53 protein-coding genes and 2 pseudogenes (1 of these 55 cut by a window edge) are annotated in these 55276 nt (G+C 72.5%); 29 read left to right on the forward strand and 26 right to left on the reverse strand.

Annotated elements, in window-relative coordinates:
* The 6 genes and pseudogenes from ACLHRZ_RS10280 to ACLHRZ_RS10305 all read right to left on the reverse strand — a co-directional run.
* Window positions 1–299: the 5' portion of a phosphoadenylyl-sulfate reductase gene (locus ACLHRZ_RS10280; protein WP_490418001.1), read on the reverse strand. Its footprint begins 385 nt before the window's first position; only the first 299 of its 684 coding nucleotides appear in the window; it begins with the start codon at window positions 297–299; its stop codon lies off the left edge, out of view.
* Window positions 286–462 carry a hypothetical protein gene (locus tag ACLHRZ_RS10285; protein WP_451424310.1) on the reverse strand — a complete coding sequence of 59 codons (177 nt, stop codon included), beginning with the start codon at window positions 460–462 and terminating at the stop codon, window positions 286–288. Before ACLHRZ_RS10285 ends, ACLHRZ_RS10280 begins: the two co-directional genes overlap by 14 nt.
* Window positions 463–547: 85 nt before the next feature.
* On the reverse strand, window positions 548–2242 hold the full coding sequence (locus ACLHRZ_RS10290; protein ID WP_490418002.1) for a nitrite/sulfite reductase: 1695 nt from the start codon (window positions 2240–2242) through the stop codon (window positions 548–550).
* Window positions 2243–2448: 206 nt separating this feature from the next.
* Window positions 2449–2520, reverse strand: a pseudogene (locus tag ACLHRZ_RS10295) (putative leader peptide); the annotation flags it as partial.
* A 115-nt stretch (window positions 2521–2635) separates the two neighbouring features.
* A complete protein-coding gene (locus tag ACLHRZ_RS10300; RefSeq protein WP_490418003.1) occupies window positions 2636–3238 on the reverse strand; it encodes a GNAT family N-acetyltransferase in 603 nt (200 codons plus the stop codon).
* Between the two features lie 72 nt (window positions 3239–3310).
* A complete protein-coding gene (locus ACLHRZ_RS10305; protein ID WP_490418004.1) occupies window positions 3311–4558 on the reverse strand; it encodes a GAF domain-containing protein in 1248 nt (415 codons plus the stop codon).
* Between the two features lie 236 nt (window positions 4559–4794).
* On the opposite strand from ACLHRZ_RS10305, the gene ACLHRZ_RS10310 reads away from it, so the two are divergent.
* The 6 genes from ACLHRZ_RS10310 (at window position 4795) to ACLHRZ_RS10335 (ending at window position 12193) form a co-directional block, all read left to right on the forward strand.
* The gene (locus ACLHRZ_RS10310; protein ID WP_490418005.1) at window positions 4795–5979 is read left to right on the forward strand and encodes a YihY/virulence factor BrkB family protein; all 1185 of its coding nucleotides are present in this window, start codon (window positions 4795–4797) and stop codon (window positions 5977–5979) included.
* A 228-nt stretch (window positions 5980–6207) separates the two neighbouring features.
* Window positions 6208–7308 (forward strand): ribosome small subunit-dependent GTPase A, encoded by a 1101-nt coding sequence (gene rsgA, locus ACLHRZ_RS10315; protein WP_490418006.1) that lies wholly within the window; start codon window positions 6208–6210, stop codon window positions 7306–7308.
* A gap of 101 nt (window positions 7309–7409) precedes the next feature.
* A complete protein-coding gene (locus ACLHRZ_RS10320; protein WP_490418007.1) occupies window positions 7410–8870 on the forward strand; it encodes an AlkA N-terminal domain-containing protein in 1461 nt (486 codons plus the stop codon).
* A gap of 27 nt (window positions 8871–8897) precedes the next feature.
* The gene (locus ACLHRZ_RS10325; RefSeq protein WP_490418008.1) at window positions 8898–9395 is read left to right on the forward strand and encodes a methylated-DNA--[protein]-cysteine S-methyltransferase; all 498 of its coding nucleotides are present in this window, start codon (window positions 8898–8900) and stop codon (window positions 9393–9395) included.
* Window positions 9396–9479: 84 nt separating this feature from the next.
* Entirely contained in the window at window positions 9480–11555 is a 2076-nt protein-coding gene (locus tag ACLHRZ_RS10330) for a protein phosphatase 2C domain-containing protein (RefSeq protein ID WP_490418009.1), read from the forward strand.
* A gap of 131 nt (window positions 11556–11686) precedes the next feature.
* The gene (locus ACLHRZ_RS10335; RefSeq protein WP_490418010.1) at window positions 11687–12193 is read left to right on the forward strand and encodes an ATP-binding protein; all 507 of its coding nucleotides are present in this window, start codon (window positions 11687–11689) and stop codon (window positions 12191–12193) included.
* A gap of 47 nt (window positions 12194–12240) precedes the next feature.
* Here ACLHRZ_RS10335 and ACLHRZ_RS10340 read toward each other — a convergent pair whose 3' ends face one another.
* Entirely contained in the window at window positions 12241–13317 is a 1077-nt protein-coding gene (locus ACLHRZ_RS10340) for a DUF2637 domain-containing protein (protein ID WP_490418011.1), read from the reverse strand.
* A gap of 363 nt (window positions 13318–13680) precedes the next feature.
* Between ACLHRZ_RS10340 and ACLHRZ_RS10345 the strand changes: the two genes are divergently transcribed.
* Window positions 13681–14358: a GntR family transcriptional regulator gene (locus ACLHRZ_RS10345; RefSeq protein ID WP_490418012.1), complete on the forward strand. Its 678-nt coding sequence runs from the start codon at window positions 13681–13683 to the stop codon at window positions 14356–14358.
* A gap of 117 nt (window positions 14359–14475) precedes the next feature.
* On the opposite strand, the gene ACLHRZ_RS10350 is transcribed toward ACLHRZ_RS10345, so the two are convergent.
* Complete coding sequence (locus ACLHRZ_RS10350; RefSeq protein ID WP_490418013.1) at window positions 14476–15282, reverse strand: hypothetical protein; 807 nt, start codon at window positions 15280–15282, stop codon at window positions 14476–14478.
* Between the two features lie 292 nt (window positions 15283–15574).
* On the opposite strand from ACLHRZ_RS10350, the gene ACLHRZ_RS10355 reads away from it, so the two are divergent.
* A complete protein-coding gene (locus ACLHRZ_RS10355) occupies window positions 15575–17437 on the forward strand; it encodes a GTP-binding protein (protein ID WP_490418014.1) in 1863 nt (620 codons plus the stop codon).
* A 39-nt stretch (window positions 17438–17476) separates the two neighbouring features.
* On the opposite strand, the gene ACLHRZ_RS10360 is transcribed toward ACLHRZ_RS10355, so the two are convergent.
* The 6 genes from ACLHRZ_RS10360 to ACLHRZ_RS10385 form a co-directional block, all read right to left on the reverse strand.
* Window positions 17477–18667 (reverse strand): amidohydrolase family protein, encoded by a 1191-nt coding sequence (locus tag ACLHRZ_RS10360; RefSeq protein WP_490418015.1) that lies wholly within the window; start codon window positions 18665–18667, stop codon window positions 17477–17479.
* 14 nt (window positions 18668–18681) lie between these two features.
* Window positions 18682–19806 (reverse strand): MAB_1171c family putative transporter, encoded by a 1125-nt coding sequence (locus tag ACLHRZ_RS10365; protein ID WP_490418016.1) that lies wholly within the window; start codon window positions 19804–19806, stop codon window positions 18682–18684.
* On the reverse strand, window positions 19803–20327 hold the full coding sequence (locus tag ACLHRZ_RS10370; RefSeq protein ID WP_490418017.1) for a hypothetical protein: 525 nt from the start codon (window positions 20325–20327) through the stop codon (window positions 19803–19805). Before ACLHRZ_RS10370 ends, ACLHRZ_RS10365 begins: the two co-directional genes overlap by 4 nt.
* Before the next feature lie 94 nt (window positions 20328–20421).
* Window positions 20422–20862 (reverse strand): helix-turn-helix domain-containing protein, encoded by a 441-nt coding sequence (locus tag ACLHRZ_RS10375; protein WP_490418018.1) that lies wholly within the window; start codon window positions 20860–20862, stop codon window positions 20422–20424.
* A 341-nt stretch (window positions 20863–21203) separates the two neighbouring features.
* The gene (locus ACLHRZ_RS10380) at window positions 21204–21797 is read right to left on the reverse strand and encodes a flavin reductase family protein (protein WP_490418019.1); all 594 of its coding nucleotides are present in this window, start codon (window positions 21795–21797) and stop codon (window positions 21204–21206) included.
* 52 nt (window positions 21798–21849) lie between these two features.
* Window positions 21850–23508, reverse strand: coding sequence for a PucR family transcriptional regulator (locus tag ACLHRZ_RS10385; RefSeq protein WP_490418020.1), 1659 nt, complete (start codon window positions 23506–23508; stop codon window positions 21850–21852).
* Window positions 23509–23707: 199 nt separating this feature from the next.
* Here ACLHRZ_RS10385 and ACLHRZ_RS10390 point away from each other — a divergent pair, with 199 nt between their 5' ends.
* The 5 genes from ACLHRZ_RS10390 (at window position 23708) to ACLHRZ_RS10410 (ending at window position 30123) form a co-directional block, all read left to right on the forward strand.
* Window positions 23708–24601, forward strand: a complete 894-nt coding sequence (locus ACLHRZ_RS10390; protein WP_490418021.1) for an FAD binding domain-containing protein — start codon at window positions 23708–23710, stop codon at window positions 24599–24601.
* Window positions 24592–25077: a (2Fe-2S)-binding protein gene (locus ACLHRZ_RS10395; RefSeq protein WP_490418022.1), complete on the forward strand. Its 486-nt coding sequence runs from the start codon at window positions 24592–24594 to the stop codon at window positions 25075–25077. Before ACLHRZ_RS10390 ends, ACLHRZ_RS10395 begins: the two co-directional genes overlap by 10 nt.
* Before the next feature lie 3 nt (window positions 25078–25080).
* On the forward strand, window positions 25081–27444 hold the full coding sequence (gene pucD / locus ACLHRZ_RS10400) for a xanthine dehydrogenase subunit D (protein WP_490418023.1): 2364 nt from the start codon (window positions 25081–25083) through the stop codon (window positions 27442–27444).
* A gap of 86 nt (window positions 27445–27530) precedes the next feature.
* On the forward strand, window positions 27531–28964 hold the full coding sequence (locus ACLHRZ_RS10405; RefSeq protein WP_490418024.1) for an NCS2 family permease: 1434 nt from the start codon (window positions 27531–27533) through the stop codon (window positions 28962–28964).
* Window positions 28965–28974: 10 nt separating this feature from the next.
* Window positions 28975–30123 (forward strand): XdhC family protein, encoded by a 1149-nt coding sequence (locus ACLHRZ_RS10410; RefSeq protein WP_490418025.1) that lies wholly within the window; start codon window positions 28975–28977, stop codon window positions 30121–30123.
* Here ACLHRZ_RS10410 and ACLHRZ_RS10415 read toward each other — a convergent pair.
* A complete protein-coding gene (locus ACLHRZ_RS10415) occupies window positions 30085–30888 on the reverse strand; it encodes an SGNH/GDSL hydrolase family protein (protein WP_490418026.1) in 804 nt (267 codons plus the stop codon). The genes ACLHRZ_RS10410 and ACLHRZ_RS10415 overlap by 39 nt on opposite strands.
* A gap of 571 nt (window positions 30889–31459) precedes the next feature.
* Between ACLHRZ_RS10415 and mgtA the strand changes: the two genes are divergently transcribed.
* Both mgtA and ACLHRZ_RS10425 read left to right on the forward strand, forming a co-directional pair.
* On the forward strand, window positions 31460–34192 hold the full coding sequence (mgtA, locus tag ACLHRZ_RS10420; protein WP_490418027.1) for a magnesium-translocating P-type ATPase: 2733 nt from the start codon (window positions 31460–31462) through the stop codon (window positions 34190–34192).
* Window positions 34193–34240: 48 nt separating this feature from the next.
* Complete coding sequence (locus ACLHRZ_RS10425) at window positions 34241–35056, forward strand: MgtC/SapB family protein (protein WP_490418028.1); 816 nt, start codon at window positions 34241–34243, stop codon at window positions 35054–35056.
* Here ACLHRZ_RS10425 and ACLHRZ_RS10430 read toward each other — a convergent pair.
* Entirely contained in the window at window positions 35037–35258 is a 222-nt protein-coding gene (locus ACLHRZ_RS10430; protein ID WP_490418029.1) for a hypothetical protein, read from the reverse strand. The two genes, ACLHRZ_RS10425 and ACLHRZ_RS10430, sit on opposite strands and share 20 nt — an antisense overlap.
* Here ACLHRZ_RS10430 and ACLHRZ_RS10435 point away from each other — a divergent pair.
* The 4 genes and pseudogenes from ACLHRZ_RS10435 (at window position 35257) to ACLHRZ_RS10450 (ending at window position 37945) form a co-directional block, all read left to right on the forward strand.
* The gene (locus tag ACLHRZ_RS10435; RefSeq protein ID WP_490418030.1) at window positions 35257–35982 is read left to right on the forward strand and encodes an HAD family hydrolase; all 726 of its coding nucleotides are present in this window, start codon (window positions 35257–35259) and stop codon (window positions 35980–35982) included. The two genes, ACLHRZ_RS10430 and ACLHRZ_RS10435, sit on opposite strands and share 2 nt — an antisense overlap.
* A 25-nt stretch (window positions 35983–36007) precedes the next feature.
* Entirely contained in the window at window positions 36008–36676 is a 669-nt protein-coding gene (locus ACLHRZ_RS10440; RefSeq protein ID WP_490418031.1) for a type 1 glutamine amidotransferase domain-containing protein, read from the forward strand.
* Between the two features lie 272 nt (window positions 36677–36948).
* Window positions 36949–37131, forward strand: a pseudogene (locus ACLHRZ_RS10445) (helix-turn-helix domain-containing protein); the annotation flags it as partial.
* Window positions 37132–37135: 4 nt separating this feature from the next.
* Window positions 37136–37945: a VOC family protein gene (locus ACLHRZ_RS10450; RefSeq protein WP_490418063.1), complete on the forward strand. Its 810-nt coding sequence runs from the start codon at window positions 37136–37138 to the stop codon at window positions 37943–37945.
* Window position 37946: 1 nt separating this feature from the next.
* Here the strand turns inward: ACLHRZ_RS10450 and ACLHRZ_RS10455 are convergent, their stop codons facing one another.
* Window positions 37947–38570, reverse strand: coding sequence for a TetR/AcrR family transcriptional regulator (locus ACLHRZ_RS10455; RefSeq protein ID WP_490418032.1), 624 nt, complete (start codon window positions 38568–38570; stop codon window positions 37947–37949).
* Between the two features lie 71 nt (window positions 38571–38641).
* On the opposite strand from ACLHRZ_RS10455, the gene ACLHRZ_RS10460 reads away from it, so the two are divergent.
* From ACLHRZ_RS10460 to ACLHRZ_RS10470, 3 genes are all read left to right on the forward strand, one after another.
* Complete coding sequence (locus tag ACLHRZ_RS10460) at window positions 38642–38839, forward strand: hypothetical protein (protein WP_490418033.1); 198 nt, start codon at window positions 38642–38644, stop codon at window positions 38837–38839.
* Window positions 38836–38982, forward strand: a complete 147-nt coding sequence (locus tag ACLHRZ_RS10465; RefSeq protein WP_490418034.1) for a hypothetical protein — start codon at window positions 38836–38838, stop codon at window positions 38980–38982. Before ACLHRZ_RS10460 ends, ACLHRZ_RS10465 begins: the two co-directional genes overlap by 4 nt.
* Window positions 38983–39219: 237 nt before the next feature.
* Entirely contained in the window at window positions 39220–39612 is a 393-nt protein-coding gene (locus ACLHRZ_RS10470) for a hypothetical protein (RefSeq protein ID WP_490418035.1), read from the forward strand.
* A gap of 7 nt (window positions 39613–39619) precedes the next feature.
* Here ACLHRZ_RS10470 and ACLHRZ_RS10475 read toward each other — a convergent pair whose 3' ends face one another.
* From ACLHRZ_RS10475 to ACLHRZ_RS10495, 5 genes are all read right to left on the reverse strand, one after another.
* The gene (locus ACLHRZ_RS10475) at window positions 39620–40225 is read right to left on the reverse strand and encodes a GPP34 family phosphoprotein (RefSeq protein WP_490418036.1); all 606 of its coding nucleotides are present in this window, start codon (window positions 40223–40225) and stop codon (window positions 39620–39622) included.
* A gap of 9 nt (window positions 40226–40234) precedes the next feature.
* Entirely contained in the window at window positions 40235–40459 is a 225-nt protein-coding gene (locus ACLHRZ_RS10480) for a DUF397 domain-containing protein (protein WP_490418037.1), read from the reverse strand.
* On the reverse strand, window positions 40456–41280 hold the full coding sequence (locus ACLHRZ_RS10485) for a helix-turn-helix domain-containing protein (RefSeq protein WP_490418038.1): 825 nt from the start codon (window positions 41278–41280) through the stop codon (window positions 40456–40458). Before ACLHRZ_RS10485 ends, ACLHRZ_RS10480 begins: the two co-directional genes overlap by 4 nt.
* A 76-nt stretch (window positions 41281–41356) precedes the next feature.
* Complete coding sequence (gene lysA / locus ACLHRZ_RS10490) at window positions 41357–42676, reverse strand: diaminopimelate decarboxylase (RefSeq protein ID WP_490418064.1); 1320 nt, start codon at window positions 42674–42676, stop codon at window positions 41357–41359.
* A gap of 98 nt (window positions 42677–42774) precedes the next feature.
* Entirely contained in the window at window positions 42775–43182 is a 408-nt protein-coding gene (locus tag ACLHRZ_RS10495) for an SAV_915 family protein (protein WP_490418039.1), read from the reverse strand.
* Window positions 43183–43472: 290 nt separating this feature from the next.
* On the opposite strand from ACLHRZ_RS10495, the gene ACLHRZ_RS10500 reads away from it, so the two are divergent.
* Window positions 43473–45173, forward strand: coding sequence for an AMP-binding protein (locus tag ACLHRZ_RS10500; RefSeq protein ID WP_490418040.1), 1701 nt, complete (start codon window positions 43473–43475; stop codon window positions 45171–45173).
* A complete protein-coding gene (locus tag ACLHRZ_RS10505) occupies window positions 45170–46783 on the forward strand; it encodes an AMP-binding protein (RefSeq protein WP_490418041.1) in 1614 nt (537 codons plus the stop codon). The genes ACLHRZ_RS10500 and ACLHRZ_RS10505 overlap by 4 nt, the downstream gene beginning before the upstream one ends.
* Window positions 46784–46907: 124 nt before the next feature.
* Here the strand turns inward: ACLHRZ_RS10505 and ACLHRZ_RS10510 are convergent, their stop codons facing one another.
* From ACLHRZ_RS10510 to ACLHRZ_RS10525, 4 genes are all read right to left on the reverse strand, one after another.
* Window positions 46908–47609 carry a hypothetical protein gene (locus ACLHRZ_RS10510; RefSeq protein ID WP_490418042.1) on the reverse strand — a complete coding sequence of 234 codons (702 nt, stop codon included), beginning with the start codon at window positions 47607–47609 and terminating at the stop codon, window positions 46908–46910.
* A 123-nt stretch (window positions 47610–47732) separates the two neighbouring features.
* Window positions 47733–49454, reverse strand: coding sequence for a glyoxylate carboligase (gene gcl / locus ACLHRZ_RS10515; protein WP_490418065.1), 1722 nt, complete (start codon window positions 49452–49454; stop codon window positions 47733–47735).
* 11 nt (window positions 49455–49465) lie between these two features.
* On the reverse strand, window positions 49466–50371 hold the full coding sequence (locus tag ACLHRZ_RS10520; protein WP_490418043.1) for a 2-hydroxy-3-oxopropionate reductase: 906 nt from the start codon (window positions 50369–50371) through the stop codon (window positions 49466–49468).
* 47 nt (window positions 50372–50418) lie between these two features.
* Window positions 50419–51216, reverse strand: a complete 798-nt coding sequence (locus tag ACLHRZ_RS10525) for a TIM barrel protein (protein WP_490418044.1) — start codon at window positions 51214–51216, stop codon at window positions 50419–50421.
* Window positions 51217–51323: 107 nt separating this feature from the next.
* On the opposite strand from ACLHRZ_RS10525, the gene ACLHRZ_RS10530 reads away from it, so the two are divergent.
* From ACLHRZ_RS10530 to ACLHRZ_RS10550, 5 genes are all read left to right on the forward strand, one after another.
* Window positions 51324–51584 (forward strand): YkoF family thiamine-binding protein, encoded by a 261-nt coding sequence (locus ACLHRZ_RS10530; protein ID WP_490418045.1) that lies wholly within the window; start codon window positions 51324–51326, stop codon window positions 51582–51584.
* Complete coding sequence (locus ACLHRZ_RS10535) at window positions 51581–51934, forward strand: helix-turn-helix domain-containing protein (RefSeq protein ID WP_490418046.1); 354 nt, start codon at window positions 51581–51583, stop codon at window positions 51932–51934. Before ACLHRZ_RS10530 ends, ACLHRZ_RS10535 begins: the two co-directional genes overlap by 4 nt.
* A gap of 84 nt (window positions 51935–52018) precedes the next feature.
* Window positions 52019–52840, forward strand: a complete 822-nt coding sequence (gene uraD / locus ACLHRZ_RS10540; protein ID WP_490418047.1) for a 2-oxo-4-hydroxy-4-carboxy-5-ureidoimidazoline decarboxylase — start codon at window positions 52019–52021, stop codon at window positions 52838–52840.
* Between the two features lie 2 nt (window positions 52841–52842).
* Window positions 52843–53736: a factor-independent urate hydroxylase gene (pucL, locus tag ACLHRZ_RS10545; protein WP_490418048.1), complete on the forward strand. Its 894-nt coding sequence runs from the start codon at window positions 52843–52845 to the stop codon at window positions 53734–53736.
* A 100-nt stretch (window positions 53737–53836) separates the two neighbouring features.
* Window positions 53837–55198, forward strand: coding sequence for an 8-oxoguanine deaminase (locus ACLHRZ_RS10550; RefSeq protein ID WP_490418049.1), 1362 nt, complete (start codon window positions 53837–53839; stop codon window positions 55196–55198).
* The last annotated feature ends 78 nt before the right edge of the window (window positions 55199–55276 follow it).

Consider the following 55276-nt stretch of genomic DNA (forward strand, 5'->3'; position numbering starts at 1 on the left):
GCGTCCTGTTCGGCGAGGGTCCGCCGCGGGGTGAGCGTGATGACGCGGACGTCCATGACGGCGGCCACTGCGTCCCGGGTGCCGATGGTCTCGGGAAAGTGGTAGCCGGTGTCCAGGAAGACGACGTCGACGCCGGGCCGGGCGCGGGAGGCGAGGTGGGCGACGACCGCGTCCTCCATGGAGGAGGTGACGCAGAAGCGCTCGCCGAAGGTGTCGGCCGCCCAGGAGAGGATCTCCGGTGCGGACGCGTCCTCCAATTCGCGGCCGGCCAGCAGGGCCAGCTGCTCAAGTCCGGGCATCGGGTGCCCCCTTGGCGAGGCCGCGGGCGAGGAGCCCGAGGAACTTCAGCTGGAAGGCGCGGTTGCAGGCAGCGCACTCCCAGGCGCCGTGACCGGCCTCGTGCGGGCGCAGGTCCTCGTCGCCGCAGTAGGGGCAGAAGAAGGGGGCTGCACGCTCGCTCACTGTGCCTCCTGGTCGCTTCTCCGCCCGCGCGGCGCCCGTGCAGGTTTCGTTTCCGTCTGCGGCCCGGCGGCCGCGCGTGCGACGCTCACGCAAAGTCCTCCTCGCCGGCCCGCGCCGTCCAGGCCGCGAACCGCTCGCCGTCCGTGCGCTGTTCGAGGTAGCGGCGCAGCACGCGCTCCACGTAGTCCGGCAGCTCCTCGGACGTGACCTTCAGGCCCCGCACCTTGCGGCCGAACCCGGCCTCCAGGCCGAGCGCTCCGCCCAGGTGCACCTGGTAGCCCTCGACCTGGCGGCCCTCGTCGTCCAGGACCAGCTGCCCCTTGAGACCGATGTCCGCCACCTGGATACGTGCGCAGGCGTTCGGGCAGCCGTTGATGTTGATCGTGAGGGGCTCGTCGAACTCGGGCAGCCGGCGCTCCAGTTCGTCGATGAGCGCCGAGCCGCGGGCCTTGGTCTCCACGATCGCCAGCTTGCAGAACTCGATGCCCGTGCAGGCCATCGTGCCGCGCCGGAACGGGGAGGGGGAGACGCGCAGGTCGAGCGCCTCCAGTCCGGAGACGAGCGAGTCGACCCGGTCCGCCGGGACGTCGAGGACGATTATCTTCTGCTCGGCGGTGGTCCGCACCCGGCCCGAGCCGTGCTCCTCGGCCAGCGCCGCGATCTTGGTGAGGGTGGGGCCGTCGATGCGGCCGACGCGCGGCGCGAAGCCCACGTAGTGCAGGCCGTCCCGCTGCCGGTGCACGCCGACGTGGTCGCGCCAGCGCGCCACGGGCTGCTCCGGCGGCGGACCGTCGGCCAACGTGCGCAGCAGATACTCCTGTTCGAGGACCGTGCGGAACTTCTCCGCACCCCAGTCGGCGACGAGGAACTTCAGACGGGCGCGGTTGCGCAGCCGCCGGTAGCCGTAGTCGCGGAAGATCGAGACGACGCCCTCGAAGACGTCCGGGACGTCCTCCAGCGGCACCCAGGCGCCCAGGCGCACGCCGATGCGGGGGTTGGTGGACAGCCCGCCGCCCACCCACACGTCGAAGCCCGGTCCGTGCTCGGGGTGGCGGACGCCGACGAAGGCGACGTCGTTGATCTCGTGGGCGACGTCCAGCAGCGGGGAGCCCGAGACGGCGGACTTGAACTTCCGCGGCAGGTTGGAGAAGGCGGGGTTGCCGACGATTCTGCGCTGTATCTCCTCGACGGCCCGGGTGCCGTCGACGATCTCGTCCTCGGCGATGCCGGCGACCGGCGAGCCCAGGATCACGCGCGGCGTGTCGCCGCAGGCCTCGGTGGTGGACAGGCCGACGGCCTCCAGGCGGCGCCAGATCTCGGGGACGTCCTCGATCCGGATCCAGTGGTACTGGATGTTCTGCCGGTCGGTGATGTCGGCGGTGCCGCGGGCGAACTCCTCGGAGACCTCGCCGATCACGCGCAGTTGACGAGTCGTCAGACGGCCGCCGTCGATGCGCACCCGCAGCATGAAGTACCGGTCGTCGAGTTCCTCGGGCGCCAGGACGGCGGTCTTGCCGCCGTCGATGCCGGGCTTGCGCTGGGTGTACAGCCCCCACCAGCGCATCCGGCCGCGAAGGTCGTTGGGATCGATCGCGTCGAATCCGGCCTTGGAGTAGACCGTCTCAATACGTGTCCGCACATTGAGACCGTCGTCGTCCTTCTTGAACTGCTCGTTGCCGTTGAGCGGGGTGAAGTGGCCTGCGGCCCACTGACCCTCGCCCCGGTGACGGCCGGTCTTGCGCCGCGATGGGGCGGCGGGGGGTTCCGAGGTGGCAGCCATGGCGGTGTGTGTCCTTTGGTGACCGAACTCAAGGAGCTGCGCAGTTGGCCGTGACGTCCGCGTCCGTGCAGGTGGAGGCGGGTACGACGGCGGTGCGCGGCAGGGGACGCCCGTCCGCGGCGGCGAGGACGGCGACAGGGCGGAGCGGTGGAACGGCGAAGCGCGAAGCGGTGAACGGGGGCCGGGCGAAGGTGCGCTGAAGCGGGTCAGCCCGCCGGACAGATGGCGCTGGACATGCGGCAGAGGTCGACGTGACGCCGACTCACCAAGACGATTCCAGCTCCGGACATGACGGAAGCGTGGCACGGGGGTCTTGGGCGAGTCCACCATTGACCGTAATGCGAGACGCGCTGTCTCTTATTGCGAGACAGCGCGTCGTGTTCGGCGGCCGGTTCAGGCGGCTGCGCCCCCGGGTGTGCCCTCATGCGCGCCCGGCCACGGGCCCGGAGGCGGAACGTCCGGCTCCTCCTCGGTCTTCACGTCGAACACCCGGAAGCCGCGCCGCTCGTAGTTCGCCATCGCGTACGGCCCGTCCTTGCTGCACGTGTGCACCCACACCCGCTTCGTCCGCTCCCGGCCTGGCCAGCGCTCGGCGAGGTCCCAGGCCCGCGCGGTGCCGAAGGAGAGCAGGTGACCGCCGATGCGGCGGCCCTGGAAGGGCTTGATCAGTCCGAAGTAGGCGATTTCGACGGCCCCTTCGGGCTGCGGGTCCAGCTCGATGTACCCGGCCGGCGTCCCCCGGTCGTAGGCCACCCAGGTCTCCACACCCGGCCGCTCCAGATACGCCTGCCACTGCCCGTACGTCCAGGGCAGCCGGTCCGTCCAGGTGATGTCCCCGCCGACGGCCGTGTAGAGGTACCGGCTGAGCTCGGGCGAGGGGACCTCGGCCCGTTCGATCCGGATCCCGGACAGGGGGTCCGGGTCGTGGGCCGGGACGAGGTCGTCGGGGGACGTCTGTTCCAGGGACCAGGTGGTCACCGTTTTGCTGTCGCTCATTACGCCACCCAACCATGGCGTGTTCTTCGGCTGCGGGTCCGTTGTGGCTGGTCGCGCAGTTCCCCGCGCCCCTTACGGGGCGTTCCGCCGCCCTGCCACCACCACCGGTGCCGACGACGTCGGCAGCAGGTCCGCCGGGTGCACCGGGGTCAGCAGCCTCACCTCCAGGCCGTCCGCGAAGCGGTACGGGCGGTGCACCAGTACCCCCGCCAGCGTGCGCCGCACCCGGGACATCTCCGCCCGTACCGTCACCGTGCGCGAGGCGTCGCCGAACAGGTCGGCCGCCAGTTCCGCGGCCGTCCGCCCCGCCGGATGCAGGGCCAGGACGTACAACAGCTCGGCATGGCGCGGGCTGAGGTCCTGCGACCAGTCGCCCGCCTCGCCCGAGACCGTCACCGTCCGGCTGTGCGGATCGCGCAGATCCAGCACCACCCGGCTCGGCGCCGCCGGACCGTCCGCCGCCTCCAGCCGCACCAGCCAGCCGTCCGGCAGCGGTTCCACGAAACAGGGCCCGAACGACGGCAGCCAGACCGGGCCCGGCTGCACCGCCTTGGGCAGCACCACCCGGCCGACCGGGCCCATGCCCGTCACCGCCGCCGTCCAGCCGTCCCGGTCCACCGCCAGCGCCCGTCCGCGGATCCGGGCCAGCATCGGCGCCGCCACCGCGCGCAGCCGGTCCACCGACTCCCAGTGCCGCGCCCGCAGCTCGGCCTCGGCGACCTTGCCCACGGCCGTCACCAGCGCCAGCGTCGCCGGGTTGAACGCGGGCGCCGGGCCGCTGACGTTCAGCACCCCCAGCGTCCGCCCGCTGCGCGGATCGTGCAGCGGCGCCGCCGCACACGTCCAGCCGTGGTGCGTGCGCACGAAGTGCTCCGCGGAGTGCACCTGCACCGGCCGGTCCTCCACCAGCGCCGTGCCGATGCCGTTCGTCCCCACCGTCTCCTCGGTCCAGCAGGCACCCACCTCGAACCCCAGCCGGTCGGCGCTCCGCCGCAGCGCCGGCCCGCCCTCCCGCCACAGCACCCGGCCCCCGGGATCCGTCACGACCGTCAGCTGCCGCTCCTCGTCGCTCGCCGAGGCCAGCCCCTCGCGCAGCAGCGGCAGCAGACCGGCGAGGCCCGACACCTGCCGACGGTGCTCGACCTCGTCCGCCGGCAGCACCGCCACGGCCCGGCCGGACTCCGGATCGAGGCCGTGACCGCGCACCCGCTGCCACGACCGGCCGATCAGCGGCCGCGGCCGCAGCGGCGGCCCGGAGCCGGCGAGCGCCGCCTCCCGGATCGCCGGAAGCAGCGCAGCGTCGATTGGTCTGGGGTTCACGCTGCAATGGTGCCGCCGCCGGGCCCCGCCCGCAGGGGCATCCGCGAGATTGCAACGCTGTGCAACCGTTGCCAACACCCCCGCCCCGGGCGGAAGGTGACTGACGAGCGGTCGGAGGGTGGTGCCGAGTCGGCGCAGCATCACCCTCCGCCGGGCTCCCCGGCGGCGCCGCCGCAGGCCGCCCGCCCGCCGGGCGCCGGGTGAATGCACACGTCCGCGGCCTATACGGTTAGGGCGTGCAGGCAGCAAACGAACCACCGGCGCGGCAGCCCGGACGGCTCCACAGGGCACGGGCCCTCTACCGGAACGTCTCCAAACGCAAGATGGCGTGGCTGCTCCTGAAGGACACGGTCAACTCCTGCATGGAGTACCGCGTCACCGGACTCGCCGCCGAAGCCGCCTTCTTCACCCTGCTGTCGCTGCCGCCCCTGCTGCTCGGCCTCATCGGCCTGCTCGGCTACTTCGACTCCTGGAGCGGCACGCACACCATCGAGAGCATCCGGGACAACATCCTCTCCGCCTCGGCGACCGTCCTGTCCGACAAGGGCGTCAAGGAGATCGCCCGCCCGCTGCTCGACGACATCATCAAGGGCGCCCGCCCGGACGTCATCTCGGTCGGCTTCGCCATCGCCCTGTGGTCCGGATCCCGGGCGGTGAACGTCTTCGTCGAGACCATCACCATCATGTACGGCCTGGAGGGCAAGCGCGGCATCGTCCACACGCGGCTGCTGGCCTTCGGCCTCTACGTCGTCGCCCTCGTCATCGGGGCGGTCGCCCTGCCGCTGATGGTGATCGGGCCGGAGACCGTGACGGACATCGTCCCGTGGAGCACGGACGCGGTGCAGTTCCTCTACTGGCCGGTCGTCATCCTGCTGTCCATCGCCTTCCTGACGACGCTTTACCACGTCTCCGTACCGGTCCGCTCGCCCTGGCAGGAGGACATCCCGGGCGCGCTCGTCGCCCTGACGATGTGGGTGATCGGCAGCCTTCTGCTGCGCATCTACCTCACCCACACCGTGGAGGGCCCCACCATCTACGGTTCCCTCGCCGCGCCCGTCGCCGTGCTGTTGTGGATCGGCGTCTCGGCCTTCGCGGTGCTCGTCGGGGCGGCGGTCAACGCCGCCATCGACCGGGTGTGGCCGTCGGTCGCCACGGCAGCGGGACGCGCCGAGGTCGACCGGCAGCGGGAGGCCTTCGCGGCGCGGACGGCGGCCGAACGGGCCGCGCTGGCACTGGCGATGGACGACGAGGACGACTTCTACGAGGAGTTGCCGGACGAGGGGGCCGCCGGGCGGGACCGGGAGCCGCCGTCGGAGTTTCCTGAGCGGTGGGCGCAGTTCCTGCCGCCCGAGGACCTGCGGTCCCGGCTGCACCACAAAGGGGAGCCGCATCAGGCCAAGCATGCGAAGCGGCGCGAGTAGTTCGCCTGCGGGTTCGTTGTGGCTGGTCGCGCCCACGCGGCGGAGCCGCATGATGTAACAGCCCCGCGCCCCTTCGGGGCGCGGAAAATTCATTGGCGGGGTCTCATTGCCGCCGCCTACGCTCGTCGAGCACACGTACCCAGGAAGGGAGGTCGGGACCGATGACTGTCATGGCCCGTACTCGGAAGTCCGTTCATTCCACCTCCTCCTTCCTCAAGGGGCACTGTCTTGTCCGAGCACACCGCTCAACACCCTCTCGTCCGATACGGCTGGGACGAGGGTCTCGCCGCTGACTTCTCGGCGCACGCCGCCGAGGGCCTGACGCCCGGGCGGATCGTCCGCGTCGACCGCGGCCGCTGCGACCTGGTCGTCGCCGACGGCGACGGCGTCCGGCACGTCCTTGCCGACACCGCACTCGTCACCACCGGCGACCCGGTGGCCATCATGTGCACCGGCGACTGGGCCGCCGTCGACCTCGCCTCCGGCTACGTACGGGCGCTGCTGCCGCGGCGCACCGCGTTCGTCCGCTCGACCTCCTCCTCGCGGTCCGAGGGCCAGGTCCTCGCGGCCAACGCCGACTGCGCGATCGTCGCCGTCTCGCTCGCCGCCGACCTCGACCTGGGCCGCATCGAGAGGTTCCTGGCCCTGGCCTGGGAGAGCGGGTCCGAACCGCTGGTCGTCCTCACCAAGGCCGACCTCGTCACGGCCGAGGTCCTCGGCCACCTCGTCGCCGACACCGAGACGGCTGCGCCGGGCGTGCAGGTGCTGGCGGTCAGCGCGGAGACGGGCGAGGGCCTGGACGTCCTCGCCGCCGTCCTCGGCGGCCGCACGTCCGTCCTGCTCGGCCAGTCCGGCGCCGGGAAGTCCACGCTGGCCAATGCGCTCATCGGCGCGGAGGTCCAGGACGTGCAGGCCAACCGCGACCGGGACGGCAAGGGCCGTCACACGACCACCACCCGCAATCTGCTGCCACTGCCGCTGCCCGCGGGCGGCGTCCTGATCGACACCCCCGGCCTGCGTGGCGTCGGCCTGTGGGACGCAGGGGCGGGTGTCGCCCAGACCTTCTCGGAGATCGAGGCCCTGGCCGGGCGGTGCCGCTTCCACGACTGCGCGCACGAGGCCGAGCCGGGGTGCGCGGTCCTGGCGGCGGTGGAGACGGGCGAGCTCCACCAGCGCCGCCTGGACAGCTACCGCAAGCTGGTGCGGGAGAACGAGTGGATCGCCTCCCGCACGGACGCGAGGCTCCGTGCGGAGATTCGGCGGGACTGGAAGGCCAAGCAGGCGGCGGGGCGCCTGGCCATGGAATACAAGAGGGGGCGGTCGCGCTAGGTGGTGCGTGAGCGCCTCGTCAGGGGCGCGGTACGGGGCGGCCCACCACCACGTCCGATTTCCGCCAGTCCACCGCCCCGGCCTGTCGCAGACTGGATGGCATGAAGGACGACGACCGCTACCAGGCGGTCCGCAGCAAAGACGCCCGTTTCGACGGTGCATTCTTCACCGCCGTCAAGACCACCGGCATCTACTGCCGCCCCAGCTGCCCCGCCGTGACCCCGAAGCGCGAGAACGTGTGCTTCTATCCCTCGGCCGCGGCCGCCCAGGGCGCCGGGTTCCGTGCCTGCCGCCGTTGCCGGCCCGACGCCGTCCCCGGCTCCGCCGAGTGGAACGTCCGGGCCGACCTGGTCGGCCGTGCCGTGCGGCTCATCGGCGACGGCATCGTCGACCGCGAAGGCGTCGCCGGGCTCGCCGAGCGCCTCGGCTACAGCTCCCGCCAGGTGCACCGCCAGCTCACCCAGGAGCTGGGCGCCGGGCCCGTCGCCCTCGCGCGGGCCCAGCGCGCGCACACCGCCCGTACGCTCCTGCAGACCACGGACCTGCCGGTCACGGAGATCGCCTTCGCGGCCGGGTTCGCGAGCGTGCGGCAGTTCAACGACACGATCCGCGAGGTCTACGCGGCCACCCCGAGCGCCCTGCGCGCCCGCCCCGGCCGGGCCGTTCCCGCCAGGGAACCCGCGGCCGGGATCCCGCTGCGGCTCGCGCACCGCGGCCCGTACGCCGCGGACGAGATCTTCGGCTTCCTGCGGCGCCGCGTCATCCCCGGCGTCGAGGAGACGACCGGCGCCCCCGGTGCCCGCACCTACCGCCGCACCCTGCGGCTCCCGTACGGCACCGGCATCGCGGAGGTCCACGAGCCGCGCTCCGGTGACGGCTCCTGGCTCGACTGCCGGCTGCACCTCACCGATCCGCGCGACCTGGCGACGGCCGTCCAACGTGTCCGTCGGCTGTTCGACCTCGACGCGGACCCCTGGGCCGTCGCCGAACGCCTCGGCGCCGACCCCCACTTGAGGGCACTCGTCGCGGCCCGCCCCGGACTGCGCTCGCCCGGCGCGGCGGACGCCGAGGAACTCGCGGTACGGGCCGTGCTCGGCCAGCAGGTGAGCGTGGCCGCGGCCGCCGGCCTCGGCGGCACGCTCGTCGCCGCGTACGGCAAGCCGCTCGCCGCACCCGACGGCGGGCTCACCCACGTCTTCCCCGACCCCGGCACCCTGGCCGGTGCCGCCCTGGACGAGCTCGGCATGCCCGACTCGCGCCGGCGCGCCCTGCGCGCGGTCGCCGAGGCGCTCGCCGGGGGCACCGTCCGGCTCGACCCCGGCGCCGACCGGGACGCCGCCCAGCAGGAGCTGCTCGCCCTGCCCGGCGTCGGCCCGTGGACCGCCGGTTACATCCGGATGCGGGCGCTCGGCGACCCGGACGTCTTCCTGCAGGGCGACGCCGGGGTGCGCCACGGCCTCGCCGCCGTCGGTGCCGCACCGGCAGACGCCGCGGCCTGGGGACCCTGGCGCTCGTACGCCGTGCACCACCTCTGGAACGCGCCCGTCCCGACGGCCGGTTGACGCACAGACCACGAAGGAAATCCGATCATGCTTTACACCCACATCGACAGCCCGCTCGGGCAACTGCTCGTCACCGGCCGCCCCTCCGCCACCGCGCCCGGCGGAACGGCCCTGGTCTCCCTCTCCGTACCCGGCCAGAAGAACGCGCCGGCCGTGCAGCCCGACTGGCGGCGCGAGCCCGCGGCCTTCGCGGAGGCGGAGCGGCAGCTGGCGGCCTACTTCGCGGGGGAGACGAAGGACTTCGACCTCGAATTCGACACCGACGGCACCGAGTTCCGCCGCAAGGTCTGGGACGAACTGGACACGATCCCGTTCGGCGAGACCACCACGTACGGCGAGATCGCCCGGCGGATCGGCGCATCGCGCGCCGCCGTACGGGCAGTCGGGGGCGCCGTCGGCGCCAACCCCTTGATGATCCTGATTCCGTGCCATCGGGTGATCGGCGCGGACGGCTCGCTGACCGGATACGCCGGGGGCCTGGAGCGCAAGCAGATGCTGCTGAAGCTGGAGGGTTCCCTGCCCTGACGCGCCTCATGCGCCGCTCCACCCCCTGGGGTGGTGTTGGCCGTGCACTCTTCCCGTATGCCACTCAGTGTGGACAATAAGGGCATGGACCAGCGTGGGGACGATCTCGCCGGACAAGAGGACGCCTGGTGGCGAGAGTTGTACGGCAGAAGCGCGTCCGATACGGGCCCCGTCGCCGGGGGAGACAGCCTCGACGAGCGGTTCACCTCCGCCGCATCGGTGGTGAGAGCGGAACCGCCGCCCCGGCCGCGGGCGCCCGAGCCGCCGGTCGTCCCCACGCCCACGTCCTCCCCGTCGGCACCGCCCAAGCTCTCGCGCAGAGTGCCCCGGCAGTCGACGGGCTGGGGGGTGCTCCGCGACTCGCTCCCCGTGCCGTATCCGCCGCCCCCGCCTCCTCCTCTGCTCACCGGACGGGTGGAACTGCCGCCGCCCCGGGGGTCGGAGCGGCTGGTCCGTACCCGGCGCTCCGGCCCCGAGGAACAGAGCGCGCGTCCGCCGTCCTCGCCGCCCGTGCCGGAAGCGGGCCGCACGACTGAAGAGGCCGACAAGCCCGATAAGCCGGACAAGCCCGCCAAGGCCGACAGCGGCCGGGAGGCGGCTGCCAAGGCCCCCCGGAACACCGGCAGTCGCAGCGCCAGGCCCGTCAAACCCGTCAGGGACGGGGGCAAACCCGCCCGGCCGGCCAGGGCGGCCGGACCCGCCAAGATCCCCGACGTCGGCGAACTGATCGATCCCGTCGGGCCGATCGCCCCGCCTGCCCCTCCCGCACCTTCCGCTTCTTCCGCGCCCTCCGAGGTGGACAGGCCCTCCGAGGTGGACAGGCCCACCGAGCCTGTCGACCCGGCCGAACTGCTCGGCCCCGTCGAGCCTGTGGAGCTCCTCGAACCCCCTGCACCTCCCGACCCCGTCGCATCCGCAGAACCGCCCGCCCCGCCCGCATCCGCCGAGGCGCTCGGGCCCGTGGTCACCCCCGAACTGTTCGACGCGCCGGAGGTCTCCCCGGTACCGGGAATGCCCCTGGTCCCGGCCACTTCCGCCGCACCGGTCGCCACTCCTTCCGCTCCCTCCGCTCCCTCCTCCGAAGTCGCGGTCGTCACCGCCTCCGCCGTCGCCCCGGCCGTCTCCGAAGCCACCGCAGGGCACGGCATCGTCGAGGTGTCGGAGGTTCCCCCGCCGCCGGTCCGCCGCCGCGGACCCCGCTCGTACACGGCCGACTTCATCGGCCAGGGCCCGCCCACCTACGAGGCGGAGCCCACTTCGTGGCCCGGCGCCGACCCCGGCAGCCTGGACGACCTCGTGCCCGACACCGTGCTGGACGGCGCCCGGTACGGCGCGATGACGCTGCGTGCCGTCTCCCTGCGCGGCGACTCGGCCCGCTATCGCGGGGAGCCGCGCCGCGACGCCCTGCTCTCCGCCCGGTTCGGCACGGGGGACGATGCGCTGCTGCTCGTCGCCATGGCCAGCGGGGCCCGGGCCGCCGAGGGCGCCCACCGCGCGGCGCGCGACATCTGCACCTGGATCGCCGGTTCCGTCGGCCGCAGCCACGCCCGGCTGTCCGAGGACCTGCACAACGGCCGGCGCAGCGAGCTGAAGTCGGGGCTGCACCGGCTCACCGACCGCTCCTACGGCCGGCTGCGCGCCCGCGCCGCCGACCTCGGCCTGCCCGCCGCCGAGTACAGTGCCTCGCTGCGCTGCCTGCTGCTGCCCGGCGACCCCCGGTGCCGGACGCGGGTCTTCTTCGGGGTCGGGACGGGCGGTCTGTTCCGGCTCCGCTCGGGCGCCTGGCAGGACCTGGACCCGGACCCGTCCCCGCCGGAACCCCCGGCCGCCGAGCCCGCCCTCGCGTACGGCCTCGGCGACCGGATCACCATCGACCTCGGCATCGCCACCCCCGGCACGGCACCCGTGATCGACCCGGCCGAGGTGCCGGGGGAGCCGTTCCGCTTCCGGGCCTCCATCTCCCGGCCGGGGGACGCGCTGCTCGTGTGCACCACGGGCCTCGCCGAACCCCTGCGCGGCGAACCCGAACTGGGCATCCGGCTCGCGGAACGCTGGGCCTGCGAGGAGCCGCCCGGGCTGGCGGCGTATCTGGCGGATGCCCAACTCCGGGTCAAGGGCTACGCCGATGACCGCACCGCGTGCACCGTGTGGGAGACGTAGGAAGTTTCGTTCCGAACGTTTCCCAACGCCATGTTGATGCAGTCAACAGGCGTCGTCCCGCCGCACCCGGGGCATGCATTGGCGTGAGCGTGTTCGACGCCGGGCGCCGGGAGGGGGCGGGTCCGAAAAGCATGAGACGGCGGACTGCACAGTGGGCGGGCGCGGAGAGCGGCGACGGGCCGGGAGACGCGGGGGAAAACGACCGGTGGGATGCGGAGCCCTATTGGGAAAGACGGCTCCGGCACCGGGACCTGGCGGCCGTCGCGGAAGTCCGCGCGGCCCTGCGGCACATGCTCGCAGCCTGGGGGGAGCCGGGACGGGCCGGTATCGCGGAATTATTGGCCAGTGAATTGGTGACGAATGCCCTGGTGCACACCGACGGCCCCACGGTCGTGACCGTCCGGCTCACCGGCGGCGGTCCGTCCGCGACCACCAAAGGGCGGCTGAGAGTGGAGGTGCGGGATCTCGTACCACGCCATCCGACGCTGCGCGTACGGAAACCGGACGGGGACCCCATGGCCGAGGCGACGTCCGGGCGCGGCCTGCTGCTCGTCCACTCCCTGGCGGACGCCTGGGGGGTACAGGCCCACGGGGTGGGCAAGGCGGTGTGGTTCGAGCTGGACGCACAGGAGCCCTGAGCCCAAGGAGCAGGCTCAGGGCTCCTGTTGCGCGCCCCGCGGCCGGTTCAGCCGTACTTCCGCTCCCCCTGCCCCATCCGGGCGTCGCGTTCGATCCGGGCGAGCTTGGCCTCCAGCGAGTCGAGCCGGGGGATGGCCTGGGTGTCGTCCTCGGCCGTGAGGTCGATCGGCCCCGGACGGCTCGCCGACTGCAGCGGACGGGAGCGCACGGGGAACTCCCCCGGGTCGGCTATGGAGGGGTCCGAACCGCCGAGCTGCGCCGGTTGGGCGGGCGGCGGCACCGATGCCGCGCCGACCTCCACCTGACGGCCGCCGCGCATGCGGCCCCAGACCCGGTTCTGCCGGTTGTACGCCTTGAGCCGGGCCCGTTCCAGCTTGCCCGCCTCGCGGCGGCGCATCCGGTGCTGGGCCCGCTGCCGCTTGTCCTCGCGGACCTCCTCGACGGCCTCGTCCAGCGACCGCACCCCCTCCAGGAGCATCAACGACCAGGCGCCGAAGGTCTCGCGCGGCGCCCGCAGCCATCGCACTATCCGGATCTGCGGCAACGGGCGGGGCACCAGGCCCTGTTCGCGCAGCGCCGCCCGGCGGGTCTGCTTGAGCGCGCGGTCGAAGAGCACCGCGGCCGACAGCGACATGCCGGCGAAGAACTGGGGTGCCCCGGCATGGTCCAGCCCCCGTGGCGCGTGCACCCAGTTGAACCAGGCCGCCGCACCCGCGAAGGTCCACACCAGCATCCGGGAGCCGAGCGCCGCGTCGCCGTGGCTGGCCTCGCGGACCGCGAGGACCGAGCAGAACATGGCCGCGCCGTCCAGGCCGAAGGGCACCAGGTACTCCCAGCCGTCCGTCAGCCCCAGGTTCTGCTGACCGAAGCCGACCAGGCCGTGGAAGGAGAGGGCCGCGGCGACGGCGGCGCAGCAGAAGAGCAGGACGTACGAGACGCTGCCGTAGATGGCCTCCTTGCGGCGTCTGCGTTCCTCGCTGCGCTCCCAGGAGTCCGAGCCCGGGGCGGCCTCCTCGGGGTGGGCGTGCCGGCCGCGCGCGTACACCGTCACCGCCACCACTGCTCCGAGGAACGCCACGGCACTGGGGAGCGCCCAATTCAGCGGTATGTCGGTCACTCTCATCTTGCGTCCCTTGCATCGCAGTACGGCGTTTCGCGCGCCATCCTGACGGAATCGCGCCGGGCGCCATAGGGGATCGGAGCAACTCGCCGCCAATGGAGGCCAAAGACATACGGATAGGTGTGAAAATTTTCGAACGCCGGTCAGCAGCAAGGGATTTGGGTTCTAATAAATCCACTCGAAGGGGTGGCGTAGTCGAATCGGCATGCTGACAGTCGGCCGATGCGGTCCATGTCACTCATGAGAGGGCAGGTGCCACGGTGTCCGGGGGTGCAGAATAGGTAAGGTTTACCTTATCCGGATGGGTCCGGGTTTGAACTGCCGGATCCGCCGCCTATGGTTCCGTTTGGACACCAGGAGGACCGGATGGAGCAGGGCAGATCCCACGCCGCCGTGCCCGCGCAGGCGGACGCCCGCGGCGAGCACGTCCACGAGGCGTACGAGCGCCCGGCGCGCCGGGTCCCCCAGCGGTACTCCGTGCGCGGCCAGGTGCTGGACGCGCTGCGCAAGGCGCTGGTGAGCGGCGAGCTCGTCCCCGGCGAGGTCTACTCCGGGCCGGTGCTCGGCGAGCGGTTCGGGGTGTCGGCGACACCGGTGCGCGAGGCGATGCAGCAGCTGGCCGTCGAGGGCGCCGTCGAGGTCGTCCCCAACCGCGGCTTCCGGGTCGCCAGCCGCACCGACCGCGACCTGGCCGAGCTCGCCGAGGTCCGCGCGCTCCTGGAGGTCCCCGCCGTGCTGCGGCTGGCCGGCACCGCCCCCGCGGCATGCTGGGCCGGGCTGCGCCCGCTGGCGGAACGGGCGGCCGCGGTCGCGGTGTGCGGGGACCGGGCGGCATACGCGGAGGCCGATCGCGCCTTTCACGGCGCGCTCCTGGGACTGACGGGGAACCGGCAACTGGTGCTCGTCGCGGAGGGGCTTCAGCGGCGTGCGCCTGCGGCGGACCTCACTCGGGATGCGGCCGAGCACCTTGTCCTGCTGGACGCGCTCATGGCGGGGGACGTGGTGCGGGCCGAGGATGTGCTGAGGCGGCACGTGCACGGTTGAGTGCGGGTTGTTCGTGGCTGGTCGCGCCCACGCGGCGGAGCCGCTGGGGGCACCTCCTGGGGGCACCCCCAGCGGCAGCTGGGGGAGGTAGCTGGGGGAGAAACAGCCCCGCGCCCCTTACGGAGCGTCCAGCCGCCTCGCCAGCCACGTCGGGACCCCGCCCAGCAGCCGCACCAGTCGGCCTGCCTCGCGGCGGAGACGGGTCGCCTCGGTTTCGTCCTCCGTTACCGTTGCCAATGATGCCAAAGCGGGCGCAATCCCCACCAAGTATCCCAACTCCTCGCGAATGCGTAGGGATTCGGTGAAACCGTAACGCGCCTCGCTGAGCCGTCCGTCCTGCTCCGCCATGGCCGCCACGTGGCGCCACGTGAACGACAGGAGCAGCTGCTGCCCCCGTGCCGTGGCCCCCGCATGTGCCCGTTCGAACGCCGCCGTCGCATCGCCCGGGTTCTCCGACAGGTGCTGGGCGATCAGCCCACGGCGGAAGTCCAGCAGCGGCCGCGTGGGCGACTGCGGCCCGAGCAGCGCGGCCGCCCGCCCGAGTGCGGAGCGCGCCTCGTCGGCCCGGTCGCGTACGCCCAAAAGAGTGGAGGCGTACGCGAGATGACCCCGTTCACACGCCGCCGCTCCGCGCTCCTCGTCGTCGCCGGCGAGCGCCTCGGCGGCCCGCAGCGCATCCTCGGCGGGCCCCCAGCCCCGGCCCGTGTACATGCACTGCTCGATCAGCACCGCCGTGCGCCGCTGCGCCGCCGCCGGCCCCTCCGCCGCGTGCGGGGCGAGCAGCGCGGCGGCGTCCTCCCAGCAGGCGCGCGACCGCAGCCGCCACACCGCCCGGTCGAGGGGGTCGCCCTGCCCGCAGGGGGCCTCGGGGGGATCGTCCCCGCCGTGAGGTCCCCTCGGCTCCGGCAGTCCGGAATTCCGCATGGCGGTATCCGCCACAGTCCCCTCCCCAAGTCTCCGAGCACGCCGTCGAGCTGGAAGCCCGAGCGCATCTCAGCACGAACGAGCAGGCGCAGCCAAGAGGTAAGTGTGAACCAATTCACAATCTTCCGGGGTGCCCGCGGCTCGGGAAAAATCGCTGGCGGCGGCACCGCCCCGATGCGAGCATGCCCTCGCCACTGCAAGCGAGGAGACGCGGAGACCACGGGCATGCGCCAGACCTTCGAAAACACCCACCGCCCCGACCGGACACCTGTTTTCGAGGACTTCCGCACGCATGCACGCACTCAGCACACTCAACATCGGGATCCTGGCCCACGTCGACGCCGGTAAGACCAGCCTCACGGAGCGCCTGCTCTTCGACACCGGGGCGATCGACCGCCTCGGCAGCGTCGACGAGGGCAGCACCCGCACGGACACCGGCGAGCTCGAACGCCGCCGGGGCATCACCATCCGCACGGCCGTCGCGCCGTTCACCGTGGGCGACTTGAGGGTCAACCTCATCGACACCCCGGGCCACAGCGACTTCATCGCCGAAGTCGAGCGCGCGCTCGGCGTACTGGACGCCGCGGTGCTCGTCGTCTCCGCGGTCGAGGGCGTCCAGGCGCAGACGCGCGTGCTGATGAAGAGCCTGCGCCGGCTGGGCCTGCCGGTCCTGGTCTTCGTCAACAAGACGGACCGCGCGGGCGCGAGCGTCGGGCGCACGCTGCAGGACATCCGCACACGGCTCCCCCGCGGCGCCGTCGCCCTGCCGATGACGGGCTCGCTCGCGGACCCGGAGTTCCGGGAGCACGTCGCGGAGACCTTGGCGGAGCAGGACGACGAACTCCTGGCCGCCCTCGTGGAGGGCCGCACGCCGGATGCCGGTGAGCTGCACGCGCGGATCGCGGAGGGCACGGCGCGGGGCGAGGTGCACCCCGTCTACTGCGGATCGGCCCTGTCCGGCCGGGGAGTTGCGGGGCTGATCGAGGGGATGGCGGCGTGGCTGCCGCACGCCCCCGGTGCCGTGACCGGTACGGGTACGCCCAGCGGCACGGTCTTCGCGGTGGAGCGCGCTGCCGGGACCGGTGAGAAGACCGCATATTTCCGCCTGTTCGCGGGGGAGTTGCGCGTCAGGGACCGCATCACGCTGAGCAGCGGCGAAGGGGAGCACGCGGGCCGCATCACGTCCCTCGACGTCGTCGGCGGAGGACACGTCCTCACCGCGGGGGACATCGCGCGGATCCGCGGCCTGCCCCGGGTCCGCGTGGGCGACCGCCTCGGCCCGGCCCGTTCCGCAGCGGCGGAACGGTACTTCGCGCCGCCGGCGCTGGAGACCGTGGTGCGTCCCGTGCGCCCGCAGGAGGCCGCGCGGCTGCACGCGGCGCTCATGGCCCTCGCGGACCAGGACCCGTTGATCGCCGCCCGTGCGCTGCCGGAGGGGGAGGGCGGCGGGACGAGCGTCCTGCTGTACGGAGAGATCCAGAAGGAGATCGTCGCGTCGACGCTGGGCGAGGAGTTCGGCGTGGCCGCCGTCTTCGAGCCGAGCCGCACGGTCTACCGCGAGCGCCCGCTCGGCACGGGCAGCGCCCACGAGGCGATCGACCGCCGCGGCGGCCATCTCTTCTGGGCGACGGTGGGCCTGCGCGTGGAACCGGGAGCCTTCGGTGCGGGCGTGACGTTCCGCCGCGAGACCGAACTGGGCGCGCTCCCGCGCGCTTTGGACAGCGCCATCGAGGAGACGGTCCATCGCACGCTGGAACAAGGCGGCCTGTACGGGTGGGCGGTGACCGACTGCACGGTCACCCTGACCCACTCCGGCTACGCCAGCCCGGTCAGCACGGCGGCGGACTTCCGCAACCTCACCCCGCTGATCCTGATGCGCGCCCTGACGGAGGCGGGCACGCGCGTGTACGAGCCCTGCCACACGTACGAACTGGAGCTCCCGGCCGACACGGTGGGAGTGGTGACGGCCCTGCTGGGCGAGGCGGGGGCCGCCGTCGCGGAGACCCTGCCGGGACTGCTGAAGGGCACCATCCCGGCCCGCCGCATCCCCCTGGTGGAACGGCGCCTCCCGCCGCTGACGCGGGGGGAGGCGGTGTGGTGGTCGACACCGGCGGCGGACCGCCCGTACGAGGGGCGTCCGCCGACGCGCTCGTGAGCGCCCCGTAAGGGGCGCGATCACGCACCGTACTTCGCGTCAGCCCCCGAACACCCGGCCGTCCGCGAGGACAAGCCGCACGCGCCGCAGCGCGTCCAGCTCCTCCAGCGGGTTGCCGTCGACGACGAGGACGTCGGCCCGGTACCCGGCGGCCAGCCGTCCCGCCTCGCCCCCGATCCCCAGAGCCTGCGCAGCGTCCACGGTCGCCATGTCGACGATCTTCGCCGGAGGAAAGCCCAGGTACTGGTAGAACTCAAGGCTGTTGACGAACTTGTCGAACACCGCGCGCGTCACACCGGCGTCCGTGCCGGCGATCATCGGGACGCCGAGCTTCGCCATCCAGCGCATGGAGGCGAAGAGTTCCTCGGCGCGCTCGTGGCCGACGCGCTCGGCGAAGCCGCGCCAGTTGGGGCTGGTGGCCGTGCAGACGTGGATCCCGGCGGCCTTGATGCCCTCCACGAGGTCCTCGCGGAGGTCGAATCCGCCGCCCTCGGCCATCCAGGTGCAGTGCTCGATGGTGGACACGCCCGCGGCCACGGCCGCCTCGATGCCTGCGGTGCCGTGGGCGTGGACGGCGACGGGCAGCCCGGCCCGGCCGGCCTCCTCGACGACGAGCCGGAGCTCGTCCGCGGTGAACTGGCTCTGCCAGACCGCCGGTCCGCCGCGGGTGTGCCCACCGCCGGTGGCCATCACCTTGATGACGTCGGCCCCGGCGTCGATGTTGCGCCGGACCAGATCGCGGAGGGCGTCCGGACCGTCGACCTCGCCGCCGAAGAACCAGCAGTGCCCGCCCGGCGCGGTGACCGGCGTCGCCGCGGAGAGGATGCGCGGACCGGGCAGGGCGCCTTCGGCGATCGCGTCGCGCAGACGCAGGGCCAGGCCGTTGCGGTCGCCCAGGTCGCGCACCGTGGTGACTCCGCTGCCGAGCAGCCTGCGGGCCCGCTCGGCCATGCCGTCCATGAGGGACGCGTCGTCGCTGTCCTGCAGGGCGGTCACGGGGTCGTCGCTCCCGTCGAACGCCAGGTGGACGTGGCAGTCGATGAGGCCGGGCAGCACCGTGGCGTCCCCGAAGTCCCGCCGGGCGATGCCGTCGGGCGCCGCGGCCTCGACCGCGGCGCGCGGGCCGGCGGCCGTGACGGTGCCGGCCTGCACCAGGACGGCACCGTCCTCGGCATGCTCGCCGCCGGGGCCGGTGAGCACCCGGGCCGCCGTGATCAGTACGTCGTTCATCACCTGTGTGGCTCCTATGCCGTCTTCACCAAGGCCTCGGCCACGGCGACCAGTTGCCGCGCGTCGGCGTCGAGGCTGTCTTCACGCGGGAGCGCCACCGCCAGCGCCTCGGTCGCCGCGGGCGTGCCCGCGGCCTGGGCGCACAGGGCCGCGCGCAGGTGCGCGGCCACCGCCTGGGGCGTGGCGCCGTCCTGTATGCCCAGTCGGGCCAGGTAGGGACTCACCCGGACCAGGCCGTCGCGGCACTCGATGACCCGCCGGTAGTAGTTGCGGTGCACGCCGCGCAGGCGCACGGCCTCGCGCCACTTGCCGCCCGGCGTCCGGCCGAGGGCGTCCTGCGGGAAGGCGTCGTGCAGCAGGTCCCACAGCGGGCGGAGGCGCTGGTAGGTGCGGCGGCGCTGCCGCCAGATCCGGAAACCGGCCAGCCGCATGGCGAGACCGGGGTAGCTCAGTCCGACGACGAAGGCGGGCACCGCGAGCGCGAACAGCAGGGCCACGCTGTGCGACAGCCCGGCGGGGGCGGAGCCGCTGCCGAACCAGCCCGTCAGGTCCATCACCACGCGGAGCGCGTTGGCCGCCGCCATGCCGGCCAGCGAACCGGCGGTGATCCACAGCCCGGTGGCGGACGGCTTCTGCGACATCCGCGCGTAGCGGGCGGTCCACCGGGCCGTGGTCGCGAGGGCGTACACCAGGTAGAGCTGGGCGGCGACGAAGAAGACCGCGACCTGCGGAGTGTGCAAGTCGGCCTGGGCGTAAGGGCGGCCGCGCACACCGGCCGGGGCGGTCACGGTGGCCACGGTGATGACGACGGCCGTCACCGCCAGGGGCACCGCTTCGAGGCGGGCGCGGCGGCTCGCCCGGTGCCGGTCGGCGGCGGAGTGCAGGAAGAAGGTCAGCAGGCAGTAGACCGCGGCCAGGAGCAGCACGTTGGACAGCAGGCTGGCCGCACCGGTGCCGAGCGCGGCGTCGAGGGCGCGCTTCTCGGGCGGGAACCCGGTCGAGAACGAACCTGCCGTGCAGACGAGGCAGGCGGTGACCGCACGGAGGGCGCGGTCGTACGGGGCCTGGGTGAGCTGGTAGATCTTCCAGAGCACGGCCAGGACGAACAGGGCGGCCGTCAGGCACATCACGACGTTCACAGCCACCCCCTGCGGTCGCCGAGGGCGGTCTGGACGCGGTGGACCGAGGGGTCGGCGACCGGGCGGGGCGCCACCCGGTCCAGGACCGACGCCCATTCCAGGATGATCGTGGCGACGAGCTCCGCCTGGCGCTCGTGCTCCTCGTCGTACGAGGTGCGCCGCAGGGCGCGGGTGACGGTGTCCGGCGCGAGCTGGGGCATGGTCGCCTGCAGGAAGTCGGCGCCGGTGTCGACTCCTTCGTGGTCGGCCATGATGTGACCCACTTCGTGCAGGATGATGTGGTCCTGGTGGGTCTTGCTGGTTTCCTGCTGGTACAGGATGTAGTCGGCCCTCGGCGTCGCGATCCAGCAGCCGAACGGCCCCGGCATGGGCAGCGGATGGGGGACGAGCCGGATGGGGCGCCCGCGGCGCTCACCGAGTTTCCGGCACAACTCCTCCACGCGGAGCGGCGGCTGTATGTCCAGGGCCCGCAGTTCCCGCTTGCAGCGGCGTCGGAGCTCCCGCTCCGTCAAGTGGATCAAATGGATCTCTCCTGCACAAATGCGGCATGAATCCCCCTTTCCTGCCCCCTCATCTACAACGGTGCGTACCGGAACGTTCCGGTGTTCGGCGTCGTCAACCGCTCATACCGTCTCCGCGCTCTGCCCGCTCCAACTTGTAGACGACGTCCAGGAGATCCATCACCTGCTTGCGCCGCTCCGGCGAGAGCTCCCCGGCCCGCATCGCCATGAGCTTCACGTCGCCGCTGCCCATGACCTCTCTCATCCGGGCCTGCTGCGCCTCCAGCGCCTTGAGCTTCCCGTCGACCTCGCCGGCCGCCCCGTCGTCGAAGAAGTAGGCGACGGGAACGCCGAAGAAGTCGGCCAGGGCCTGGAGATGGCTGATGGTGGGGTTGGCCTTCTTCCCCTTGCGCAGCTGCCAGATGTAGCTCTGCGAGATCGTGGTGAGACCGCGCTCGCAGATGCCCTCGGCCACTTGCTCATTGCTGTACTCGTGGCCGCTCGGCGGCCTGATGTGCTCGAACAGCCGGTTGATCTTCTCCGCGAGCTCGCTCAAGCCTCCCCCTCTCCCCGTTGTCGGACGCGGTCACCCTACCCGAGTGAAATTTTCCGCCCCGGCCGGATTCATCACAGTGGAGAAGTGGCGAGGGGTGGTGGCGAGCACTTCCACTGGCGTGAGAAGCTTCACCGGCGACGGCGTTCACGTGAGTGAAAACGTGGGCGTTGGCCGGAGCTGGGCTCACGGGGGTAGTCCAGCACCGGCACGCAGATGCGCCGTCGCCGCACCGGGTCCGGCGCCGGGGGTTCACGCCTCCGGCGTCGGCCCGGTCCGTCAGCGGGGGCGGCGACCGGCGGGGGAGGGGAACGCCGGTGCCGGCCGTCGGGGGGCTCGCGCGCCTACCCCGAATACGGCACCTGTGCCAGCTCCCTGACCTCTCCCAGCGTTGCCCACTCGTTCCGCCCCATCCGTGTCATCGGCCGCATCCGGTCGGCCACCGGGTGGTTGCCCTCCAGGACGTCCACACTCACCCTCGCGTGCACCACGCGGCCGAAGACCACCGTCGAGTCGCCCAGCCGCACCGTGCTGTGCAGTTCGCACTCCAGCGCCGCCGGCGAGGCGGCCACCCGTGGCGGCTTGACCACGGTGCTGGGTTCCCGCTCCAGCCCCGCCTCGTCGAACTCGCTCACCCCGTGGGGGAATTCGGTCGCCGTGGCGTTCACCTTCTCCCACAGCGACTCCGGCGCCACGTTCACCACGAACTCGCCCGTCTCCTCGATGTTCCGCAGCGAATCCCTGCGGCCTATCGACGAGAACTGGACGACCGGCGGATCCACGCACGCGATGCCGAAGAAGGAGAACGGAGCCAGATTGTCGGCTCCGTCGGCCGAGAGCGTCGAGACCCACGCGATCGGGCGCGGTACGACGATGGCCGTCAGGAGGCGGAAGCAGCTGTAGCGGTCGGCGGCGGTGAGGTCGAAGTCGGCGTGCATGGGGTCACTGTGGTCCGGCGCCCCGCCGGACCACAAAGGGTTTGTTCGCGCCTCAACTCATGCGCAGGGCCAGGAAGAAGTCGAGCTTGTCCTCCAGCCGCGACAGGTCGCGTCCCGTCAACTGCTCGATGCGGCCCACCCGGTAGCGCAGGGTGTTCACGTGCAGGTGGAGCCGCGTCGCGCAGCGCGTCCAGGAGCCGTCGCAGTCGAGGAAGGCCTCCAGGGTGGGGATCAGCTCGGCGCGGTGGCGGTGGTCGTAGTCCTTCAGCGGGTCCAGCAGGCGCGCGGTGAAGGCGCGGCGGACGTCGTCCGGGACGAACGGGAGGAGGAGGACGTGCGACGCCAGTTCCTGGTGGCCCGCGGCGCAGACCGCGCCGGGGCGGGCCGCGGCCACGCGGCGGGCGTGACGGGCCTCCTCCAGGGCGCCGCGGAGGCCCTCCGCGGAGTGGACGGGGGCGCTGACGCCGAAGGTCAGACGGCCGTCGTCGGCGAGGCCGGCGGCCAGGGGGGTGCGGACGGCCGCCAGCAGGGCGTCCGCGTGCAGGCCGGTGGCCGCAGGTTCGTCCGTACCGGTGACGACGGCGGGGAGCGGCACCAGGGCCACCGCCTCATCGCCCGTGTGGGCGACCGCGATGCGGTCCGACGGCTCGGGGCCGGACGACTCCGGGTCGACCAGGACCTCCTCCAGCAGCGCCTGCGCGACCGGGCCGGCCTCGATGTCGCCGTCCGCCCACTCGACGCGGGCCACCACGACCTGCCAGTGCGGTGCCGTGCCCAGGCCGGGCAGCAGCACGGGCGCGGCCACCCGCAGGCGGGCCGCGATCTCGGCGGGCGGGGCGCCCGTCTGGACCAGCTCCAGGACCTCCTGGGCGAGCCGGCGCCGCACGGTGCGCGCCGCGTCGCGCCGGTCGCGCTCGACGGCGATCAGCTGGGTGACGCCGTGCAGCAGGTCGAGCCGCTCGGCGGGCCAGTCCGCCGCGTCGGCCTCGACGACCAGCAGCCAGTCCGACAGGACGGTCTCGCGCACGTCCCGGCCGGCCGCCGTGCGGCCGCTGCTGCGGATGGGGAAGACCGAGTACGTGTGGCCGCCGGCCGTCACCCGGTGCGGCTCGCGGCGGCCGGTGCGGGACGCGGCCAGGTGCTCGCCCGCCAGCACGGCGCCGACCGGCGCGGCCAGGGCGGAACCCGCGATGCGGCGGCCGGTGGGGGAGAGCACCCAGGCCGGCAGGTCCAGGTCGGACTCGAGCAGGTCCAGGACGACCTCGGGACCGCCGCCCGCCGGGCCGGAGGTCATCAGCCGCCGGTGCCGGTCCACGACGGCGGCCAGGTCGCCCGCGCGCTCGCTGGAGACCTGCCGCACCACGTGCTCGGTGATGGAGGCGAAGGAGACCGTCTCGTCGACGGAGAACAGCGGCAGCCGGTGCCGGGCGCAGGCCTCGATCAGGTCGTCCGGCGTCGAGGCGATCTCCGCCTCGCCCGCCGCCAGCCCGGCCACCCCGGCCGCCGTCAGGATGCGGACGAACCGCTCCGAGTCGGCCGGCTCCCGCCGCCACGCCAGCCCCGTGAGCACCAGCTCGCCGCCGGAGAGGTAGCGGCTCGGGTCGCGCAGGTCGGTGGTCATCACCCCGCGGACCGTACGGTCCAGCTCGTCCTCACCGCCGAGCAGCCGAAGGCCCAGCGCATCGGTCTCCAGCAGTGCGCGCAGCCGCATCCTCGTCGCCGCCGTTCTTCTTGTAGCCGGTCTTGTAACCGGTGGAATGCTGTGAGGTTTCCGAACCCCGTCTTTCGTTCGAATCTACAAGACCATGGGCCTGGCCAGCCAACCGCTTCATGTTTTCAGTGACTGCACGGGCCCGCTCCGGCCTCGCTGTACTGGGCACACCCCACCGCCGCAGTGAGAAGAGACGTCCATGGACTTCCTGCGCCCCACCGGCTGGGAGGAGGCGCTCGCCGCCAAGGCGGAGCACCCCGCGGCCGTTCCCGTCGCGGGCGGCACGGATGTGATGGTCGAGATCAACTTCGACCACCGCCGCCCGCAACAGCTGCTGGACCTCACCCGCATCCGCGAGCTCCGCGAGTGGGAGACCGGCGAGGACAGCGTACGGCTCGGCGCCGCCGTCCCGTACGCCCGGATCATCGAGCGGCTGCACACCGAGCTCCCCGGCCTCGCCCTCGCCGCCCGCACCGTCGGCTCCCCGCAGATCCGCAACCGCGGCACCGTCGGCGGCAACCTCGGCGCCGCCTCCCCGGCCGGCGACGCGCACCCCGCCCTCCTGGCGGCCGGCGCCGTGGTCGAGGCGGAGTCGGTGCGCGGCACCCGGATGATCCCGGTCGACGCCTTCTACACGGGCGTCAAGCGCAACGCCCTCGCCCCGGACGAGCTGATCCGGGCCGTGCACATCGAACGGGCCGACGGGCCGCAGCAGTTCTCCAAGGTCGGCACCCGCAACGCGATGGTCATCGCGGTCTGCGCCTTCGGCCTCGCCCTGCACCCGCGCACCCGCACGATCCGCACCGGCATCGGCTCGGCGGCCCCCACGCCCGTACGGGCGAAGGCGGCCGAGGAGTTCCTCGCCGCGGCCCTGGAGGAGGGGCGGTGCTGGGAGACGGGGAGGCCCGTACCCCCGTCCGCGGCACGGCAGTTCGCGGAGCTGGCGTCCGGCGCCTGCAGCCCGATCGACGATGTCCGCGGCAGCGCCGCCTACCGGCGCCGGGCCGTCGGAGTCATGGCCCGCCGCACGCTCGACTGGGCCTGGCAGGAGTACCGCAATGACAACGGGGACGGAGTACAGCAGTGCGCGTGAAGTTCACGGTCAACGGCCGCCCGCAGCAGGCCGACGACGTGTGGGAGGGCGAGAGCCTCCTGTACGTCCTGCGCGAACGCCTGGGTCTGCCGGGCTCCAAGAACGCCTGCGAGCAGGGCGAATGCGGCTCCTGCACGGTCCGGCTCGACGGCGTGCCCGTGTGCGCCTGCCTGGTGGCCGCCGGACAGGCGGAGGGCCGCGAGGTCGTCACCGTCGAAGGGCTGGCGTCCGGCGGACAGGGCGAACTCGCACCCGTCCAGCGGGCGTTCATCGACGCCGGCGCCGTCCAGTGCGGATTCTGCACCCCCGGCCTCCTCGTCGCCGCCGACGACCTGCTCGCCCACAACCCGCAGCCCTCCGACGCGGACATCCGCGAGGCGCTCTCCGGCAACCTGTGCCGGTGCACCGGCTACGAGAAGATCCTCGACGCGGTACGCCTGGCGGCGGCCCGCGGCCGGGCCGGACAGGAGGTCTGAGCCGTGCACGACCTCACCCAGGGCATCCGCGCCAGGGGCGGCATCGGCGAGTCCACCCTCCGCCCCGACGGCACCCTCAAGGTCAGCGGCGAATTCGCCTACGCCTCCGACCTCTGGCACGAGGGCATGCTGTGGGGCTTCACCCTCCGCAGCCCCCACGCCCACGCCCGGATCCTGTCCGTCGACGTCTCCGGGGCGCTGAGCACCGCCGGGGTGCACGCCGTCATGACCCATGACGACCTCCCGGCCGAGACCCGCTACGGGCTGGAGATCAAGGACACGCCCGTCCTCGCCGACGGCGTCGTGCGCTACCACGGCGAGCCCGTGGCCCTCGTCGCCGCCGACCACCCCGAGACCGCCCGCCGCGCGGCGGCGAAGATCAAGGTGGAGTACGGGCAACTCCCCGTCGTCACCGACGAGAAGACCGCCACCGCGCCCGGCGCCCCGGTCCTGCACCCGGGGCGCGACGACCATCATGCCGCCCACTCCCCGCACCCCAACATCGTCCACCGCCAGCCCGTCGTCCGCGGCGACCTGGCCGCGGCACGGCGGCGGGCCGACGTCGTCGTGCGCGGCGAGTACGAGATGGGCATGCAGGACCAGGCCTTCCTGGGCCCGGAGTCGGGCCTCGCCGTGCCCGCCGAGGACGGCGGCGTCGACCTCTACATCTCCACCCAGTGGCTGCACGCCGACCTGCGCCAGGTCGCCCCCGTCCTCGGGCTGCCCGAGGACAAGGTGCGCATGACCCTCTCCGGCGTCGGCGGCGCCTTCGGCGGCCGCGAGGACCTGTCCATGCAGGCCCACGCGTGCCTGCTGGCGCTGCGCACCGGCAAACCCGTAAAGATCGTCTACAACCGCTTCGAGTCCTTCTTCGGGCACGTCCACCGCCATCCCGCGAAGCTCGCGTACGAGCACGGTGCCACCCGTGACGGCACATTGCTCTACGTCCGGTGCCGCATCGTCCTCGACGGCGGCGCCTACGCCTCCTCCTCCCCGGCCGTCGTCGGCAACGCGGCCTCGCTGGCCGTCGGCCCGTACGTCGTCGACACCGTCGACGTCGAGGCCCTCGCGCTCTACACCAACAACCCGCCCTGCGGCGCGATGCGCGGATTCGGTGCGGTGCAGGCCTGCTTCGCCTACGAGGCGCAGATGGACCGGGTCGCGGCCGAAATCGGCATGGACCCGGTGGAGTTCCGGCAGCGCAACGCGATGACGCAGGGCGCGGTCATGCCGACGGGCCAGGTCGTCGACTCGCCGGCGCCCGTCGCCGAACTCCTGCGCCGCGTCAAGGCGATGCCGCTGCCGCCCGAACGGCAGTGGGAGACGGCGGGCGGCGCCCCGGACCTGCGCGCCCTGCCCGGCGGCCTGTCGAACACCACGCACGGCGAGGGTGTGGTCCGGGGTGTGGGCTACGCGGTCGGCATCAAGAACGTCGGCTTCTCCGAGGGCTTCGACGACTACTCCACTGCGCGCGTCCGTCTGGAGGTCGTGGCCGGCGAGCCCGTGGCGACCGTGCACACCGCGATGGCCGAGGTCGGCCAGGGCGGCGTCACCGTGCACGCCCAGATCGCCCGCACCGAGCTCGGCGTCGCCCGCGTCACCATCAACCCGGCCGACACCAGGGTCGGTTCGGCCGGCTCCACCTCCGCCTCCCGGCAGACCTACGTCACCGGCGGCGCGGTCAAGCACGCCTGCGAGGCCGTGCGCGAGGAGGTGCTGGAGCGGGGACGGGCCCGCTTCGGCTCGTACCACCCGGCGTGGGCGACGGCCGAACTCCTCCTGGAGGACGGCAAGGTCGTCACCGACGGCGGCGAGGTCCTCGCCGACCTCGTCGACGTCCTGGAGGACACGTACGTGGAACGCGAACTGGAGTGGCGCCACCGGCCCACCGAACCGTTCGACCTGCGGACCGGCCAGGGGCGGGGGCACGTCCAGTACTCCTTCGCCGCGCACCGGGCGGTCGTCGAGGTCGACACCGAACTCGGCCTGGTGAAGGTGGTGGAGCTGGCCTGCGCGCAGGACGTCGGCAAGGCGCTCAACCCGCTGTCCGTCACCGGTCAGATCCAGGGCGGCTCCACCCAGGGCCTGGGGCTCGCCGTCATGGAGGAGATCGTGGTCGACCCGGCGACCGCGAAGGTGCGGAATCCCTCCTTCACGGACTATCTGATCCCCACCATCCTCGACACCCCCGCCATCCCGGTGGACATCCTCGAACTCGCGGACGAGCACGCGCCGTACGGGCTGCGGGGTGTGGGCGAGGCGCCCACGCTTTCCTCGACGCCGGCCGTGGTGGCCGCCATTCGCGCTGCCACGGGGCTCGCCTTGCGGCGGGTGCCTGTGAGGCCTGAGCATCTTACGGGTGGCTGAGCGAGTCCTTAGGCTGCGGGTTGTTCTTGGTCGATCGCGCAGTTCCCCGTGCCCCTGGCGGGGCGCGGCACCCCCCTTGGAGCATCATGACCCAAGCGCCCGTACGGCCGGATGCTCCGGTCGTACAACTGACCTGGCACGACCGCTACTTCCACTTGACCGAGCGTGGATCGACCGTTGCCCGCGAAGTGCGCGGCGGTATCACCACCTTCATGGCCATGAGCTACATCCTCCTGCTCAACCCCCTCATCCTCTCCGGCCCCGACGTCCGGCACCACACGCTCGGGCACGCCCCGCTGATCACTGCAACCGCCTTCGCCGCCGCGGTCTCCACGCTGCTCATGGGTTTCATCGGCAAGGTGCCGCTCGCCCTGGCCGCCGGGCTGGGGGTCTCCGGCGTGCTCTCCACGCAGGTCGTGCCGCACATGACCTGGCCGCAGGCGATGGGCATGTGCGTGGTCTACGGCGCCGTGATCGTCCTGCTCGTCCTCACCGGCCTGCGCGAGCGCGTCATGAACGCGATTCCGACCTCGCTCAAGCACGCCATCACCATGGGCATCGGCATGTTCATCGCCCTCATCGGCCTGGTGAAGGGCGGCTTCGTGCACGAGGCGAAGGGCGGCGGCGGGCCCGTCACGCTCGGGCCGGCCGGGGAACTCGCCGGATGGCCCGTGCTGGTCTTCTGCATCACGCTGCTGCTCGTCTTCATGCTCCAGGCCCGCAACGTTCCCGGGGCGATCCTCATCGGCATCGTCGCCGGCACCGTGCTCGCCGTCGTCGTCGACGCGGCCGGCCTGTCCGGGTCCGGGGCCTGGCAGAACGGGCCTCCGCGGCTGCAGGGCAGCGCGGTGTCCATGCCGGACTTCTCGCTCTTCGGGCACGTGGAGTTCGGCGGCTGGGGCTCGGTCGGCGCCCTCACCGTCGGCCTGATCGTCTTCACGCTCGTCCTCGCGGGGTTCTTCGACGCGATGGCCACGATCATCGGCGTCGGTTCGGAGGCCCAACTGGCCGACGCGCAGGGCCGGATGCCGGGTTTGAGCAGGGCGCTGCTGGTCGACGGCGCGGGCGGGGCGATCGGAGGGGTGGCCGGCGCGTCGGGACAGACGGTCTACGTGGAGTCGGCGACGGGCGTGGGGGAGGGTGCGCGCACCGGGCTGTCCTCGGTGGTGACCGGACTCCTCTTCGCCGCCTGCCTGTTCTTCACCCCGCTGACGCGCATCGTGCCCGGCGAGGTCGCCGCCGCGGCGCTGGTGGTCATCGGCGCGATGATGATGGGCAGCGCCCGGTACATCGACTGGACGGACCGGGCCGTCGTGATCCCGGTCTTCCTGACCGTCGTGCTCATGCCCTTCACCTACTCCATCACCGTCGGCGTCGGCGCGGGCGTCATCGCCTTCACCGTGATCAAGGCGGCCGAGGGCAAGTGGCGCGAACCCGGCGCCTTCATGTGGGCGCTCAGCGCGGTCTTCACGGGCTACTTCGCGCTGCATCCGATCGAACAGTGGCTGGGAGTCACGTGAGGAGGGCACGGTGCTGGACCTGGCGGACGAGCTGACGCGCTGGTGCGCGGAGGGCCGCGACTTCGCGGTGGCCACGGTGACCGCGGTGCAGGGCAGCGCACCCCGGCAGCCCGGTGCGGCGCTCGCGGTCGACGCGGACGGCACGGCCGTCGGATCGGTGTCGGGCGGGTGCGTCGAGGGCGCGGTCTACGACCTGTGCCGCGAGGCGCTGGAGGGCGGAGAACCGCTGACGGAACGGTTCGGCTGGTCCGACGAGGACGCGTTCGCCGTCGGCCTGACGTGCGGCGGCGTGATCGACGTCCTGGTGACCCCGGTGCGGCGCGACGCGCCATGGCGCGCGGTGTGCACGGAGGCCCTGGCGGCGGCCGCCCGGAAGGAGCGCGCGGCGCTCGTCCGGGCGCCGCACGGCGGCGCGTTGCTCGTCCGGGCCGGCGGAGCCGTGGAGGGCACGCTGGGCGGCGGACCGGAACACGACCGGGCGGCCGCTGCGGAGGCCGCCGCCCTCCTGGAGACGGGTGGCCGCACCGCGGTACTGGACCTCGGCTGCGACGCCCCCGCGACCGTCCTCGTGGAGACGAGCGGGCCGCCGCCGCGCATGCTCGTCTTCGGCGCGATCGACTTCGCGGCCGCGCTGGCGGGGGCCGGGAAGTTCCTCGGCTACCACGTCACGGTCTGCGACGCCCGCCCGGTCTTCGCCACAGCCCGCCGCTTCCCGGGCGCGGACGAGGTCGTCGTGGACTGGCCCCACCGCTACCTCGACGCGCAGGCCGCGTCCGGGCGCCTGGACGCCCGGACGGTCCTGTGCGTCCTCACCCACGACGCCAAGTTCGACGTGCCGCTGCTGGAACGGGCGTTGCGGCTGCCTGTCGCCTACGTCGGCGCGATGGGCTCGCGCCGCACGCACCGGGACCGGCTGTCCCGGCTGCGCGAGGCGGGCGTGGGCGAGGACGCACTGTCCCGGCTGCACTCCCCGATCGGCCTGGACCTCGGGGCCCGTACGCCCGAGGAGACGGCCCTGTCCATCGCGGCGGAGATCGTCGCGGTGCGCAGGGGCGGATCGGGGGTACCGCTCACCGGGACGCGGGCGCCGATCCACCACGACGGTCCGCCGGCCGACGCGTCAGGTGCGGGAGGAGAACAGCGGAAGGTAGCCGCGTGACTGCCCGTCGGCGGTGGGGTGGTAGGACTCGTCGACGGGGAACGTGAGGCTGTGCAGCCAGGGATGGGGATCGCCGGAGCAGATCTCGTGCCCGGCGAAGGCGGGGTTGGCGTCCGCGAAGACCAGCCGGTGGCGGACGGCGGCCTTGGCGGTGACGGCGTTGAGCTCGTCCTCGGCGCGGTCGATCGCCTCCCGCTTGTGCTCGCTGAGGCCGATCTGGCAGCTGCCGTGGAGCTTGTAGAGGTGCGGGTAGCCGAGCACGACGACGCGGGCGGCGGGGGCCCGGTGCCCGAGGGCGTCGTAGAGCTTGTCGAGCTTGTCGGGCAGGACGTCCGCGATGAACGCGCGGGCCTCGTTCACGCGCTCGACGCACGCGCCGTCGTCGGGGCTGACGGCGCACTCCTGCATGACCTTGGCGAACCCGGCGTCGTTGGCCCCGGCCGTGATGCTGACGAGCCCGGTCTGCCGGGAGAGCGGCCCCATCTGCGATTTCTGCACGTCCTCCGTGGTGGCACCGGAGCAGGCGGTGAAGGAGAAGGAGCCGGGGGAGTGGGCCTTGGCCCAGAGGGCGGGATAGGCCCGGGCGCTGCGCTTGCACTGCCCGCTGCCGAAGTCGTAGGCGCCGGCGCCGAGACCGGAGGAGTAGGAGTCGCCGAGGGCGACGTACTGGGAGTGGGTCATGACGGCGTCGTCGGCGGTGGCGGTGGTCACGGTGCCGGTGAGCAGGAGCGCGGTCACTGCGCCGAGGAGTGCGACGCGGGGCATGTGGGTGGTCATGTCCCGCCAACGAGGAGGGTGTTGAGGCGGACACGGGTGGTGCATCCCGGAAGGGGCGCGGGGAACTGCGCGACCGGCCACAGCGGACCCGCAGCCGCAGGACCGGTGATCGCGGGTTGACGCCGCTCATACCTGTGGCATGCTGGGCAGCGAAGGTGCCGTGCAGGCCCGCGCTTCTGCGCGGCTTTTCTGTGCACTCCGCGGCGTACGCGCCGTGCGGCACCGACGCTGTCCGTACGAGCGAGGAGGTGATCGGGATGACCAGTCGGAGTCCCGAGGGAAGTCCTCGCTGCAGCGTGTCTTTCTGCTGATCACTGTCTGATCGCATTTCGCTGTTCAGCGCTGTCGCGCGCATTTCCCCTCTCCGAGAATTCCTGAACGGCCGTTCCCGGCCCCGTCCCCGGGCATTTCGTCCTGCCCGCGCCGGGACCTTCGGCCTGTCGTACATCCGCTCACTGTCCGTGCCACGGTCCTCGACCGGCCGCGCCGTCGTGCCATGCCTCGCCATGTCCCGCGGCGCCGCGCCGTCATGCCGTCGTGCCCGGAGAGAGGTTCCGCCATGACCAACACCGTTCTCACCCCCCAGAAGCTCGCACCGCCGGGCCGCGGCCGCCGCGACCGCCGGACCGCGGAGCTGGAGGCGCGCACCCGCGCCGTCGGCGAGCGCCTCGTGCGCTTCAGCTCCATGCCCGCACCGCAGGTGCTGCGCGACACCGACGCCACCACGCACGGCCTCCGGCAGGACGAGGCCGCCGAGCGCCTGGAGCGCTTCGGCGCCAACACCGTCGCCCAGGAGCGCGGCCCGCGCTTCCTCGCCCAGCTGGCCAAGGCCTTCTGGAACCCCTTCATCCTCGTCCTCGTCGCCCTGGACGCCGTCATGCTCTGGCAGTGGCTGCAGGTCGCCGACGAGGAGCCCTTCGACCCGGGCATCGCCATCCTCGCGACGATGGTGCTGGTCAGCGGGCTGCTGCGGTTCTGGCAGGAGTTCCGCTCGGGCCGCTCCGCCGCCGCCCTGCGGGCGCTGGTCACCACGACCACCGCCGTGCAGCGCCGCGCCGGCCGCACCACCGAGCCGCTGACCGTCGAGGTCCCTATGGAGCAGGTCGTCCCCGGCGACCTCGTGCGCCTCGCGGCCGGCGACCTCGTCCCGGCCGACCTGCGGCTGCTCACGGCCAAGGACCTCATGGTCAGCCAGGCCGCACTGTCCGGCGAGTCCCTCCCGGTCGCCAAGGCCGACACCAGGACCCGCGACTACGGCCAGCACGCCACCACCGACCCCGTCGAGGCCGACAACCTGTGCCTGATGGGCACGTCGGTCACCTCCGGCACGGCCACCGGCGTCGTCGTCGCCACCGGCGCCGACACCTACTTCGGCTCGATGGCCGGCTCGCTCGTCGGCGAGCGCCCGCAGACCAGCTTCGACACCGGCGTGAAGAAGGTCAGCTTCCTGCTGATCCGCTTCATGCTCGTCATGGTCCCCGTCGTCCTCGCGATCAACGGGTTCACCAAGGGCGACTGGGCCGAGGCCTTCACCTTCGCGGTCGCCGTCGCGGTCGGGCTCACGCCCGAGATGCTGCCGATGGTGGTCACCACCAACCTCGCGCGCGGCGCCGTCGCCATGGCCAAGCGCAAGGTCGTCGTCAAGCGCCTCAACGCCATCCAGAACCTCGGCGCCATGGACGTGCTCTGCACGGACAAGACCGGCACGCTCACCGAGGACCGCATCGTCCTCGACCGCTACCTCGACGTCCACGGCCAGGAGGACATGGAGGTCCTGGAGCACGCCTACCTCAACAGCCACTTCCAGACCGGGCTGCGGAACCTGATGGACCAGGCGGTCATCGACCGGGTGCTCGAAGCCGAGGAGGTTGTCGTCGACGCGCGTTTCACGATGGTCGACGAGATCCCCTTCGACTTCGCCCGCCGGCGGATGTCCGTGGTCCTCAGCCGCAACGACCTCTCCGGGCCCGCCGCCGAGCACGTGATCATCACCAAGGGCGCCGTCGAGGAAGTCCTCGCGCTGTGCACCCACATGACCGACCGGGGCAAGCGGATCGAGCTCACCGACGAGCTGCGCCGCACCGTCACCCGCACCGCCGAGGACCACAACCGGCAGGGCCTGCGCGTGCTGGCCGTCGCGACGAAGACGCTGCCCGCCGAGCGGGAGACCTACACCGTCGCGGACGAGGCCGAGCTGACGCTCATCGGCTTCCTCGCCTTCCTCGACCCGCCGAAGCAGGACGCCGCCGAGGCGCTGCGCGCGCTGGCCGACAACGGCGTGGCCGTCAAGGTCGTCACCGGCGACAACGAGCTCGTCGCCGCCCGCGTCTGCGCGGACGTCGGCATCGACGTGGGCGAGGTCGTCACCGGCTCCGTCATCGACACCCTCGACGAGGCCGGGCTGCGCCGGCTGGTCCGCGGCACCACGGTGTTCGCCAAGACCAACCCGGTGCAGAAGGCCCGCATCGTGCGCGCCCTGCAGGCCGAGGGCCACACGGTCGGCTTCCTCGGCGACGGCATCAACGACGCGGCGGCGCTCCGCGAGTCCGACGTCGGCATCTCCGTCGACACGGCCGTCGACATCGCCAAGGAGTCCGCGGACATCATCCTGCTGGAGAAGGACCTCACCGTCCTGGAGCAGGGCGTGCTGCAGGGACGCCAGACCTTCGGCAACACCATCAAGTACATCAAGATGACGGCCTCCTCGAACTTCGGGAACGTCTTCTCGGTGCTGGTGGCCTCCGCCTTCATCCCGTTCCAGCCGATGCTGGCCATGCAGCTGCTCGTGCAGAACCTCGCGTACGACATCTCGCAGCTGGCCACCCCCTGGGACCGGATGGACAAGGAGTACCTGCGCAAGCCCCGCACGTGGGACGCCAAGGGCATCGGCCGCTTCATGCTCGTCATGGGGCCGACCAGCTCCGTCTTCGACATCAGCACCTTCCTGCTGATGTGGCACGTCTTCGGGGCCAACAGCGAGGCGCACCAGTCACTCTTCCAGTCCGGCTGGTTCGTCGAGGGCCTGCTGACGCAGACGCTGGTCGTGCACATGCTGCGCACCCGCAAGGTCCCGTTCCTGCAGTCGCGCGCCACCGCGCCCGTGCTGCTGATGACCGCGCTGGTGATGGCCGTCGGCGTCCTGCTGCCGTTCTCGCCGATCGCCTCGGCGCTCGGCATGCAGGCGCTGCCCATGAGCTACTTCCCGTGGCTCGTCGGGACGCTGGTCGCGTACTGCCTGCTGACACAGGGTGTTAAGACCTGGTACATCCGCCGGTTCAACAGCTGGCTGTGACGAACCGATAGAGATCAGGGCGAGAACGAGGAAAGCAGAGGGTGGATCGTGGTCGTGATCAATGAGTGGCACATGGCGGCCAACATCGGGGCCGGTCTCGGCTTCGGTGCCGTCATCGGCCTGGAGCGCCAGTGGCGGGCCCGGATGGCGGGGCTGCGGACCAATGCGCTCGTCGCGGCCGGGTCCGCCCTCTTCGTCCTGCTCTCGCAGTACGGCTTCGTCGCCGCGACGAGCAGCACGGGCTACGACGGCTCGCGCGTCGCCGCGCAGATCGTCTCCGGTATCGGTTTCCTCGGCGCGGGCGTCATCATGCGCGACGGGCTGAGCGTGCGCGGCCTGAACACGGCCGCCACGCTGTGGTGTTCGGCCGCGGTCGGCGCCCTGGCCGGGACCGGGCTGTACATCGTCGCGGGGCTGGGCACGCTGGGCGTGGTCGGCGCCAACACCCTGCTGCGGCCGCTGGCGCGCGGCCTGGACCGCGGGACGCGCGGCGGGGCCGGGGCCGAAGTGGCCACCGACTACCACTTCGAGGTGGTCTGCACCGAGCCCGAGGAGGCGCACGTGCGCACCCTCGTCGTGCAGGCCGTCGCCCGGCCCGGCTTCCAGCTGCGCTCGGTGCGCAGCGAGGACGCGGAGACGGCGGGCAAGGTGATCGTCTCGGCCGACCTCACCACCGAGCGCCGCGACGACAGCCTCCTGGAGGAGGCCGTCAGCCGGCTCTCCCTGGAGCCCGCGGTCTCGGCCGTGAGCTGGACGGTGCTGCACGAGCCCGACAACGGTACGGACGACGCGGACGACGACTACACGGCGGGCCGCGGGGCCCGGCGCCGGGTGCGGAACCTGTTCACCGGGCGGTGGTCGTAGCCGCAGCGCCCCGTAGGGGCGCGGGGGACTGCGCGAGCGCCAGGACGCGCGGGTGCTGGACTTCGTGCGCGGCATGGACGCCGCCGGAAAGGTCGTGCGGGCGGGCCACCTGAGCGCGGGGACGGGCGAGCCGTTCCGTCCCGAGAACCCCCGCCCGTCCCCGCGCATCCGCCCGCCCCGGGCCCAGGAAGGAACTGTCCATGCTGATACTCGACTTCGACGGCGTCGTCTGTGACGCTTTCGAGGAATGCGCGGTCGTCACCCGGCACGCCGGGGCCGATCCCCGGGCGACCGCCGCCGCACCGCCCGCCGAGCTGGCCGCCGCGCTCCCCCCGGCCTTCCTCGACCGGTTCCGCACCGTACGGAAGCACTCCCGGCTGCTGGAGCACTTCATGGTGGCGAACGACCCGCGCAGCGAATCCGTCCGCACCCAGGCCGAGTTCGACGCACTGTACGCCGCACTGCCCGCGGACCGGTGCACCCGGCAGGCCGCGGGCGCCACCGCGCTGCGTACCGAACTCCGCCGCAGGCACCGCACCCAGTGGCTGGCCGTGCACCGGCTCTACCCCGGCATCCGCGCCCTGATGGAACGGCACGAGCGGACCAGCATCGTCACCGCGAAGGACGAGGCGTCCGTGCGGGAGATCCTCGCCCACCACGGCCTCGACCACACGGTGGCGTCCGTCGTCGGCGAGTGTGCCGACAAGCGCACCGCGGTCCTGGAGCTCGTCGAGGGCGACGGACTGCGGCCCGAGCACGCCACGTTCGTCGACGACAACCTGCGCAACGCCCTCCAGGTCCGGGACACCGGCGCCCGCGCGCTGTGGGCCTACTGGGGCTACCACACGGACGAACCCGTACGCACAGCACTGCAGCGCCGCATACGCCGGGTGTACCTCCCGGAGCCGGCCCGGCCGGCGGCCTGACACACGACCGAAGAGAGGATCCGTCATGACGGTGAAGGTGCGATTCGCCCTGACCAGCCACGGAGAGCTGGGCGACACCGGCAGGAGAACCGGCTTCTACGTGCCCGAAGTCGCCCACCCCGCCCAGGTGTTCAAGGAGGCCGGCTGCGAGATCGGCTTCGTCTCGGTCCTGGGCGGTGCCCCGCCGCAGGACGGTGTCAAGCCCGACGACACCGTCGTCGCGGACTTCCTCCGGGAGCACCGGGAAGCTCTGGCCGCCACGCCCGCCGCCGGCCAGGTGGCCGCCGAGGACGTGGACATCCTCTTCTACGCGGGCGGGCACGGCGCCATGTGGGACTTCCCCGACGCCACCGCGCTGGCCGAGCTGGCGGCCGGGGTGTACGAGCGCGGGGGAGTGGTGGCCGCGGTCTGTCACGGCCCGGCCGGGCTGGTGAACGTGCGCCTCTCCGACGGCAGTCACCTCGTCGAGGGCAAGCAGGTCTCGTCCTTCACCGACGAGGAGGAGGCCGCCGTCGGCCTCACCGGCGTCGTGCCCTTCCTGCTGGAGAGCACGCTCGTACGGCGCGGCGCCAAGTTCACCAAGGCGCCGGACTTCACCGAGCACGCCGTCGCCGACGGCCGCCTCGTGACCGGGCAGAACCCGGCCTCCGCCGACCGCGTGGCCCGGCTGGCTCTGGAGGCGCTGCGGCACTGAGCACGGCAGCGGGAGCGATCGCAGCATTGAGCACGGCAGCGGGAGCGATCGCAGCATTGCAGGAATTGCAGGAATTGCAGAGACGAAGCACCGGCTCCCCGGGAGGAGCTGGTGCTTCCGCACGATCCGGTGCACTGGGGATTCGCAAAGGCCGATGCCGTACTGCAACGGCTCGGCAACACTGAGCGTCCGACCGAATGAACTGCGAACGCACCGGCGATGTCCAGCGACGCCACACGATGTCCCATGATGTGCAAACGGGGGAAACCGTCATGCAGGCACTGCAGTTGGGCTGGTTGCGCACCTTCGTCTCCGTCTACCGGCGCGGCTCGTTCACCCGCGCGGCCCGGGAACCGGGGCTCTCCCAGCCCGCGGTCACCCAGCAGATCCGGGGCCTGGAGAAGAAGCTCGGCAGGTCGCTGTTCGAGCGGCTCCCGGAAGGGGTCCGGCCCACGGAGGCTGCAGAAACGCTCATGCGCGACGTTCAGGCGCCCATCGACGCCCTGGGCGAGGTCGTCGACCGCCTCGTGGCCTGTCCGAGGTCGAGAGGAACTCGACGCGCTGATGGCCGCACTGCGCGACGACGTCCTGGCGTACGAACCGGGCTGCGTCCGCTTCGACTACGTCCGCGACCAGGACGCCCCGCTGCGCCGCCCCGTCATCGAGGAGTACCGCGACGAGGCGGCCCTGGAGTTCCACCAAGGAACCGCCTACCTGGGGGAGTTCCTGCCGAGGCTGCTGCCGTGCCTGGAGGAGTTCCCCGAGGTGACCGAGTACCGCTCGGTGGCGCCGGGGCCGGACTCGGTCCCGGACGGTCTGTTCCACGTCGGCATGGTGGTCCCGGACCTGGAGAAGGCGGTGGCGCTCCACTCCGGCGTCCTCGGCATCGAGTTCACCGAACCGCACGTCTTCCGCATCCCGCTGCTGGAGGACCCGGACCCGCACCCTGCCGAGCTCACCGCGGTGTTCTCGCGCACGGGAGCCCCGTACTACGAGCTCATCCAGGCCGCCGGGGACGGCGTCATCTCGGCGGAGCACTGCGGCAGGATCCTGTACTACGGGGTGTGGGAGCCGGACATGGACGCGCGGCTGGAGCACCTGCAACGCCAGGGCGTCGGGGTGGACGCCTGCTTCCGCCCGGGCCCCGGCGAGACGCCGTTCGCGGTCGTCACCGCGCCGGACCTGCTGGGGGCGCGGATCGAGTACGTGGGCCTGGCGGACCGGGCGCCGATCGAGGAGTGGGTGCGGACGGGGCGCTATCCGGAATAGCTCACCCGAACCTGCAGAGGTCGCCGAGGTGCGCACGCAGCACCTCGGCACACGTCTGTGCACCGAGAACGTCCGGGTGCAGGACCGTGCTGAGGCCGAGACCGTCCAGGAGGGCGGCCAGGCGCTCGGTCTCGAAGGCCAGATGGCGGCCGGGGCGCAGGGTGCCCGCCTCGTCGAGCCGGGTCAGGACGCGGTGGGCCAGCCGGCGCGTGCCCGTGGCGGTCCGGCGGGAGAGCGCCGCGAAGGCGGGGTCGGTGCGGGCGGCCGCGTTGAAATCGAGGAAGACGGTGACTTCGGCGCGGCGGCGCTCGTCCAGGGGGAGCAGCTCGGACAGGAAGTCGGCGACGAGGCGGAGTTGTTCGTCGCGGGGGTGGTCGGCCAGGTTCCCTATGTGCTCGATGCGCCGGTGGAGGCGTTCGTCGAGGCGGTCGAGCATCGCCTGCATGGCGAAGTCCATCAGCTCCTGCTGATTGGCGAAGTAGTGCCGCACGGAGCCGATGTTGAGGCGCGCCTCGTCGGCGACGGCGCGCAGGGAGGCCCGTTGCAGGCCGTCCCGTACGACGACGCGGAAGAGGGCGTCGACGACGTCGCGGCGGCGGGCGTCGGGGTCCACGAGCTTGGGCATGCCGTCTTTTTATCACGCCCGTGATAAATTCTTTCTGTCACGCCCGTGATAAAAAGATGCCGGGAGGCTCCGTGCAGAGGTACCTCGACTTCATGCTCATCAGGTTCGGCCTGGTGGCGGGCGGTTTGGTGGCGCTGGCCCTGGTGGTCTTCGCCGTGGCCCTGGCCCTGAAGCGGCGGGGCAGGCTCGACGAGGTGCGCCGGCGCGCGGACCCGGCCGTGCGGGCGGCGGTCCGTACGGTGGTGAAGCGCATGGAGAGCCGACGATGACCGCCCTCGCCGTGGAATCCGCCGCCCTTCTCCGCGAGTTGATCCTGGACCGCGTCGCCAAGGGCCTGATCGTGGTGGCCGCCGTGGTCGTACTCGCGCGGGGGACGGCCGTGATCTGGCGGAGAGTGGGCCGCAAACGGTGACGATGGCGGCAGGGGTGGGGAGGCCGCCGCGTTGCGGAACTCTCCACTCCGCCAGCGCAAATCCTCGCCGCGGGCACGCTGGATGGAGGATTTGCGCTGTCGGAAGCGTTGTTTCCGGATTTTCCGGCGGTGCACAGGGCGCTGCCGCAAGGGCGCATCGTCCCGGCTGTCCTCCCGCTGGATGCTCCCCGGTTGCGCCCTGCCGGGATTCCGTTGCAGATCCTACGGTCCCTGGCCATGGGCGGACTCGGAAAGGTTCTGAAGCAGCGCTGGGGCGTGGTGCTCCTTGTGCTGGGCATGCTGGCTTGGGCCGGGGGTGTGATCGGGCCAGGTGTGTTCATTCTGGCGGCCGTGGCCTCCATCCTCTACTTCCTGTTGCAAGCGCCGCTTCGGTGCATTGCCATGGGGCGGAAGGAGAGGTGCCGCAACAATGCGCAGGGACTGTTGCGCGGGTGCTGGATCCGGGAGCACAAGTGGCAGGGAATGAAGGCGTTGTTCGGGGCGGGAGGTCAGGGGACGCAGCGCAATACGGTGCTCATGGCGGATCGCGCGCAGATGAGTGCGTCATTCGGCGTGGCGGCAGGCGTGCTGTCGGCGCTCGTCGCCCTCGCGAACTTCACCTTCAAATGACGCTCCCTCACTGCCCCCGCCAGATGTTGTCGAAGGCCGCCTGCTCGATGTCCCGCCGTTGCCGGGCGGCCTCCAGTTCCAGCAGGGCGTCGTTGACCGCGGCCAGTACGGTCGCGGTCGCGTCGTCGGGCGGGCCCGGGGCGTCTCCCGGTCCCTCCTCGCGGATGCCGACCGCCGTCGCCAGGGCGGTGAGGACGGGCTCGTCCGCCGCCCAACGGTCCTCCGCCAGGCGGCGGTCGAGCGAGTCGGTCAGGGTCGTCCGGCCGGCGCCGAAGGGCTTCCAGTGGGGCCGTTGCCGCGTGAGCTGCCCGTCCGCCTCAAGGGCGGCCAGATAGGCCGCGGCCAGTCCGCGGCCTCTGCGCCACAGCCAGTCGCCGACGGACTCGTACGGCGCCTCGCGGATGAGCGCCGCCGCGGCCTCGTCCAGCAGGCGGTCCGCCGTGGCCGCGGCGTGGCCGGGCACGATTCGGTCGTCGTCCAGCGTGACCGCCTCCGCGGCCAGGAGGTCGATCAATTCGGCGCCTGCGAGCGCGAGGGACAGCCGGCCCTGTTCCACGGGGCTCTCGGGTGCCGTGTCCATGGCGATGATGGTCAGGTCCCGGGGTGTGGTCATGGGCCGAGCCTAGGGAATGAGGACGGCGCCCGCACTCCGTGCCCACGCGTCCGCCTTCACGGCCGCGACGAACAACGACCAGGCCCCGGCCGGGACCGCTAGCGCGGGGCCTGCCGGGGCCGTTTTGCTGTCGCGTATGGGGACGGTGTGCGGGAGGTCGGTGCGTATCTCGATGCAGCTTCCGCCGTCGCCGTCGCTGTACGTGCTCTTGCGCCACGCTTCTCGGGTGCTCATCTCGCGTAGTCCTCCGCTGCGGATTCGACCAGGGCCAGGGACTTCTCCGGGGACAAGGCGGACGCCCTGACAAGATCGTAGGCCAGTTGGCACCGCTCGACGACGATCGGATCGTCCACGAGGTTTCCCGTCTTCGGCCCCTCGTGATAGGCAACGGGAGGCGCATCCTCGAAGGTCATGAGGGCGAGCATCCCGGAACACCCCGGCGCGCCCGCTGAAAAGGGCAGCACCTGGAGGACAATGCGGCGCCTCCGCGCCAGATCCGCGATGTGACACAGCTGTTCGTGCATCACGGCGGCTCCGCCCACCTGCCGCCTGATGACGCTCTCGTCGAGAACTGTCCAGACCGTGGGGCTGGTTGGGTGCTTGAGGATACGGGAGCGGTCGAGCCTTGCTGCGACGCTGCTTTCAACCCATTCGTCCGGTGCAACGGGCTGACTGGCCAGGAGGACCGCCCGTGCGTAGGCGGCCGTCTGCAGCAGCCCCGGCACGAACGTCGTCGCGTACTCGCGGATCGTGGCCGCGATGCCTTCGAGATACACGGCCTCCGCGAAGTACGTGGCGTACGGCGAGCTGTCGATCAGCCTCTTGCACATCCGCCCCAGGAGACCGCCCGTCTCCAGCACCGCATCCATCCGCTGTGCCAGATCCAGCTGCGGCTTCCGGATTGCCGTCTCGAACTGGCCGATGTACGAGCCCGAGCAGAAGACGCGCGCCCCCAGCTCCTGCTGGGTGAGCCCTGCCGCTTCCCGGAGCCGCTTCAGCTCGGTGCCGAAGAACTCCCAACCCAGCTTCGGCTGCCCGAATGTCCAACTTGCCATGGCGCAACTCCCCCTGCGGAACAGGCTTGTTGCCAAGTCATAGTAGCGCCGCAGGGGAACGGGTCGCGCCCGTCCGTCACTCGCCCACGTCCCGCCCCCGCAGGTCATCCAGGGTCTCGCGGCGTACCAGGAGCCGGGCCAGGCCGTCCGCGACCGCGACGACCGGGGGGCGGCCCACCAGGTTGTAGGCCGAGGCCATCGAGACGTGGTAGGCGCCGGACGCCGGGACCGCGAGGACGTCGCCGGGGCGGATGTCGCCGGGGAGCGGGACGTCCTCCGCGAGGACGTCGCCGGCCTCGCAGTGGCGGCCGACCACGGTCATGGTGCGGGCCGGCACCGGTGAGGTGCGGCCCACGAGGCGGACCGTGTAGCGGACGCCGTAGAGGGCGGGGCGGGGGTTGTCGCTCATGCCGCCGTCGACGGCGACGAAGGTGCGGGTGCCGGTGGTCTTGACGGCCAGGACGCGGTAGAGGGCGACGCCCGCCGGGCCCGCGATCCAGCGGCCGGGCTCGACCGTGAGGCGGGGGACCGGGAGGTCGGCGTGGGCGCAGCGGAGGGAGAGCTCGGCCGTCACCCGTTCGGCGTATGCGCGGGGGTCGATGGCGTGGTCGCCGTCGCGGTAGGCGATGGCGAAGCCGCCGCCGAGGTCGAGTTCGGGGAAGGTGACGCCGTGCACGTCGCGCAGGCGCTCCAGCAGGGAGACCATGCGGCGGACGGCCGTGACGTACGGGTTCACGGAGGCGATCTGGGAGCCCAGGTGGCAGTGCAGGCCGACGAGTTCGAGGCGCGGCTGGCCCAGGACCCGGGCCACCGCCTCCTCCGCCTCGCCGCCCGCGACGGGCAGGCCGAACTTCTGGCCCTCCATCCCGGTCTGTACGGCCACGTGCGCACCGGCCGTCACGCCCGGCACGACGCGTACCAGGACGCGCTGGCGTGAGCCCGCGGGCACCAGGGAGGCGATGCGGGCGATCTCGCAGGTGCTGTCGATGACGATGCGGCCCACGCCCAGGCGCAGGGCGGTGCGCAGGTCCTCGGGGCTCTTGGCGTTGCCGTGCAGGACGATGCGCTCGGCGGGGAAGCCTGCGTGGGCGGCGAGTTCGAGCTCGCCGGCCGAGCAGACGTCCAGGTGGAGGCCCTCCTCGGCGATCCAGCGGATCATGGCGCGGGAGAGGAAGGCCTTGCCGGCGTAGGCGACGTCGGCGCCGGGCAGGGCGGCCTTCCAGGCGCGGGCGCGGGCCCGGATCTCGCCCTCGTCGACGATGTAGGCGGGGGTGCCGAAGCGGTCGGCGAGTTCGGCGAGCGGGACGCCTCCGACGGCCGGGGCGCCGCCCGGGAACGGCTCGGTGAAGGACGCGGGCCAGACGGGAGAGGTGGCGGGAGAGGACTGGTGCGGCAGCCGGGGCGCGGCGGCGGAGGCAAGGGGAAGCGACACGAAGGGCCTCCTTCGGGTGGTGCGGTGGCCAGTGGTGCGGTACGGGGGTCCGGACGAGAAGGTCAGGCGGGGGTGACCGGCAGCAGCTCGGGGCCTTCGGGGAGGGACGTCACGGCGGGGGCCGTCAGCTGCGGGTCCACGGAGACGAGGGCCACGCCGAGGGGTTCGGCCAGGGCCCGTACCGCGGGGAGGGCGAGGCGCACGGAGTCGGCTCCGGGGCCCAGGCAGTCGAGGAGGGCCCGCCCGGAGGTGAAGGCGACGGCCGTGCGGGAGCCGAGGGGGGTGCGGAAGACGCGCAGTGCGTAGCCGCCGCGGCAGCGCCGTACGGGAACGTACAGGGGCTCGGGGGCGCGCCGGGCGGGCTGCGGATGTGAGGGTTCGCCGTCGTCGGCGAGGGAGGCGTCGCCGGTGATGTCGCTGATGACGGCTGCGACTGCGGCCGCTTCGGAAGGGGTACGGCTGAGATGCATGACGGTCCTCGGGAGGTGTGGGAGCTGCGTCGCTCACGCTATGCCCGGAGCTGTGCCGGACGAGCGCCTCCTTGACAGCCTGTTGACCCTGCCCGGTGCACCCTTGACGGCTCGTTGACGTGGGCCTGTGAATGGGCCTGTGACGGAGCCTGTGCCGAACGCGGACGGTTGCCACCGCCTTCCAGTCTGGGGCGGGCGACGGCATTCCGCATGCCGGGCCGGGGCCCGTCCTGCACCACCGGAAACAGCGCGGCAGCACAGCAAGAACGCAGCAGCAACCAGGAGGAAGAGTGACGGCAACGAAACCCGCCGACGAGACCGGCGACGCGAGCGGATTCCGGGCCGCACGGGATTTCCTGCTCGCCCACCGCGAGGACTACAAGGCGGCGTACGAGGGGTTCGTCTGGCCGCGGCCCGAGGCGTTCAACTGGGCGCTCGACTGGTTCGACTGCATCGCCGAGAACAACGACCGCACCGCGCTGTGGATCGTCGAGGAGGACGGCAGCGAGGAGCGCCACTCCTTCGACGCCCTGCGCCGCCGCTCGGACCGGGTGGCCAACTGGCTGCGCGGCCAGGGGGTACGGGCCGGCGACCGCATCCTCGTCATGCTCGGCAACCAGGCCGAGCTGTGGGAGACGGCCCTGGCCGCCATGAAGCTGCGTGCCGTCGTCATCCCGGCCACCCCGCTGCTGGGCCCCGTCGACCTCGCCGACCGCATCGCGCGCGGCGGCGCGCGGCACGTGGTCGTCCGGGCCGAGGACACCGCCAAGTTCGCGGACGTGCCGGGTGATTACACGCGCATCGCAGTCGGGGCCGCCCCGCCCGGCGGGCAGTGGCTCGCCTACGAGGACTCGGCCGCCGCCCCCGCCGGTTTCACCCCCGACGGGCCCACCCGGGCCGGCGACCCGCTGCTCCTCTATTTCACCTCCGGCACCACCGCCCGCCCCAAGCTCGTCGAGCACACCCATGTCTCGTACCCCGTGGGTCACTTGACCACCATGTACTGGATCGGTCTGCGGCCCGGCGACGTCCACCTCAACATCTCCTCGCCCGGCTGGGCCAAGCACGCCTGGTCCAACCTCTTCGCCCCCTGGAACGCCGAAGCCACCGTCTTCGTGCACAACTACACCCGCTTCGACGCCGCGCGTCTCATGGCCGAGATGGACCGCTGCGGCGTCACCACCTTCTGCGCCCCGCCCACCGTGTGGCGCATGCTCATCCAGGCCGACCTCGGCGCGCTGGGCGCCCCGCCCCGCGAGGCCGTCTCCGCGGGCGAACCGCTCAACCCCGAGGTGATCGAGGCGGTACGGCGCTCGTGGGGAGTGACCATCCGCGACGGCTTCGGCCAGACCGAGACCACGGTCCAGGTCGCCAACCCGCCCGGCCAGCTGCTCAAGACGGGCTCCATGGGCCGGCCCACCCCCGGCTTCAGCGTCGTCCTGCTGGACCCGCACACCGGGGAGCCCGGCGACGAGGGCGAGATCGCCGTCGACCTCTCGGCCCTGCCGGTCGGTGTGATGACCGGGTACGCGGGCGACCCGGAGCGCACGGCCGAGGCGATGGAGGGCGGTTACTACCGCACCGGGGACATCGGGGCGCGGGATGCGGACGGGTACATCCGCTATGTCGGGCGCGCCGACGACGTGTTCAAGTCCAGCGACTACAAGATCTCGCCCTTCGAGCTCGAAAGCGCCCTCCTCGAACACGAGGCCGTGGCCGAGGCCGCGGTCGTCCCCGCGCCCGATCCCCTGCGGCTGTCCGTGCCCAAGGCCTACGTCGTCCTCGCCGAGGGGTGGGAGCCCGGCCCGGAGACGGCCGCGGCCCTCTTCGCCCACTCGCGGGCCGTGCTCGCCCCCTACAAGCGCGTCCGCCGCCTGGAGTTCGCGGACCTGCCCAAGACCGTCTCCGGCAAGATCCGCCGCATCGAGCTGCGCGAACGCACCGCGCAGGGCGACGGAACGGCCGAGTACCGCGAGGAGGACCACCGGTGAGCGCTCCCACGCCCTCCTACGCGGCGGGGCCCACGGACACCCCGCTGCTGGAGGAGACGATCGGCGCCAACCTGGCCCGCACGGTCGCGGCCCACGGGGACCGCGAGGCGCTCGTCGACGTCCCGGGCGGACGCCGCTGGACGTACGCGGAGTTCGGGCGGGCGGTCGAGGAGGTCGCGCTCGGGCTGCTCGCCAAGGGGGTGGCCAAGGGCGACCGGGTCGGCATCTGGGCCGTCAACTGCCCGGAGTGGGTGCTGGTCCAGTACGCCACCGCCCGCATCGGCGCCGTCATGGTCAACGTCAACCCCGCCTACCGGGTGCACGAACTGGACTACGTGCTGCGGCAGGCGGGCATCTCGCTGCTCGTCGCCTCCGTCGAGCACCGCACCAGCGACTACCGGCGCATGGTCGAGCAGGTGCGCGCCGGCTGCCCGGCCCTGCGCGACGTCGTCTACATCGACGACCCGACCTGGACCGGGCTCGTCGAGCTCGGCCGGAGCACCGACCCGGCCCGGCTGGCCGCGCGCGAGGCGGGCCTGCACTGCGAGGACCCGGTCAACATCCAGTACACCTCGGGCACCACGGGCTTCGCCAAGGGGGCCACGCTCTCCCACCGCAACATCCTCAACAACGGCTATTTCGTGGGCGAGGCCCTCGGCTACACCGCGGAGGACCGCATCGCGCTGCCCGTGCCCTTCTACCACTGCTTCGGCATGGTCATGGGCAACCTCGCGGCCACCTCGCACGGCGCCTGCATCGTCGTGACGGCCCCGTCCTTCGACGCCACTGCCGCTCTGCACGCCGTCGAGCGCGAGCACTGCACGTCGCTGTACGGCGTCCCGACGATGTTCATCGCCGAGCTCGCCCTGCCGGACTTCGCCACGTACGACCTGTCGTCGCTGCGCACCGGGATCATGGCCGGATCGCCCTGCCCGGCGGAGGTGATGAAGCGGGTGGTGGCGGAGATGCACATGGCCGAAGTCGCCATCTGCTATGGCATGACGGAGACCTCGCCGGTCTCGACGCAGACGGGCCGGGGCGACGACCTGGAGCGGCGCACCGGGACGGTGGGGCGGGTGCTGCCGCACGTCGAGGTGAAGGTCGCCGACGCCGCGACGGGCGAGGCCGTGCCGCGCGGGGAGCCGGGGGAGCTGTGCACCCGGGGGTACTCGGTGATGCTCGGCTACTGGAACGACCCGGAGCGGACGGCCGAGGCGATCGACGGCGAGCGCTGGATGCACACCGGCGACCTGGCGGTGATGGACGAGGACGGCTACGTCCGGATCGTCGGCCGCATCAAGGACATGATCATCAGGGGCGGGGAGAACGTCTACCCGCGGGAGATCGAGGAGTTCCTGCACACCCACCCGAAGATCGCCGACGTGCAGGTCGTCGGGGTGCCGGACGAGAAGTACGGCGAGGAGATCATGGCCTGCGTGATCCTGCGGAACCCGGCGGACACCCTCAGCCGCGAGGAGCTCGCGCGCTTCTGCCGGGGGAGGCTGGCGCACTACAAGGTGCCGCGGTACGTGCGGATCCTGGAGACGTTCCCGATGACGGTGAGCGGCAAGGTGCGCAAGGTGGAACTGCGCGCCGTGGGCGCCCCGTAAGGGGCGCGGGGAACTGCGCGACGAGCCACGACGCGCCCGCAGCCGACGATCCCGCGGCTTCTTCGGCCGCGGGCCGGTGGGTGTTGCTCGCACAGTTCCCCGCGCCCCTGGAGGGGCGCCGCCCCTACGGGGCGGCCTTCACCAGCTCGTCCGCCCAGTCGTTCAGCGGCTGCGGCGTCCCGGCGAGGTCCAGGACGAAGAGCGGCAGACACAGGTCGTCGGCGCGGCAGCGGGCGTCCGGCGCATACCCGGCCAGGGAGAAGCAGACGGAGGCCGCGGAGTCCAGGAGGCCGTGCAGCCACAGGCATTCGACGTCGCGCAGCGTGGTGGGGAGGGTCGTCGGGTCGACCCGGGCGACGAGGCCGGTGGCGCGCAGATCCACTCCCGCCACGGCGGGGGCCGGGCAGCTGCCGGGGCGGCGCACGTCGGTGAAGCCGAGCCAGCGCAGGTAGCGTTCGGCCGCCATGACGGCATCGCGTTCGGTACGGATGGCGACGGGCCGGAAGGCGGGGCGCGTCCCGGTCCGCGGCCCGTGCGCCGGCGGTTCGTCCGGTGCGGCGGCCTCGTCGTCCGGCACCGGCAGCCGCATCACGGCGCCGCACGAGCAGCCGAACTCCGGCCGCGGCCACTGGCCCTCGCGGTCGCAGGTGGTGCAGCGCACCGAGACCCAGGAGTCCCGCCAGGTGCGGTGCCCGAGTAACTCGGGTGCCGCGTCCGGCAGGACCGGCAGGGTGAGCGGAGCGCCGCAGGCGCAGGGGAAGGTGGGCGGGGTGAAGGAGTGCTCCCGGTGGCACGTGGGGCAGTGCACCGGCACGCTCTTGGCCATCTTCGGCTCCAGCGGGGTATGGAGAGCGGGGTATGGGACCCCATCGTCCACGATGCGGAGCGGCAGGGGGAGCGAATCGGCAAGCGGGTCCGCGCCCCTGCTGGCGGAGCGTTCATGCCTTGGTCAAAGGTTCACCGGTTCGGGGGTGGGTTCGAACTCCCTGACGGAGTGGATCTCCTGGCCGTGCGGGGTGTCGGCCTCCCGTTCGATCATGATCTCGACGAGTACCGGCCGGGACGTCGCCACGGCCTCCTTGCGGGCCCACTCGATCGCCGGGCGGATGCCGGCCGGGTCGGTGACGCGACGGCCGGAACAGCCGTAGGCCTCCATGATCTTGACGCTGTCCGTGCCCGTCCCGTCGTAGTGGATGTCGACCTGGTAGTTCATCCCGTAGCCGACGGAGGCCTGGCGGATCAGGCCCAGATACGTGTTGTTGAGCATGATCAGGACGAGCGGCACGTCGTACTGCGCCGCCACGGCCAGCTCCTCCACCGTGTACTGGAAGCCGTAGTCGCCGACGATGCCGACCACTTCGGTGCCGCCGCGGCCCATGCCCTCCAGCGCCTTCTTGACGCCGATGGCGGCGGGGAGCTCCCAGCCGAGCGGCCCGGCCTGGCCGCACACCTGGTAGCGGCGGGGCAGATGGGCCTTCTGGTGCTGGCCGCCCCAGATCTGGTAGAGGCCGATGGCGGTGACGAAGTAGGTGTCCTCGCCGAAGACCTCGTTGATCTCCTTGTAGACGCGGGGCGCCTTGACGGGCACGTCGTCGAAGTCCTCGCGACGGGTGAGGGTGCGCTTGAGCTCGCGGCAGCGCGCCGTCCAGGCGGCGGTACGGGGCCGGGCGCCGCGGGCCCGGGCCGCGTCGAGCAGGGCGGCGAGGAAGAGCCGGGCGTCGGAGACGATGCCGAGGTCCGGTGCGATGACCCGGCCGAGCTGGGTGGGTTCGACGTCGACGTGGACGAACGTGCGGTCGCCGCGGTAGACGGCGGTGTCCGCCCCGGTGTGCCGGTCGCCGAAGCGGGCGCCCACGGCGAGGACGAAGTCGGCCTCCAGGAACGAGGCGTTGGCGTAGCGCTGCGAGGTCTGGATGCCGGTGGTGCCCAGGTGCAGCTCGTGGTCGTCCTCGATGACGCCCTTGCCCATCAGGGTCACCTGGAAGGGCACCCGGAGGTGCTCGACCAGTGCCCGCAGCTCCGCCGCCGCGTCGGCCAGGATCACCCCGCCGCCCGCCAGGACCAGCGGCCGCTCGGCGGCGAGCAGCAGGTCCAACGCGGCCTCGACGCGCGGCGGATGGGGCACGACGGGCGCGACGGGCAGCCGGGTGTCGAGGGCGGGGTCGTACACGATCTCGCGCCGGGCGATGTCGACCGGGATGTCGACGAGCACCGGCCCCGGCCGCCCGGAGCGGGCGGTCCGGAACGCCTCGCGGAGGATCCAGGGGACCTGCGCCGCCTCCTTGACCTGCACGGCCCACTTGGTGACGGGTTGCGCGACGCCGACGATGTCGACGGCCTGGAAGGCCTCTTGGTGCAGTTTGGTGGAGACGGCCTGGCCGGTGATGCACACCATCGGGATCGAGTCGGCGAAGGCGGTGTAGAGGCCGGTGACGAGGTTGGTGCCGCCGGGGCCGGAGGTGGCGATGGCGACGCCGGGCCGGCCGGTGGTCCGGGCCCAGCCGTCGGCCATGTGCGCGGCGCCCTCCTCGTGGCGGACGATGAGGTGGTCGATGCCGCCGAGTCGGTGCATCGCCTGGTAGAGGGGGAGGACGGCGGCGCCGGGGCAGCCGAAGGCGATGCCGACGCCCTCGTCCTTGAGGATGTGCACGGCGGCGTGCATGGCGGGCATGGTGGGCACGGTCACTCCTCGGGTGAGCCGGATGAGCCGGGCGAGCCGGCCGGGATGCCGGAGAGCCGTTCCACCCCGCGCAGCAGGGCGGAGTGGTCCAGGGCGCCGTCCCCCTGCGCGCGGAGCGCGGCGACCAGCCCCGCGACCACGCCGCCGACGGGGAGCGCGGCCCCGGCCTCGCGGGCGGCGGCGGTGACGATGCCCATGTCCTTGTGGTGCAGGTCGATCCGGAACCCCGGGGCGTACGTGCGGTCGACGAAGTTGCGCCGCTTGCGCGCGAGGACCGTCGAGCCGGCGAGGCCGCCCGCGAGGACGTCGAGGGCGGCGTCGAGGTCCACGCCGGACTTCCGGAGGAAGACGACGGCCTCGGCGCAGGCCTGGAGGTTGACGGCGACGATCAGCTGGTTGGCGGCCTTGACGGTCTGGCCGGAACCGGGGGTGCTGCCGCAGTGGACGACGGTGGTGCCGAGCGCCGCGAACAGCGGCTCGGCGGCGCGGAAGTCGTCCGCCGGGCCGCCGGCCATGACGGAGAGCGAGCCCTCGACGGCTCCGGCCTCCCCTCCGGAGACGGGGGCGTCGAGGAAGCGGACACCCCTGGCGGCGCTGGCGGTTGCGAGGCGGGCGGCGGTGGCGGGGGAGACGGTGGACATGTCGATGAAGAGGGTGCCGGGGGCGGCGTGGGCCAGTACCTCCTCGGCGACGGCCGCGACGTCCGGGTCGGCGGGGAGCATGGTCACGACGACGTCCGCGCCGCGGACCGCGTCGGCGACGGAGCCGGCCGGGGTGCCGCCCGCGGCGGCGAGGCGGTCGAGCTTGTGCTGTTCGAGGGTGTAGCCCGTGACCGGGTGACCGGCCTTGAGGAGGTTCTCGGCCATGGGGGAGCCCATGATGCCGAGTCCTATCCAGGCGATGCGCATGGCGTTCCTTCCCTTCCGTCGTCGGTGTGCGGGTGTGCAGGTGCTCCTCAGCGCAGCCAGCCGAACGCGTCCGCGCTCGGCCCGTCCGGCTTGTACTCCAGCCCGATCCAGCCCCCGTATCCGGCGTCCCGCACCCGCTGCACCGACTTCCCCAGCGGGAGCGCCCCCGTGCCGGGTGCGCCCCTCCCCGGTACGTCCGCGATCTGTACGTGTCCCGCGCTTGCCGCATGGCGGTCGACGACGGTCTCCAGGTCCGCCCCGCCCATCGCCACGTGGTAGAGGTCCAGCAGGACCTTCGTGTTGCCGAGCCCCGTCTCGGCGTTCACCGCCGCGGCCACCTCCGCCGCCCGGTCCGCGGTGACGATCGGATACTGCGGTGACTCGGCCGCGTTGAGCGCCTCGACCAGCAGTACGGCCCCGGCCCGGTCGGCGGCGCGGGCCGCGAACGCGAGGTTCTCCAGCGCGAGTTCGTCCTGTCCGGTGGCGGATGCGACGCGGTTCCCGTACAGCGCGTTGAGTGCCCGGCACCCCGTCGATTCCGCGAAGGCCGCGGCCACTTCCACGTTCGCACGGAACCGCTCCGACTCCGCACCCGGGAGCGACAGTGCGCCCCGGTCCGGGCCGGGCAGCCGGCCCGCGTAGAAGTTCAGGCCCACGAGCTGCGTTCCGGCGCGCTTCAACGCATCGCGCAGCGCCGCGAGTTCCGACGGCTGCGGCACCGGTTCCTCCGGCCAGGGCCACCACAGCTCCACCGCGTCGAATCCGGCGGCTGCGGCGGCCGCCGGCCGTTCGAGCAGCGGGAGTTCGGTGAAGAGGATCGACAGATTCACGTCGAAGCGGTCCATGAGCTTTGCCATCCTTCCGTATAGCGGAAGAAATTTTCTGTGAAGTGGAAGAGTGCTCGTGCTTCCCGGCGCTGTCAAGGCACCCTGGTACGCAGTAGGTTGACGGCGTGCGATTGCGAGCGGAGTTCACGACCGAGCCCTTCGACCTCGAGGAGCCCCCGCCCCATGCGGTGGCCGCCCGCGAGGCGGTGCAGGGTGCCGGGCTCGACGCGGTGGACGTCGGCCCGTTCGGCAACACGGTCGAGGGTGGGGCCGACGCCGTGCTCGCCGCCCTCGGCGAGGTGCTGCGCAGCTCGCTCGCCTCCGGGGCCACCCGGGTGTCGTTGCAGGTCAACGTCCTAGGCGACACAGGGGGACAGGAATCGTGAGCGACGAACACCCCTTCCGCGCCGCCGTCAGACCGCTCGTGGACGCCCTCGGCGGACAGCTGCTGGAGCCGGAGGCGGCCGGCGCCGACGACGTGGTGCTCTCGTGGGAGGGCAGCCCGGTCGTCGCCGTGCGCCTCCCGCACCTCGCGGACTCGCTGGACCGCATCCTGTCCGACCTGGAGCGCCGCCACGGTGTGCCCCTGGCCCAACTCGGCCGCAAGGAGAAGCAGTCCGTCGTCCGCAACCTGGAGGCGCGCGGCGTCTTCACCCTGCGGCACGGGGTCGAAACGGTGGCCGCTGCGCTGGGCGTGAGCCGCTTCACCGTCTACAACTACCTGAACAGGGAGTAGGCAAAGCCCGTCCCAGGTATTTCAACAAACTGTTGACGGTCCTCTTTCGCAGGCGTTAGCTGTGCCCAGCGAACGGAGGTCACCGTGACACCGAGTTCCGGGATCGGCCGCTTCAACGCGGCCGACACCACCACCGCCCTCGCCGCACTGCGCACCGTCTGCGCAAGTGACGCATGGGGCAAGGACGTTCTTGAGGGACGTCCCTATCCCGACACCGAGGCCCTGTTCGCGGCGAGCGACACCGCCGTGGCACGCCTCGGCGCCGCCGGCCTCGCCGAGGCGCTCGCCGGGCACCCGCCCATCGGCCGGCCGAAGCCCGGCGACCCCCGCTCCTCCCGCGAACAGCGCGGCATGGCAGGCGCTCCGGCCGGACTCCGCGCCGAGATGCTCGCGCTGAACCTCGCCTACCAGGAGAAGTTCGGGCACGTCTTCCTGATCTGCGCCACCGGCCGCAGCGCGGAGGAGATGCGGGACGCCGTCCGTAACAGAACCGACAACCCCCCGGAACGCGAACGCGAGATCGTGCGGGAGGAGCTCGCGAAGATCAACCGCTTGCGGCTCGCCCGGCTGGCCGGCACGGAAGGAGCGACCGTCTCCACGCACATCCTCGACACCGCGATCGGCCGCCCGGCCGCGGGCGTCGCGGTCGCCCTCTCGGTACGGGACGGCGGCGACACCGCCTGGCAGCCCCTCGGCACGTCGGCGACCGACCCCGACGGGCGCTGCAAGGACCTCCCCGCCCTCCCGGCGGACGCGGCCCACGCACGCCTGGTCTTCGCGACCGAACCCTGCGGCGCAGGCTTCTTCCCCGAGGTGGCCGTCGCCTTCGCCGTCGCCCCCGGCGAGCACTACCACGTACCGCTGCTGCTCAGCCCGTTCGGCTTTTCCGTCTACCGAGGGAGCTAGCCATGCCTGCGATGCTCGGCCAGAACCAGTACGGCAAGGCGGAGACCCGCGTCGTGCGGATCACCCGCGAGGGGGCCGTCCACCACATCCGAGACCTCAACGTCTCGGTCGCGCTCTCCGGCGACCTGGTCACGACCCACCTCACCGGCTCCAACGCCGACGTCCTGACCACCGACGCCATCAAGAACACCGTCTTCGCCTTCGCCAAGGCACACGGCATCGCCTCCGCCGAGCAGTTCGGCATGCGCCTCGCCCGGCACTTCGTCACGAGCCAGGAGGCGATCACCACCGCGCGGATCCACATCGAGGAGTACGCGTGGGAGCGGATCCCGCCCTCCGGCGCCCGCGAGGCGCGGCACTCCTTCGTGCGGGCGAACCGCGAGACCCGCACCGCGCAGATCGGTTACGACGGCGAGCGGTGGCAGATCGTCTCCGGGCTCACGGGCCTCACCGTCCTCAACTCCACCGACTCGGAGTTCCACGGCTACGTGAAGGACCGCTACACCACGCTCCAGGAGACCCGCGACCGGATCCTCGCCACCGAGGTCAACGCCCGCTGGCGGCACGGCGCGACGGACGAGGCGGGGCTCGCCGCCGCCGACTGGGACGGTTCCTACGCGCGGACGCGCGACCACTTGCTGCAGGCCTTCGCCGAGACGTATTCGTTCTCGCTCCAGCAGACGCTGTACGCGATGGGGGCGCTCGTCGTCGACCAGCGCCCCGAGATCGACGAGATCCGGCTCTCCCTTCCGAACAAGCACCACTTCCTGGTGGACTTGGAGCCGTTCGGGCTCAAGAACGAGAACGAGGTGTACTTCGCCGCCGATCGCCCCTACGGGCTGATCGAGGCGACCGTGTTGCGGGACGGTGCCGGGGCCGAGCTCACTGTTCTGTGACTGCGGCTGCGGGCCGTCGTCGGTTGCTCGCGCCCACGCGGCGGAGCCGCATATCGAAGCAGCCCCGCGCCCCTCACGGGGCTTGCCGAAAGGACTCACCGTGCGCATCGTCATCGAGAACTGCGCTGTCGCGACCGTGGACGCCCACGACACCGAGTACGCCTCGGGCCACGTCGTCGTCGCCGGCAACCGGATCGAATCCGTGGGTCCCGGACCCGCGCCCGGGCAGCCGGCCGGCCCCGTCCGGCGCGTCGACGGCACCGGGCACCTGGTCACGCCCGGCCTGGTCAACACCCATCACCACTTCTACCAGTGGCTCACGCGCGGCCTCGCCCAGGACGCCATCCTCTTCGACTGGCTGGTCGCCCTCTATCCCGTCTGGGCGCGCATCGACGAGGAGATGCTCTACGCGGCGGCCCGCGGCTCCCTGGCCATGATGGTCCGCGGCGGCGTCACCCTGGCCGTGGACCACCACTACGTCTTCCCCCGCGGAGCCGGCGACCTGCTGGGCGCCGAGATCCGCGCGGCCCGCGAACTGGGCGTGCGCTTCAGCCCCGCCCGCGGCTCGATGGACCGGGGGCAGTCGCAGGGCGGGCTGCCCCCGGACTTCGCCGTCGAGACCACCGAGGAGGCGCTGGCCGCCACCGAGGAGGCGATCGACGCCCACCACGACCCGTCCCCCGACTCCATGCTGCGCATCGGCGTCGCCCCCTGCTCGCCGTTCTCCGTCTCGACCGAACTGCTGCGGGAGGCGGCCGCCCTCGCCCGCCGCAAGGGCGTACGGCTGCACACCCACGGTTCGGAGTCGGTGGAGGAGGAGCAGTTCTGCAAGGAACTGTTCGGCATGGGACCGACCGAGTACCTGGAATCGACCGGCTGGCTCGGGGAGGACGTGTGGATGGCGCACTGCGTCCACATGAACGCCGCCGACATCGCGGCCTTCGCCCGCACCGGCACCGGCGTGGCGCACTGCCCGTCCTCCAACGCCCGCCTCGCGGCCGGGACCGCGCCCGTCCCCGCCCTGCTCGCCGCCGGCGTCCCGGTCGGGCTCGGCGTCGACGGCACGGCCTCCAACGAGTCGGGGGAACTGCACACCGAGCTGCGCAACACCCTGCTCGTCAACCGACTCGCGGGCGGCTCCGGGGCATTGACGGTACGTCAGGCGCTGCGGATGGGCACGTACGGCGGTGCCCGGGTGCTGGGTAGGGCGGCGGAGACCGGGTCGCTGGAGGCGGGCAAGCTCGCGGACCTGGTGCTGTGGAAGCTGGACGGGCTGGGCCACTCCACCATCGCCGACCCCGTCGCCGCGCTGGTGCTGGGAGCCCCCGCGCCCGTCACCCTCTCCCTCGTCGACGGGCGCCCGGTCGTGGAGAACGGGCGGCTGGTCACCGCCGACGAGGAGGTCATCGCCCGCGAGGCCCGCGACCAGGCCCGCCGCCTCGCGCGGATCGCCGCAGGCTAGGGGGTGTCCGATGGGTCAGCACAGGCCCCGCGACGCTCCCCCAGCTACCTCCCCCAGCTACCGCTGGGGGTGCCCCCA

This window comes from Streptomyces sp. AM25 (assembly GCF_058146165.1).

What these genes read in the sequence shown, in the direction of transcription:
- ACLHRZ_RS10360 (WP_490418015.1), bottom strand. Translation starts at nt 18,667, where the DNA reads ATGAACGACGTACTGATCACGGCGGCCCGGGTGCTCACCGGCCCCGGC.
- gcl (WP_490418065.1), bottom strand. Translation starts at nt 49,454, where the DNA reads ATGCCCGCCATGCACGCCGCCGTGCACATCCTCAAGGACGAGGGCGTC.
- ACLHRZ_RS10335 (WP_490418010.1), top strand. Translation starts at nt 11,687, where the DNA reads ATGAGACGGCGGACTGCACAGTGGGCGGGCGCGGAGAGCGGCGACGGG.
- ACLHRZ_RS10340 (WP_490418011.1), bottom strand. Translation starts at nt 13,317, where the DNA reads ATGAGAGTGACCGACATACCGCTGAATTGGGCGCTCCCCAGTGCCGTG.
- ACLHRZ_RS10290 (WP_490418002.1), bottom strand. Translation starts at nt 2,242, where the DNA reads ATGGCTGCCACCTCGGAACCCCCCGCCGCCCCATCGCGGCGCAAGACC.
- ACLHRZ_RS10320 (WP_490418007.1), top strand. Translation starts at nt 7,410, where the DNA reads ATGAAGGACGACGACCGCTACCAGGCGGTCCGCAGCAAAGACGCCCGT.
- ACLHRZ_RS10325 (WP_490418008.1), top strand. Translation starts at nt 8,898, where the DNA reads ATGCTTTACACCCACATCGACAGCCCGCTCGGGCAACTGCTCGTCACC.
- ACLHRZ_RS10485 (WP_490418038.1), bottom strand. Translation starts at nt 41,280, where the DNA reads ATGGCAAGTTGGACATTCGGGCAGCCGAAGCTGGGTTGGGAGTTCTTC.
- ACLHRZ_RS10440 (WP_490418031.1), top strand. Translation starts at nt 36,008, where the DNA reads ATGACGGTGAAGGTGCGATTCGCCCTGACCAGCCACGGAGAGCTGGGC.
- ACLHRZ_RS10510 (WP_490418042.1), bottom strand. Translation starts at nt 47,609, where the DNA reads ATGGCCAAGAGCGTGCCGGTGCACTGCCCCACGTGCCACCGGGAGCAC.
- ACLHRZ_RS10380 (WP_490418019.1), bottom strand. Translation starts at nt 21,797, where the DNA reads ATGCACGCCGACTTCGACCTCACCGCCGCCGACCGCTACAGCTGCTTC.
- ACLHRZ_RS10405 (WP_490418024.1), top strand. Translation starts at nt 27,531, where the DNA reads ATGACCCAAGCGCCCGTACGGCCGGATGCTCCGGTCGTACAACTGACC.
- ACLHRZ_RS10465 (WP_490418034.1), top strand. Translation starts at nt 38,836, where the DNA reads ATGACCGCCCTCGCCGTGGAATCCGCCGCCCTTCTCCGCGAGTTGATC.
- ACLHRZ_RS10300 (WP_490418003.1), bottom strand. Translation starts at nt 3,238, where the DNA reads ATGAGCGACAGCAAAACGGTGACCACCTGGTCCCTGGAACAGACGTCC.
- ACLHRZ_RS10435 (WP_490418030.1), top strand. Translation starts at nt 35,257, where the DNA reads ATGCTGATACTCGACTTCGACGGCGTCGTCTGTGACGCTTTCGAGGAA.
- ACLHRZ_RS10355 (WP_490418014.1), top strand. Translation starts at nt 15,575, where the DNA reads ATGCACGCACTCAGCACACTCAACATCGGGATCCTGGCCCACGTCGAC.
- pucL (WP_490418048.1), top strand. Translation starts at nt 52,843, where the DNA reads ATGCCTGCGATGCTCGGCCAGAACCAGTACGGCAAGGCGGAGACCCGC.
- ACLHRZ_RS10480 (WP_490418037.1), bottom strand. Translation starts at nt 40,459, where the DNA reads ATGAGCACCCGAGAAGCGTGGCGCAAGAGCACGTACAGCGACGGCGAC.
- ACLHRZ_RS10470 (WP_490418035.1), top strand. Translation starts at nt 39,220, where the DNA reads ATGGGCGGACTCGGAAAGGTTCTGAAGCAGCGCTGGGGCGTGGTGCTC.
- ACLHRZ_RS10330 (WP_490418009.1), top strand. Translation starts at nt 9,480, where the DNA reads ATGGACCAGCGTGGGGACGATCTCGCCGGACAAGAGGACGCCTGGTGG.
- ACLHRZ_RS10455 (WP_490418032.1), bottom strand. Translation starts at nt 38,570, where the DNA reads ATGCCCAAGCTCGTGGACCCCGACGCCCGCCGCCGCGACGTCGTCGAC.
- ACLHRZ_RS10475 (WP_490418036.1), bottom strand. Translation starts at nt 40,225, where the DNA reads ATGACCACACCCCGGGACCTGACCATCATCGCCATGGACACGGCACCC.
- ACLHRZ_RS10345 (WP_490418012.1), top strand. Translation starts at nt 13,681, where the DNA reads ATGGAGCAGGGCAGATCCCACGCCGCCGTGCCCGCGCAGGCGGACGCC.
- ACLHRZ_RS10525 (WP_490418044.1), bottom strand. Translation starts at nt 51,216, where the DNA reads ATGGACCGCTTCGACGTGAATCTGTCGATCCTCTTCACCGAACTCCCG.
- ACLHRZ_RS10350 (WP_490418013.1), bottom strand. Translation starts at nt 15,282, where the DNA reads ATGCGGAATTCCGGACTGCCGGAGCCGAGGGGACCTCACGGCGGGGAC.
- ACLHRZ_RS10520 (WP_490418043.1), bottom strand. Translation starts at nt 50,371, where the DNA reads ATGCGCATCGCCTGGATAGGACTCGGCATCATGGGCTCCCCCATGGCC.
- ACLHRZ_RS10495 (WP_490418039.1), bottom strand. Translation starts at nt 43,182, where the DNA reads ATGCATCTCAGCCGTACCCCTTCCGAAGCGGCCGCAGTCGCAGCCGTC.
- ACLHRZ_RS10385 (WP_490418020.1), bottom strand. Translation starts at nt 23,508, where the DNA reads ATGCGGCTGCGCGCACTGCTGGAGACCGATGCGCTGGGCCTTCGGCTG.
- ACLHRZ_RS10430 (WP_490418029.1), bottom strand. Translation starts at nt 35,258, where the DNA reads ATGGACAGTTCCTTCCTGGGCCCGGGGCGGGCGGATGCGCGGGGACGG.
- ACLHRZ_RS10390 (WP_490418021.1), top strand. Translation starts at nt 23,708, where the DNA reads ATGGACTTCCTGCGCCCCACCGGCTGGGAGGAGGCGCTCGCCGCCAAG.
- ACLHRZ_RS10415 (WP_490418026.1), bottom strand. Translation starts at nt 30,888, where the DNA reads ATGCCCCGCGTCGCACTCCTCGGCGCAGTGACCGCGCTCCTGCTCACC.
- mgtA (WP_490418027.1), top strand. Translation starts at nt 31,460, where the DNA reads ATGACCAACACCGTTCTCACCCCCCAGAAGCTCGCACCGCCGGGCCGC.